This window comes from Paenibacillus sp. JDR-2 (assembly GCF_000023585.1).
Taxonomy (GTDB): Bacteria; Bacillota; Bacilli; order Paenibacillales; family Paenibacillaceae; genus Pristimantibacillus.
This window is the reverse complement of record NC_012914.1, coordinates 4,686,306-4,743,976: the sequence shown is the minus strand read 5'-3', so window position 1 is coordinate 4,743,976 and position 57,671 is coordinate 4,686,306. Positions and strand designations below refer to the sequence as shown.

The following is a 57,671-nucleotide window of genomic DNA, read 5'->3' as shown; positions in this document are numbered from 1 at the left end:
GCATCAGCGCGCGGGGTTGTAAGAGCAGTGGACGATGTCAGCTTCTCGATTGGAAAAGGGGAGATCTTTGGTCTTGCCGGCGAATCCGGCTGCGGCAAATCAACAACGGCTTTCGGCGTAAGCAGGCTGCTTCGCTACCCGGCTCAAATTACGGGGGGAAGCGTGTTGCTGGACGGAACGGAATTAACGACGATGAGTAACGAGGAATTCGACCGGCTGCGGTGGTCCAAGATATCTATTGTTCTTCAAAGCGCGATGAATAATTTGAATCCCGTTCTAAAAATATGCGATCAGTTGACGGATGCGATTTTGGCGCATGATCCTCATGCCGGCAAGGAAGCCCGCCAAAGAGCGGAACAATTAATGCGGCTCGTGGATCTGCCGGTTGACCGGCTGGACAGCTATCCGCATGAGTTGTCGGGCGGGATGCGGCAGCGGGTCGTCATTGCCATGGCGCTAGCCCTGAAGCCAAGCCTCGTTATTATGGACGAACCAACAACCGCGCTTGACGTTGTTGTTCAAAACGGCATAATCCGTAAAATTATGGAGCTTCAAAAAAAGTTTGGCTTCTCCATTCTTTTTATTACGCATGATCTCCCACTCATGCTGGAAATGTGCGATAGAATCGGCATTATGTACGCAGGCAAGCTGGTTGAGGTGACTTCAAGAGAACAAATATTGCGGAAGCCTCGCCATCCTTATACGCAGGGCTTGCTTAGTTCCTTCCCGTCGTTGTCAGGTCCCAAGCAAAGGCTCTCCGGCATTCCCGGCAATCCGCCGGACATGATCCGGCCGCCTGCGGGCTGCCGTTTTTGTTCCCGCTGCACGCAGGCGCTCGCGTTGTGCGACACTCAGCAGCCGATGTTAATGCAGGATGAGAAGGGACAGATTGCCTGCCATCTTTATTCCGAGGAGGGGTTATCACGTGAGCAAGCCTCTGCTGCATGTGAATGAGCTGGAGAAGGTATTCAGCTCCCGCTCGATGTTCCGCAAGAAACAGGTTCGTGCGGTTCAGGACGTCAGTTTTACATTAGAAGCCGGGGAAGTACTAGCGATTGTTGGGGAATCCGGCAGCGGCAAGAGCACCGTCGCCCGCATGCTTACCAATCTCATCCCGGCAACATCCGGCGATATCGTGTATAACGGGGAATCCTTGCGTACAAACAGGCAGCTGCGCAAGAAGCTGCCTACCTTTGTGCAAATGATTTTCCAGGACCCTTTCGCCGCCTTAAATCCTCACCATACAATCGGTTATATTATAGGCCGTCCGCTGCAGGTGCATCGGTTAACGCAAGGAGATTTACGGAGCCGTGTGCTGGAGCTGCTGAGAAAGGTAGGTCTTACTCCGGAAGAAGACTATATCGATAAATACCCCTATCAGTTATCGGGTGGGCAGAAGCAGCGCGTTGTGATTGCCAAGGTGCTCGGGCTAGCGCCGAAGGTCATTATTGCTGACGAACCAACATCGATGCTTGATGTTTCCATCGGAATCGACATTATGAATTTGCTGCTGGATTTGAAGGAGAAGGAGAACCTGGCTTTGATGATGATCACCCATAATCTGGGCAGTGCCAGATATATGGCTGATCGGATTGCGGTTATGTATGCCGGGCAAGTGATGGAGTACGGACCAGCCGAGGAGCTTATCCAGAATCCGCAGCATCCCTATACGAAGCTGCTGCTGTATTCTTCTCCCGATCCGTGGAGAGAGCAGACGGAAGTCTTCGAAGCGATGGAAGCGCAGGTGCAGGATGTTTCCGGCGCCTGCTGCAGCTTTCATAACCGATGCCCGTTCGCGACTGACATTTGCAGGACCAAGCCGGCCGCTATCGCGCAACTGGAAAACGGACATCAGGTGCGATGTCATCTTTATGCATAAATGGAGGCAGATTCTATGAAACGACCTAATATAATTGTATTTTATTGCGATGATTTGGGGTATGGAGACTTGGGCTGCTATGGCTCCGATGCCATGAAAACGCCGCATCTCGACCAGTTGGCCAGCGAGGGGATCCGATTCACGAATTGGTACTCCAATTCGCCGGTCTGCTCGCCATCCCGGGCATCGCTGTTGACGGGCAAATACCCGGCGAAAGCGGGAGTTACCTCTATTCTTGGCGGCAAGAGAGGAACGAAGGGGCTTTCGCTAGAGCAGACAACGCTGGCGTCAGCCTTGAAAGAACACGGCTATCACACGGCATTGTTCGGGAAATGGCATTTGGGCGCATCGGCAGAATACGGACCAAATGCACACGGGTTTGACCAGTTTTACGGGTTTCGTGCAGGCTGCATTGATTATTACTCCCATATTTTTTACTGGGGGCAGGGCGGGGGCGTAAATCCTGTTCATGACTTGTGGCGGAACGAGACGGAGGTATGGGAAAACGGCGAGTATATGACGGAAGCCATTACGAGAGAAGCAACGTCTTATATCGATGCCGCACCCGATGATGAGCCTTATTTTATGTACGTCGCTTATAATGCGCCGCATTACCCGATGCACGCGCCAAAAGCTTACTTGGACCGTTTTCCGGATCTGCCCCCCGACCGGAGAATTATGGCCGCGATGATTGCGGCCGTTGACGACGGAGTAGGCGAGATCGTGAAGGCGTTGAAGCAAAAAGGCGCTTACGAAGATACGATTATTTTCTTCTCCAGCGATAACGGTCCTTCCACGGAATCCCGCAATTGGCTGGACGGCACGGAGGATTTGTATTACGGAGGCAGTGCCGGACGTTTCCGCGGCCATAAAGCAAGCCTGTTCGAAGGCGGCATCCGTGAACCGGCTATTCTTAGCTATCCGGCTGGACTTGCGGAGCAGCAAGGGCAAATATCGGACGAAATGTTTGCTATGATGGATATTTTTCCGACGATGCTCGAGCTGTCCGGAATTGGGACGGAAGGATACAGCCTGGACGGTCATAGCGTATTTGATGCTTTAAGCGGAAATGCTTTGAGCCCTCGCAAGCAGCTATTTTGGGAGTACGAGGGCCAATTGGCGGTCCGCGAAGGCAAGTGGAAGCTTGTGCTTAACGGTAAGCTTGACTTCAGCCGTACGGAAGCCGATGCCGTTCACTTGTCCGATCTGGAACAGGACAGCAGCGAGCGGATCAATCTTGTCAAGCAATATCCGGAAATTGCTCAAAGGCTGGAGAGGGATGTCCGGCAGTGGTACCAATCCCTTCAAGAGGAGGCGTAATGGCATTGAAAGCGATTATTGTCATGTTCGATTCCCTGAACCGGCATATGCTTCCCCCTTACGGCGGTGATTGGACGCAAGCTCCTAACTTCAGCCGGTTGGCCGAGCGAAGCGTGACCTATGATAATCATTGGGTGGGGAGTATGCCGTGCATGCCTGCGAGGCGCGATTTATTGACGGGCAGATACAACTTTTTGCATCGAAGCTGGGGACCGCTCGAGCCGTTTGATGATTCCCTTCCAGCTTTGCTGCGTGCCAATAAGGTCTATTCGCATTTGGTCAGCGACCACTATCATTATTGGGAGCCCGGGGGAGCAACCTACCATAGTCAATATACAACCTGGGATTTCGTGCGCGGGCAGGAGGGAGATCCTTGGAAAGGGGAAGTTGCGGATCCGGAAATTCCCGAGCATGTGGGGGATTTCAATGGATACCGGAGCCACTTGTTCCGCCAGGATTGGATTAACCGCAAATACATGACGGAGGAACATCAGCATCCGATGTCCGAGACCTTCTCCAGAGGGATCGAGTTCATCCGGACGAATCGGAGGGAGGACAGATGGCTGCTGCAAATCGAAGCCTTTGATCCGCATGAGCCGTTTTTTGCTCCGCAAAAGTACAAAGACATGTATCCGCATGATTATACGGGAAGGCATTTCGATTGGCCGGGTTACCAGCCCGTTCAGGAAACGAGGGAAGAGGTTGAGCATTGCAAATTCGAGTATGCGGCGCTGCTCAGCATGTGCGATACCTACCTCGGAAAGGTTATGGATGCCATGGACGAATGCGATCTATGGCAGGATACGATGCTGATCGTGACGACCGATCATGGTTTACTGCTTGGCGAGCATGACTGGTGGGCCAAAAATATCATGCCCTTTTATAACGAGATTGCCAAGACACCGTTATTTGTATGGGATCCCCGTGATAAGAGGAAAAACGAACGATGCGGCGGCTTAACTCAGTTGATAGATTTGGCCCCGACTCTTCTGGAGTATTTTGGAGCAGATGTGCCAAAAGATATGGTTGGAGTTCCTTTGCCCTCCGTCACGGAGAAGGAGCAGCGAGAAGCTGTTTTGTTCGGCATACATGGCGGGCATGTCAATTGTACCGACGGCGGATATGTTTATATGCGTGCTCCGGTACGCCCGGATAACTCACCGTTATTCAACTATACATTGATGCCGACTCACATGGCTTCGTTGTTTAGCGTAGAGGAATTGAGGGAAATCGAGCTTGCGGATCCTTTCTTGTTTACGAAAGGGGTTCGAACGTTAAAAATACCGTCCATCTCGTATATTCCGGCCCATCGCTTCGGAACGTTACTGTATGATTTGGAGAATGATCCGGAGCAAAAACATCCGATTCAGGATAGCGTCATTGAAAAACAGATGATCGAACATTTGATTCGGATTATGGCTCTTCACGATGCTCCGCCGGAACAATATGAGAGATTAGGCCTGGAAAATAGCAATTGACAGAATATTCCTTCTGTTTTATAGTGTAGCTAATTCATAGCGAAATGCGATGACGAGGACAAGTAAATCCGGAAAATACCGATCAGTGAACTGCCGGTTGGTGCGAGGCAGCAGGGAGCCGGATTGAATAATCACCTCCGAGCAGGCCATCGAACTTCAAGTAGACTGGCCCGGGATTCAGCCGTTACAAAGAAGCATCGTTGGTGGACGATGGCGAAGAGGACGTTTTTACGTCAATTTGGGTGGTAACGCGGAGCAGCTCCGTCCCTTATGGGGATGGGGCTTTTTTGCGTTCTATAATTTAAAGCTGGAGGGATTTGTATGTTACATGCACTTGTATCGTCACGCTTAACATTAAGGCCGCTTGAACTGGCAGATGGTGAATTCATCGAACGATTAGCCGGAGACAAGGACGTAGCGGACACAACGCTTAATATGCCTCATCCCTACCCGGCAGGAGCAGCAGCCGCTTTTATTCAAAAAAGGCATGAAGCTGCGGCAAGAGGCGAGGGATATTCTTTTGCCGTAATATTGACGGAAACAGGCGCTTTCCTTGGCGTTGTTGGGCTGCACGTTAATAAGACCCACCATATGGCGGAATTGGCTTATTGGATTGGCAAGCCTTATTGGAGCAACGGATATTGTTCGGAAGCTGCCGCACGAGTGGTACAATTTGCGTTTGACGAATTGGAATTAAACCGGGTGTATGCGGCCGCTATGACCCGGAATCCGGCATCGTATAGAGTTATGGAGAAGATCGGCATGAAATTCGAAGGAGTTCTGCGGAATCATATCCGAAAGGAAGATACGTACGAGGATTTGAGGTACTACGGACTTCTTAGGACGGACAATTAGATTTTGTCCGCCTAATCCTTTATCATTATTTTGTATGGTTAGCTTTATAAAACATTTCTTAATATAGAGAGGATACGAGCCAATGCCCGATACTGAAAAAATCAAACTGACTTCCTACTCCACGAAAGGCGGCTGCGGCTGCAAGATTGGTCCCGGAGACCTGTCGCAAGTTATCCGTTCCCTGCCTGTACCCGTGGCGGATCCCAATCTTCTGGTCGGCATCGATACGAGCGATGATGCAGGCGTATACAAAATAAGCGATGATCTTGCGCTGGTGCAAACCGTCGATTTCTTTACTCCTATCGTCGACGATCCGTATTCATTCGGACAGGTAGCCGCGGCCAATGCGATCAGCGATATTTACGCAATGGGCGGCAAGCCGCTGACCGCGCTGAACATTGTTGCATTCCCGATCAAGACGCTGGACAAGCAGGTACTGGCGGATATTTTGCGCGGTGCGGGCGATAAGATGAAGGAAGCGGGTATTACCCTCGTTGGCGGCCATTCCATAGACGATAACGAGCCGAAGTTTGGCCTCGCCGTTACAGGCCTCATTCACCCGAACAAAGTAAGAACCAATGCGGGTTCGGTTCCCGGAGATAAGCTTATTCTGACCAAACCGATTGGCGTAGGCATTCTTACGACCTCCATCAAAAAAGACAAGCTGTCGGATGAAGAGGTTCAGCGCGTGACGGATGTGATGGCTACGCTGAACAAGACTGCGGCTGAAACAATGGAGCCGTATAATGTGCATGCGTGCACGGACGTAACCGGGTTTGGCCTGATTGGTCACTCGCTTGAGATGGCAAAAGGCAGCGGCGTCGGAATCCGCATCCATGCGAATGAAGTGCCGGTGCTGCCGCGCGTAAGAGAGCTGGCGGAGGAAGGTTTTGTTCCCGGAGGAACCAAAAACAATTTTGCCCATGTACAGGATTCGATTACCTTCCCGGACGCGCTGGATCAGATCGGTCAATGGATCTTATGCGATGCGGTCACGTCCGGAGGATTGCTTATCTCCGTGGAAGGCGACCAAGCAGAGGAACTGCTAGGCAAGCTGAAGCAATCCGGTGTGGAAGCGGCCATTATCGGAGAGACGGTTGCCGACCATCCGGGACGTATTGTTGTACTGTAGCTTGATCGAATAAGGAGCGGTTAACTTGTTTCAAGACATCACCATAGAGGAATTGCTGGCATTACGGGATAAAAAAGAAATCGTTATGATCGACGTGCGTTCTCCTTCGGAGTACGCCGATTCCACCATTCCGGGCAGCCTGAATATTCCGCTCTTCGACGATTCGGAGCGGGCGGAAGTAGGCACGATTTACAAGAAGGTCAGCGTCCAGGCGGCCAAGGACCGGGGACTTGAGTTATTTTCGGCCAAGCTGCCGGCATTCATTAAATCCTTCGAGCAGATCAAAGATTCCAAAGCCGTATTCTGCTGGCGCGGCGGCATGCGAAGCAAGACGACGGCTACGGTGCTGTCGCTGATGGGGATCCGGGCTTACCGGCTTACCGGGGGCTTCCGAACCTACCGGAAGTGGATTGTAGAAACACTTGAGCATCTCGAGCTCAAGCCGCAGGCGATTGTGCTGCAGGGCCATACGGGAACAGGAAAAACGACGATATTGCGCGAGCTTCAAGAGGAAGGTTATCCTGTTCTTGATTTGGAAGGCATGGCGGGTCATCGAGGTTCAATCTTTGGTCAGGTCGGGCAGAAGGCGAATAATCAGAAGACGTTCGAAGCTTTATTAGTGACGGATCTGCTGAAGCTGCAGGAATCTCCATACGTGCTGATGGAGGGGGAGAGCAAACGGATCGGCAAAGCCGTGCTGCCTCCATTCCTAATTGAGAAGAAAGAAGCCGGGAAGCAGCTCTTTATCCGGCTGCCGCTAGAAGAACGGGTCCGGCATATTGTGGAGGACTACAATCCGTATGAGAACAAGCAGGAACTGATTGCCGCGTTTAAGCAGATCGAGAAGCGGATGCATACGCCGATTGCCGCGCAGATCATGCAAGCTTTAACCGAAGACCAGTTCGAGCTTGCTGTCCGCTTGCTGCTGGAGCATTACTACGATCCCCGTTACGAGCATTCGATGATGCAGTATTTGCAGGAGAGAGTCGAGATTGAAGCGGGTACGATAGCGGAAGCCGTGCAAAAGGTGAAAGCTTATCTGGCTGCCTCTTCGAAATAAGAAGTAAAAAGGAGGGGCCATCCCGCAAGGCACAAGGGATGGCCTTTTTCATGTGCATTAAGCTTGAGGCGTTGTTGTAATCATCCATCTCAAGCCGAATTTGTCCTCGAGTTGTCCGAATAAAGCTCCCCAGAAAGCCGGCTCCAGCGGACAAGTCACTTTACCGTTTTCCGCCAGCTTATCGAAGGCATCACGCGCTTCAGCTTCATCGGAATATTCCAGACTCAGATTAATCGCATTCCCTTGTCTAAGCGGCTCAAATACGGAGTCCGACATGAGAAAGGTAATGCCTGCCGCAGTCATGCTGAGATTAACAACCCTGTCCTTTAGCTCTTCATTGGATTCTGGAAGCTGACCGTGAGTGACAACGGATAATATTTCCCCGCCGAGTGCCTGAACATAAAAAGCCGCTTGTGCTTTTGCGTCTTCCGATAGGATATAAGCCGTAAGTTTTGCCATTTGAATATAACATCCTTCCATCGCTTGGTTTAGACTGCTTTCTTCAGCCTCTATGAAGACAACGAACGAGGGATGTTCAAATCGACAAGCGTTCTTCATTTTTATGATAATATTTTTGGCGAGCCGGGTACTACAAAAGTTAGAACTTACAGTCGGTTTGCTCCTAAGTTATGATGCTGGTAATTTCATACTGCTTTATACGGCAGGAAAAGGGGAAAAACGATGCATCCAGCTTTGGGCCAAGTATTCATGAGAAAAATCATAAGCGCCGGCATAACCGCTTTCTTATTTACGATTATTTTCGCCATTTTGGAGCCGGATTTATTTCACATCCACAATAACCTTTCAATAGGAGCGAGATTGCATGAGGCCTTTGGAGTTCTATTCGTATATATGATGTACGCCGGTCCTGTCATTTACGTGTACGGATCGATGACATCACTGCTCAGTGAGATTACTGCGCGATTTGTTGCTCCAAGACGTTGGGTTCAATTGACGGTCTCCGCCGTGTTTCATTGCGTTTTTGGGCTTATTCTTTATCAAGTCAGCTTATTAGCGGCGGCTCTTTTTTACTTGTCGGATACGGTCTTTTCATTCATCCGGAAAAAGCCGTTGACTCCCAATGTAACGGTTGCAAGCGTGCTCCTTCCTCTTGGCTTGTGGCTCGCGAGTTGGATTTATATTCGCATATCGGGCTAAGAAAAAAGCCTCATGCCGCAAGCCCGTTTCGTTTCCCGAAGCGTGTTTGTGCATGAGGCCGTGTTAATTCATTTCCACGGTTTGATTGAGCTCTGTTCCTTCCGTATTTTTACCCATCAACCGATTGAACAGAAACTTCACCATCTTGAACTTATTTCCGGAATCCCAATACTCGGCGGCTTCGGCATCTACCTTGATTAGAACAAGGCTTGGATCGTCATAGGTCGTCTCCAATATTTCCTCGTAGGCTTTATTCCAGAATTCCTTTATTTTGTCGGTGCTGTCGACAAGCTCCGCTACGCCGCGAATGGAGACAAAGGATTTGTCCGCATAGGCTACGTTCACTTGCTTGTTCTGAAGCAGTTCATGAAATTTGTCCGTATCCTTCTTCGTAAGAAACCACAAGCTGCCGTCAAAATCGACATCCTGCGTCTTCATCGGGCGTGATACAAGGCCTTCCTCCGACACCGTTGTCAGCATCGCGATTTTGATATCCTTAATCAGTTCCCTTATCTTCTCGATGGCTTCCTGGTTATTTGAATTTGCATGCATTCCCATCACCCCGTCCTAAGTTTTATGTATCGATATAGTATTACACAAGGAATGGTCCAGCTAATCAGTTATCAATCTCGAAAAGCACGATAGATCAGTTTTTAGCTGTGATACTTTATTGTTTGCCGAATGAGCGGGTGATTATAATCAAGTTAAAATCAGAAGATTGTCTCATGGGCATCGGGAGGAGCACTTGATACTAATGGAAGCTTATCTATTCGTGCATTTTAAGGAAAAGAAGACGCCTGACGGCGAGCAGGTTTATTTTGCGCTTAGCAAGGACGGCTTTAACTGGGAGCAGGTGAACGGTGGGCAGCCGGTTCTTTGGAGCGAAAAAGGAGATAAGGGAGTCCGGGACCATACCATCGTGCGGACCAGCTACGGCAAATTTTATATCATTGCCACTGATCTGAGCCTCGCAAATCATTTTGAAGGCAAGTATCAGGGAAGCTGGGAGAACATTACCCGTGAGGGAAGCAAATGCCTATCCTTCTGGGAGTCGGATGATCTTCTGAACTGGTCGGAGCAAAAGCTGATTGAATTAGGAGATGAGAACTTCGGTTGTCTATGGGCTCCGGATGTGATCTACGATCAGCAGGAAGAAAATTACGTTCTTCACTGGTCTTCCTCCCATGCTTCCAATAACTTTGGACAAAAAGGGATTTATTACTCCCGTACCAAGGATTTTGAGAGCTTCACCAAACCGCGGCTGATGTATCAGAAGGAAGACAGCGGAGTTATTGATTCGGCGATTTACGAGGATAACGGCAAGTTCTACCGGTTCGTGAAGAGTGAAGGTAACCCTCACGGAGTGATTCTGCAGGCTGGGGAATCGTTGACGGGGGAATATACGACCGTCGAGGCTTTTAACGAAGAGATGGCAAAGCTCGGCAGCAGCGCTTATGAAGCGCCTACCGCTTATAAGCTTAGCAACGGAAAATGGTGCCTGATGCTGGATTACTTTGGCGTCGCAGGCGAAGGCCAGGGCTACGTTCCTTTTATCGCGGACGAGTTTGAGAGCGGGCGCTTTATCCGTTCCGACGAAAGCTTCAGCTTCCCTTACCGGTTTAAGCATGGCACGGTGCTTTCCATTACGATGGAGGAGTATAGCCGAATAAAAAACGGTTTGCCGTTTACAAATTAGGGAATTATTCGTATTATAATAAACAATTATGGAAATGCGATGACGAGAAGAGTAAGGGAATAACGTTCTCAAACAGAGAGCTCCGGAAGCTGAGAAGGAGCGGAGAACCATTCCACGAAACAAGCCTCTGAGCAGCATGACGGATCCTTACGGGTGATGGCATGACGGGAGCTCCCGTTACAGAGCTAGAGTATAACCATTGCATGCAATGCCGTACTTGAAGAGGTTAATATGGCGACATATTAACAAACTGGGGTGGCACCGCGGAACTTCGTCCCCAAGACTTAACGTCTTGGGGGTGGAGTTTTTTTTGTTTCACAATACTTTGTAGGAGGGATTGGGAATGGACAATTCCAAGGAACATTTAGCGGAGCATCACATGTTTAGACTTATTAGCGAAGAGCTTGAACGGAAGCCGTTCAGCAGGGAAATGCGCACGAGATTCCCTCCCGAACCTAATGGTTATCTCCATATCGGGAGTGCTTACGCGATTCTTACGAACGCTATGATTGCGCAAAATTTCGGCGGTACCTTTCATCTGCGGTTCGACGATACCAATCCGTTAAAAGAAGATATCGAATACGTTAACGCGATCATCGAGGATATTAAGTGGCTTGGCGTAAATCCGAAAGAACACATCTATTACGGCTCCGATTATGCGGAGAAAATCTTCGATGCAGCCATTACCCTCATTAAGAAAGGCAAAGCATTCGTATGCGATCTGACGCCTGACGAATTAACGGAGTACCGCGGAACTTTAACGGAGCCGGGAAGAAACAGTCCTTACCGCGGACGCTCGGCGGAGGAAAATCTGGAACTTTTCGCAAAGATGAAAAACGGAGCATTTCCGGCCGGCTCCAAAGTATTACGCGCGAAAATAAATATGGCATCCCCCAATATCAATCTGCGTGATCCGGTTCTTTACCGTATCCTTTACGCCGAGCATTATCGGACAAAACGCGACTGGTGCATCTATCCCATGTATGATTTTGCCCATCCGATTCAAGACGCGATTGAAGGGATTACCTACTCGCTCTGCTCGATTGAATTCAAGGATCATCGGCCGTTGTACGAATGGGTTCTGAATGAGCTGGAGATTGCTGAGCCACCGCGGCAAAGGGAATTTGGTCGATTGAGCTTAACCGGTGTTGTCACGAGCAAGCGGTTTTTAAGACAGCTGGTGGAAGGCGGCTTCGTGGACGGATGGGATGATCCCAGACTGCCTACTCTTCGCGGCTTAAGACGCAGGGGTTATACGCCGGAGAGCATCCATGATTTTATTGAAGAAATTGGGAGTATCCGCAATCAAAGCACCGTGGACATTTCGCTCCTGGATCATTTCGTCCGGCAAGACCTTAAGGAGAAAGCGGCAAGCGTTATGGCTGTTTTGGAGCCTTTAAAGGTCACCATTACGAACTACCCGGAAGAGGCGGAAGAAATGCTGCTGGTCGAAAATAACGGTGAAAACGTAGCGCTGGGCACACGGGAGGTCCCGTTCTCCAGAACCATTTATATCGAGCGGGAAGACTTTATGGAGGAGCCGCCAAAAGGCTATCACCGGCTTCGTCCGGGCGGGGAAGTAAGGCTGAAGGGAGCTTATTTTATCCGATGCGAAGAGGTTGTTAAGGATCCTGTTTCCGGTGAAATCATGGAATTGCGATGCACGTACGATCCGCTTACGAAGAGCGGCTCAGGTTTTACCGGGCGTAAAGTGAAAGGGACGATTCATTGGGTCTCGGCAGCGCATGGCATTCGGGCGGATGTTAATCTATACGATCAATTGCTTCTGGACGAGGAGCTGCCGAAGGATGGAGAGGATTGGACATCCAAAATAAATCCCGATTCCTTGGTTAAGAAACAGATCCTTATTGAAGTACATGTTAAGCATGCCGGTCCCGAGCAAAAATTCCAGTTCCTGCGCCATGGGTATTTCTCCGTCGACACGAAACCACGTACGGATGATCAACTGGTATTCAACCGGGTTGTACCGCTCAAGGACAGCTGGAAAAGACCGAACTAACAACGGGAAGGAAGCCAATTACAAGAATGGTGAAGAGAAGAAGCTTACGCTTGCCGAAACGGACGGCCATGGCAGATGGTTTATGTGGAAGGTGTGAAGGGCCATTGAGACGTTTAAGCTTAATGCAGTGGATCGGAGTCGCATTGTTTGTGTTATCGGCTTTGTGGGCCGGATCGTATTTTGTTTTAATATACGGAATCAACTATTTGGTTAATCAGATTGGTTGTTTCTAACAGGCGCACGGCAAAGTTACCCCCAAAACAGGAGACAAGGGCGAATACTATATTATGCTCGATAGCTGTAGAATAACCGCTTATTTTGTTCCCTACTAGTACTGGAGGGCCATCTTAGAAGATGGTCCTTTTCATTTATGCGGAGGAGTATATATTAGTAATAAGGAGGCTGTCCGAAGATGAAATTTACGGCTGATCGAATACAGAGTTTTTATCAAAAGCAGTACAAGCTCTGCTACATACAATCCTTTAATCTGGTTCGTTCTGAGCATGAACCGGGGATGTTGACAGACAATTTGATCATAACGCTTAGTTCGCTTCCTCTTGGCCAGGATGAGCCCAAATTAATCATTACGTTTGAGGATGTTAAAGATCTGAAAATAGGCAGCTTCCAGGGAGCCTTCCGTTTGGATATCAAAATTCAGGATATTTCATCGGATCAGCTTGAGAATATTAACTTCCGGGTAAAAGAACAAGAGTATGAAGCCTTTGCTTTTGTATGCAGATGCTTTGAATGGGTAAGGACATATTAAAAAGCACCGGTGGTATGGAGTTCCAGTCCATACTACCCGGTGCTTTTTCCAATGAGAAGCTTTTCAGCCTTATCCGGACAAACCAACTAAAAAGGCGGTCAGCGGTGCAATTGCTCCTTGCGTATTTGCTACAACCATCACCATCAATAACAGAGAAAGGGCAACCGTGGCTATTCCGGATAAAAAGTACGTTTTTTCTATGTATCTCCACTTGGCACCCAAAGCTTTAGTCCTTTTTATTAAGGAGTTCCAAAGAAATAAACCAAGTGCAACAAAGATGATGAACAAAACTCCGCAAACTATTGCCTTTGTAGCGTGAAACTCGATACGTGCATTTATTTTCTGCTGAATCATGGCGGGGATATTTTCATTACCTGACCTTATCCATTCCATAAAAGCAAGACGCCATTCATTCTTATAGGATTCTCCATCCGAGATTGCGAATGAATCAATAAACAAGGAAAACCCATGCAGCGGATAAAATGTATTTGTCGCGTTTGCCACAACGATCAAAGCCATTAATAAAGTGATAAACGAGCTTATTATTCCAAAAGAAAAGTATACCTTTTTCTCGAAACTCCATTTGGAATTGCTTATCATAGAGTTTCGTTTGAAATTTGCCCAAAATCTGATGCTAAGCCATGCAAAGAGTATGACCAATAGTCCGCCAAAAATAACGAGTACCGCATGATACTTCGCATAGTTATGGATGACTGCACTCAAAGCAGGATTAGCTTGCGAGCCTGATTCAATAACCTCAGACAGCGCATTTTGCAACTCATTCACAATCAATTTCTCCTTTTCAATAGGTATATGGACGTTTAACATCTGCTTCTCAAGATTACCCAAAGTTGTGCCGATCCACTTCCGACATTTGTCGCTACTTTTACTGGACTTAGGTCGAATTTGATTAGAAACGAAACTATTCGCCTGCTTCCATCGTCTAACAACTAGAATTAATCCCTTATAATGGAATTACCGAACTTAGAGGTGATCGATTATTCAGTTGCAGAGAAGAACGATAGTCAAGCTTGCCGTTAGTGTTGTAATAGTCTTATGGATCATTAGCTTCTTGTCCCCGCAGTTAACGACCCGGAGGTATATGCTGACCAGCTTCCATTTCGGAAGTGTATTTACGTCTAAAATAACCGACAAACATCTCTATGATCATCAATATGGGCATTTGTACGATGTGACTAATTTTAAAGACAGAGTTACCGGTGGCGGAATGAGCGTATTTTACTTGAAAAAGTTTGGACCGTTCTGGATCGTCTCGAGCGTTGGAACGGGACCTTAATGCAAGGGAGGGCTTGTCATGAACATAAGCTTAAAGAGCTGGAAGACACGGTTTATTGCCATATTTGTTATTATTCTTGCAGTCTATATTGGTTTCTATGTCTGGATTCTGCAAAGCGTCAAACATACCGTAACCTCGATCTATATGGACGGGAAAAACGGAATAACGTTAGACGAGTCTTCCGTATCGGATACGGTAAAAACCAAGTTTCTGCAGTTTGTGGATTTCCCGAATCAAAAGCCCGATGACAACATCCAAGTTCAACTAAGCACGGGTCATGTCTTTCATACCTTTACCAAAGGCACGGTATGGGTTCAGTACACGTACGAAGGCGTTGGTCAAAAAGACCGTGCAGCTATGTATGGGGCTTCCCGAATTCCAATTAAGATCAAAGCCAAGCTTGATCATGGAACATGGGTGATCGTCGATAAGGAGGAACAACCATAAGAGCTTTTTTACAAGGAATCTAGCAAAATTGCGATTGTTAGGCGGAATGCCGGCTAAGTAGAATAAATGGAACAACAGATTAGGAGAGTGTTCCGCTTGGCAAAGTCAGCCGTTAACGCAATATCCGTTTATCCGATTCCTAGAGCATTGCCCGTCAATCAAGATTTTGATGTATTTGTACGTATACCTGGCGGGGAGTGGACAGAGGTTGGGGCCTTGCTCGTTAAAGTCGATATGCATCACGTCAGGGAGGCTTCTCTGGTTAAGTTCGACTACAGCGGTGAAGTCGAAGTAAAAGTTATCTGCAACAGGGAGCCAGTGAAGGATGTCGTAATCCGTCCGCTTTCCACCGGCATACATGCCGAAGTCATTGACGAACGTACCATACAGTTCCGCTTATCGAGGCCCCAGAAGCTGTCGGTTGAAATAAACGGCGATCGGTTCCATAACCTTCATTTGTTTGCAAAAGAGCTCGAGAAGCTGCGTCCCGATTCGTCGGATCCCGGCGTTGCTTGCATTCATCCCGGTATTCATCGGATTGACGTATTGCAAGAGAAGCTGGCGGACAACCGCTATCATACGCTTTATTTCACGGCGGGTCTTCATCATATTGAACAAGTTATCGTTAACGTTCCCTCGGGCAAGAGGATTTACATCGAGGGAGGAGCTTACGTAGCGGGATCTTTTGTCTGCGACAAGGTGGAAAATGTGCAAATCTCTGGCCACGGCATTCTGTACTTGGCGGAGTTCGGCCGCTTCTCATCTTTCCGCGGTGTCCGGATCATGTACTCGCGGAATATTTCCGTGTCCGGCATTACCGTTGTAGATCCGCCGCATTACAGCATTTATTTGGGGCAGTCGCAGCAAATTCGCATTTCCGACTTCGAGTCATTCAGCACACGAGGCTGGTCCGATGGTATCGATATGATGTCCTGCTGCGACGTTGAGATCAATCATGTCTTTATGCGGAATTCCGATGACTGTATTGCCATTTACGGACACCGATGGGGTTACTACGGCGATACGCGCAACATTAACGTGAAGAATTCAACGTTATGGGCAGACGTGGCGCATCCAACCAACATTGGTACCCACGGCGATTATGAAGCCGACGGCACGTTGATTGAGAATATTATCTTCGAAAATATCGATATCCTGGAGCATCATGAACCCCAGGATAATTACCAAGGCTGCTTGTCCATTAATGCCGGAGACAAAAATACGGTGCGTAACGTGACCTACCGCAATATCCGGATTGAACCGTTCAAACTCGGCAGAATCATCGATATCCGGGTAGTCTGGAACCCGGATTACAATCCGGTTCCGGGCAATCGCATCGAGCAAATCACGTTCGACGGCATCTACTACAACGGCAGCGACGATGCCATCTCCCGAATAAGCGGCTTCGACGATTCTCGCTGCGTCGACGGAGTAACCATCCATAACCTCTACATCAACGACCGTAAGGTCGCCGATGTCTCCTCCGGTAACCTCGAGCTAGGAGAACATGTCAACAATCTCACTTTTAGTTAAGTTTTTATTGTATTTAATGGCTGTACGGTGCAAAGACCGTACAGCCATTTTTATGGGCACACAAAGCCAAACGGAGCAATTGAATGATTCTGAAGAAGCGTCAGCGCCCGCCTTTGCTCTGGGATTCCAACCTTATAAAAAACTATTCAAGGAATACCAGAGCAACAGCGATCGAAGAACATTCAATTGCGCAGTTTGAAGCGAAAATTACAAGGAATCTTGTAATTTTATGATATTTTCGTTTTTTTAACGCGCTTACAATTTAATTAGCAAGTCAACGACAGAGAGTAGGAGAATGAACATGGCGAAAGACGAGGTTCAGCAGTGGATCAGCAGCGCATGGGACAAAATCGAGCGTAAAATGTCCGCCCAATGCGATCGGATCGGCGAGCGGATTCCATATGTGCCGGATGGCGGCGTATACCGCGAGGATATGGGCGAGAGCGATATTTTCTGGTGGACGAACGGGTTCTGGCCCGGCATGCTGTGGCACATGTACCAAGCAACCAAGGAAGACAAATATAAAGCCGCTGCCGAAGGCGTGGAACGCAGACTAGACGCGGCGTTTGACGGATTTAACGGCTTGCATCACGATGTTGGTTTTATGTGGCTGCATTCCGCAGTCGCAAACTACCGGTTTACCGGAAGCGAGAGATCGAAGATCCGCGGGATGCATGCGGCGAACCTGCTGGCGGGAAGATACAACCCGCGCGGCAAATTCATCCGGGCCTGGAATGATGACTGCACGGGTTGGATCATTATTGACAGCATGATGAACATTCCGCTGCTTTATTGGGCAAGTAAGGAAACAAACGATCCCCGATTCTCTTATATAGCAATGGACCATGCCGATACGGTGCTCCGGCAGGCGGTTCGGGAAGACGGATCCTGCAATCATATTGCGATTTTGGATCCGGAGAATGGCGAGTTAATCGAAGCGCCGGGCGGCCAAGGTTTTGCAAGCGGTTCCTCTTGGTCGAGAGGCCAATCCTGGGCCCTTTACGGTTTTGCCCTAAGCTACCGCTATACCAAGGATGAACGCTACCTGCATGCGGCGAAGCGGATCGCGCATTATTTTATTGCCAACGTATCCACAACAGGGTTTGTTCCGCTCGTAGATTTCCGGTCGCCGAAGGAGCCGGTGAAGTGGGATACAACGGCAGGGGTATGCGCAGCATGCGGTCTTCTGGAGCTGGCGGATGCACTCCCGGAGCTCGAACGTGATTTATACCGGAATGCCGCGATTAACATCCTTCGTGCGACAGATGAACGCTTCTGCAATTGGAACGTTAACGAGGATTCGATCGTGAACGGCGGAACGGCTGCTTATCATGGAGAGCGGCATGCGGAAGTCCCGATCATTTACGGCGATTATTTCTTTATCGAAGCATTGCTTCGCTTGAACAATAAGCATGTGCTCCTGTGGTAGAGAGAAGCGAAGAGAAAGGAGCAAGTGAGGATGGAAAAAGCACATGCCGTTCGTTTTGAAAGCGTCAACATCCCTGGAAAGCAATCCGCTATAAAACGCACTTGGAAAGAGTACAAAAAAAGCAGATATCTGCTCCTTATGCTGCTGCCGGTGCTGGTCTGGTACGCCATCTTTTGCTACGGGCCGATGTACGGCATTCTGATTGCCTTTAAGGATTATAGTCCGGTGCTCGGAACCTGGGACAGTCCATGGAATAAATTTGCCTACTTTGATTACTTGTTTAACCAGTCGCCTGAGTTCCCGAGAATTCTAAAAAACACGATTATCATCAGCGGGCTGAATATTGTTTGCGGATTTCCGGCGCCTATTATTCTTGCGCTCTTGCTTAACGAACTGCGGATCAGCTGGTTCAAGAAAATCGCGCAATCGATCTCGTATTTGCCGCATTTCTTCTCGTGGGTTGTTTTGTCCGGTATCGTTTTCCTGATGCTGTCGCCTTCCACGGGGCCGGTCAATTACATCCTTGGCTGGTTCGGAATAGATCCGATCTACTTTCTCGGGGACACCAGATACTTCCGCTTTAGCCTTGTGATCACGAACATCTGGAAGGAAGTAGGCTGGGGAACCATCGTCTACCTGGCGGCACTGTCGGGAATTGACCAGACCTTGTACGAAGCAGCCCGGATGGATGGGGCGAACCGCTGGAAGCAGACCTGGCATGTGACGCTGCCTTCCATGCTTCCGATTATATCGATCATGTTTATCCTCTCGCTTGGCGGCATACTGAATGCGGGCTTTGATCAGATCTACAACTTGTATAGCCCGGCCGTATTCGAGGTTGGGGATGTTATCGACACCTACGTTTACCGTCAGGGGATCGTGAACTTCCAGATGGGATTAACAACGGCGGTGGGCTTATTCAAAAATATCGTCGGGATCACGCTGGTCCTCGGGACGAATTATATCGTGAAAAAGATGGGACAGGAAGGCGTTCTGTAAGGAGGGAGTATGTCGGTATGAAAATGACTGCCGGAGAGAAAGTATTTCAAGTATTTCTGCTTCTGTTTATTTTATTGCTTTGCGTAATAGCCATCTATCCTTTCATTCATATTGCATCGGTCTCCTTCAGCGCGCCTAAGGAAGCCGGCCGTTTCGGATTCCACTGGTTTCCGAGGGATGTCGATCTGTTCTCCTGGAAGCAGCTGCTAACGCAAAAGAAAATCTGGATCGGCATGCGCAATACAACGCTGCGTACGGTCCTTGGCACGTTGCTTACGCTGATTGCCATGGCGCTGGCTGCCTATCCGCTGTCCCGCAAGCATCTGCCTCACCGCAGCTTTTATACGATGATCATCGTCTTTACGATGTTCTTCAGCGGAGGACTCATTCCGACTTATCTATTGATCAAAGATTTGCATCTGCTGAATAACTTCTGGGTATACATTTTGCCGGGACTTATTCCAACCTTCTCGATGCTGATAATGCGCAACTTCTTTATGACCATCCCGGTTGAAGTCGAAGAATCGGCCAAAATCGACGGTGCCAACGACATGAGGATACTTTGGAGCATCGTTCTTCCACTGTCTAAGCCGGTTCTTGCAACATTGGGGTTATGGGCAGCCGTAGCGAACTGGAACGCTTGGTTTGATGCCATCATCTATGTCACGGATACGGACTTGAAGACGATTCAATTCTTCCTGAGGGAGGTTGTTGTCACGAGTGCGGACGCCGAAATTTTTGGCCGGGTTACGGGGGCGGCTAATCTTCAGTATGAAACTTCGATCAAAGCGGCAACCGTCATCTTTGCGGTTGTGCCCATTCTTGTCGTCTATCCGTTCCTGCAGAAGTATTTCGTCAAAGGGACGATGGTTGGGTCTCTGAAAGGTTAATAGAGCTTGGTTTATCCGGGGGACAGTCTCCGTTTAAATAATCGTTTATTCCATGTAAAGGGGAGCAAAAAAAGATGAAGCATGGCAAAAAGGTAATTCTGGCATCCGTATTGGCAATGTCCCTTACGGCGGCAGGCTGCAGCGGCAATTCCAATAACAACCCGAATAGCAGCGCAACAAATGCATCCCAAACTAACGATGCAAAAGGTAACAGCGGCGCAGAAAAAGAATCGCCCATCGAAATCTCGATCGGCTCGACCTGGAATATCCCGTCTGCAGACGGAAATCCGACCCAGAAGTATCTGGAAGAGAAATACAACGTGAAACTCATCAACATGAATTTGACGGATGAAAGCTTTAAGCTGAAGCTCGCTTCCAACGAGATTCCGGATATTTTCCCGGGTACGCTGCAGGAAGCGGATATGGCGAACTATGCGAAACAAGGCATTATCGCAAGTATCTCGACTGACGAGATCAAGCAATATATGCCCAAATATTCGGCAGACATCGATCAGGTCGACACGGCGGCATGGGGAATTGCCATGGTTGACGGCAAAAACTACGGGGTGCCGAGAATTTGGCTGAACGGACGTTATGGCTTTATTCCTACTTATAACGGGGCATGGCTGAACAAGATTGGTTATACCGAAGCTCCAAAAACGCTGGAAGAATACGAGGATGTCCTGACGAAGTTCAGGAACGATGATCCGGACGGCAACGGCAAGAAGGATACGTACGGCATGACGGGCCGCGGCAAATCCGCAAGAAACCAGCTGTTTAACGAAGTATTCGCCGCGTATGGCGTTAACCCTTATCAGTTCATGGCGGCGGCAGACGGTACGGTAACTTGGGGCGGGATTACCGATCAGGCGAAGGAAGCCGTGAAGAAGATTAATCAATGGTACAAATCGGACCTGATTGATCCGGAATTCCTTACGGATGACCAGGATCAGATCAACACCAAATGGAACAGCCAGAAAATCGGCATTAAAGACAACTACATGTACCACCATTTATTCGGCCAGCTGGAGCAGGACAAAGCAAACGGCTTCCCTGTCGCATACGGTAAAGGTCTGATTGGTCCTGCCGGCAAGTCTTACGTTATGTCGAACGGTCCGCTGCAGACTCCTCTCATGTTCGGCAAGCAGCTGGAGAAGGATGACAAGAAGCGGATCAAGATCCTGCAAATGCTTGAAGATCTTGCGACCAACGACGAAGTGTACCTCAGAACGACATACGGAGAAGAAGGCAAATCGTACGATTTGGTAGACGGCGTTCCGGTATGGAAAAAAGAATATCTGGATACGCCGCAGCTTCAGAACGACCTTGGCACGGGCGGATTTTATAACCCGTTTGTAGACCGCTCGCTCTCCAACGCAAAGTTCCAGATGCCTGCCGACAAGCAAGCGTTCTCGGATAAGCTGAATGCCGGCAATGAAAAAATTTCCGACCTGCTTGGACCAACTCCGCTGGAGTCGAAGACCAAATACTTGGCGAACCTGAATACGCTTGAGGATTCGTTCTATTCTAAGGTTATGGTTACGAAAGGCGATGTGGAGAAGGAATTTGAATCCTTCAAATCGGAATGGCTGAAGGCAGGCGGTCAGGAAATGCTGGACGAGGCAACCAAAGTTTATCAAGAGCGTCAAGCCGCATTGAAATAATAAGGCAAGGAAGGCTTCTGAACGAATTCAGAGGTCTTCCTTTTTTGGCAGCTGGCATGATGCGACAAATCTCTGAAGATAGAAGGTTGATCAAGTGGCGGATAATTATGCGGGTTATTTGTTTGCCTATTTCAAAGGCAATGAAACAGCAGAAGAAGAGCAGGTATACTTTGCGCTTAGCAAAGGAAACGATGCGCTGCATTGGCATGAGCTTAACGGAGGCCGGCCCATCCTGACCTCGTATCTAGGGGAATGCGGAGTACGGGATCCGTATTTGGCGAGATCGCCGCAAGGGGATAAATTTTACCTTGTCGCAACGGATTTGAGTATTTACCGGAATCCGGGCTGGAACCGGGCGGTTACCTCAGGAAGCCGGTCGATTATGGTCTGGCATTCGTATGATCTTGTGCATTGGTCGGATCAGCGGATGGCTGAGGTTGCACCCGAGGACGCAGGCTGCGCCTGGGCGCCTGAAATTTTCTATGATGCAGGCTGTCAGCAATATAAAGTATTCTGGGCATCAATCGGAAGCGGAAGGTACCACCGGATGATGGTTGCGGAAACGAAGGATTTTGTCCATTTCGGCAAACCAAAGGTGTATATGGATTACGGCTATTCCGTGCTTGACGCAACCTTGATCGAGCATAAGGGATTAATTTACCGGTTTGCGAAAGGCAAAAACATCATCCAGGAAGTAGGAACAGGCTTTGAGCATGACAAGTATAAGATGATTCATCAGCAGGTTGAGCAGGATTTTATGGTCCGCGGAGAAGGCCCTATCATTTTTAAATCCAATGTCGAAGAGAAGTGGTATCTCTTTATTGACGAGTTCGGCTTTCGGGGATATATCCCGCTTGTAACGTCCGATCTCGGCTCCGGCAACTGGCAAATCCCCGCTCATTATACGCTGCCCGGGCAGCCGCGTCATGGCTCGGTTATCCCTGTCACGTTAATGGAGTACGATAGACTGCTGCAAGTATATGGATAGGAGAACCTTCTATTTATCTTTGCCTTGATATCATATAAAATTTAATAGAATTGCAAGCGTTATCATTACGGGTGAAAGCGGGGCGGGATGAGTCATGCGGATCTTGATTGCAGATGACGATGATTACACCCGGGAGGGCTTAAGCGAGACAATCGATTTCGAGAAATTTGGCATACGGGAAGTGTTTCTCGCAAGTGACGGGGCCGAAGCATTGCGGCTCGCTTCGCTGAAGAAGCCGGATATCGTCCTGACGGATATCCGCATGCCCAAGCTGAACGGGATCGAATTTGCCGAGAAGCTCGCCGAGACTTCTCCGGGATGCCAGTTATTATTTATGAGCGGGTATATGGACGTGGAATATCTCAGAAGCGCGATTAAGCTGTCCGCCGTTGAATATATCGAGAAGCCTCTTAAGCTTGGGGAAGTGGAGCAGGCAATCATGAAATCGGTCCGCACCATTCAGAGCAAGCAGAAGCAAACGGCCGTTTTGAATCAGAAGAATGAATTAGAGCGGCAAAGATTGGCAGGCCTGCTGCGGGAGAATGGCGCTAATCTTGAAACGGTTAATGAGTTATGCCAGGAAACGGGTTTTCCGATGGGCAAACGTTATGTCGGAATGTTGGTGTCATGCCGGAAGGAAGAAGAGGGCAGCAGAGCTGATCTCGACCTCATTAATCGCTACTGGAGCAGTAATGGCGTAATGGTCATCGGGGAGCAGCTAGACCGTTACCGCTGCTTTGTTGTTGCGGCTTATGACAAGCAGGACTATAAGCGGATTCATTATTTGGCGGACTTATTCGTGAGAAAACATGAGGCGTATAGCCTTGGAATAGGAGAGCCGGCAACTGGGCTGGAGCTGCTTCCCGCTAGTTATCAATCGGCCTGCCGGGCTTCGGAACGATCCTTCTACGATCCGCGGCGCAGATTCTATCAGCCGCAGGAGAAGGGGCAGAGCCATGCCGTACTTGCCAACCTGCTGCCGGAATTTTATAAACAGAAGGAAGAAAATCCGGAGCAGCTGCCGGAGTGGGTGGATGCCTCGTGCAAGCAATTAAGAGAGCAGGAATACGCGGACTGTGCCCGGATTATCGCGTTGTTCGAGACGGCGGCGTTAGCGTTAGTAGGAGGCAGCAAGAAGCTGCTTATCGGACTGGAGAGCGAATACGGCATTCAGGATGTCGAAGAAGCATTGCGGAATTGCCGAACTCTGGAACAAGTAGAACGGACGATGAACATCATCTGCTCGGCCTATTTGGAAGAGGTGCAGGAGACCTCGCCTTATTCGCGGCTTGTGCAGGATGTGCTTCAATATATTGCGGCTCATTATCAGAATCCGGATCTGGATCTGCGGACGATTGCCGACCATATGCATCTGTCCACCGCGCATTTGGGGATGTTGTTCAAGCAGGAGACCGGCGTATCAATGAAGCAATATATCAGTGATTACCGCATCGGACTGGCGAAGAAGCTGGTTATGAGCGAGCATTACAAAATGAATACCATTGCCGAGCTGTGCGGCTACGCCAGCGCGAGCTACTTCGCCAAAGTATTTAAGGCTTCAACCGATTTGTCGCCACTTGAATACAGAAAGAAGACCTGATCCGGATGAACCTTATTCATTCTGTCAACGACATGCCTTTACGCAAAAAGATTATCATTTTATTCGCCTTTATCGGGATTGTCCCTCTTATTATTACGTTTTTTATCTCCTATGGGGAGATCCGCAAGCTGGTTGTGAACGGGCAAAATTACGCCGAGAACCAGAGCTACGAGCAGACGTTGACTACGTTAACCCGCAAGCTGGAGCATATTGAGGAATTGTCCTCTATGCTGATCGTTAACAAGGATATGGAGGCGATTCTCGCCAAGGGTTCGGCCCGGATGAGCGTCGCCGACCAGATTGAAGTCTACGGCAATATCGTGGATTATACGCAGATCATGGTGTCCAGCTCGGACATCGACAACATCGTATATTATGTGGATGATAACTATGCTTTTACCGGCGTAGATACGTTGTTCCGGCGGATGAACAGTATTCGGGAGCTGGATTGGGCGCGGAAGGTGATCGAGAATAAAGGCGGTCCTACCTGGACGTTGAACAAAGATATCGATACCCGCACGGGCCAGTCCTATCTTTCCTTGAACAAGCTGCTCTGGAATCCGGAAGACTATACCTCCGCGATTGGGATTGTCTCGCTCAACCTGGAGCTTAAGCAGATCCAGCAAAGCTTGACCAAATCCAATCCGGAGCAGCTTGTTTATGTAGAGACGGCAGCAGGCGAGCTTGTGGCGCACAGCGGCGAGAAGGAGCTGGAGACCATGCGGCTGGATAAGCCGTTTGACAGCAAGGGCTCTTATGTGAATGTCTCGCTGGCACACGGGTCTTATATGGCGAGAGGCCAGGAGATCGGGGATACCAATCTGTATCTGATGTCCGTTATTTCGCACCGCGCCGCCACGGAGAGCATTAATCAAATCAAATATCAGATGGTGATGGTCTATGTGATCATCTGTCTCATCTTGTTGTTGTTTATTTTCCCTGTGGCCAAATCGATTACCCGCAGAATTTATCTGCTGATGAACAAGATGAGCCAGGTTCGTCAAGGCCGCCTGAACGAGCTGGATATCCGGCCAAGCAAAGACGAGGTCGGCCAGCTGATATTAAGCTACAATTACATGATTAACAGCGTGCAGGAGCTGATGGTCGAGCAGTACAAATTAGGCCAGGAAAAGACGCAGGCCGAGCTGAAGGCGCTCCAGTCCCAGATTAATCCTCATTTTTTGTACAATACGCTGGATATGCTGAACTGGATGGCGCAGAAGGAAGAGCGGGACAACATTCAGCAGATCATTTATGCTTTATCCGATTATTACAAGCTGATTCTAAACAAAGGGAATGATTTTGTTACCGTTAAGGATGAGCTGCGGTTAAGCTCGATCTATATGGAGATTCAGAAGAAACGGTTTAAGAACCGGGTCCAGCTTGAAGTAGAGGTTGAAGAATCGGTGATGGACTGCATGCTGCCGAAAATTACGATTCAGCCGCTTGTGGAGAACGCGATCCTTCACGGGATTTCGGAAAACCCCGGCGGCCGAGGCACGATCCGGATTACAGGCTATAGAGACCAGGATCGGCTGATGATCGCAATCTGCGACGATGGCGTTGGTATGCCGGAAGAGGGAAGCGGCGAGGAGCGAAGGCATCGCGGGAGCGGTTATGGCCTCAGCAATATTAGGAAGCGGCTGGATTTGTATTTTGGCCAAACGGCCGAGCTGCAGCTTCATAGTACACCAGGCGAGGGAACCTGCGTAACGATTAACGTTCCGGTTACTCACCGATAGCGAGGCAATGGATGTAAGGGGGATGAGGAAAGATGCGGTTGTTTCGAATAGTGCCGGCTTTGCTGACGATCCCCGCGGTACTCAGCGGATGTATGGGGCAGGACAAGAAGGCCCCCGATGCGGCAGAAGTAACGGAAGCAATAAAGCCGGTTATTCAGTTAAACGCGATCACGATGGGAAATCCGCCGGCAAGCGGAATGGATTCTTTTTATAAGCAGCTTGATGAATTAACGATCCGGGATTTCGGAGCTACGGTCCGCTTTGATTTTATCCCCTGGGATGAGGAGAAAAGCAATATCGGCATGGCGATTGCCTCGAAGAAATACGATTTCTACGTAGGTGGTTCGTGGTCGGATTTCAAGTCCTTTGCGGCCAAAAACGCGTTTGTTGATCTGACTCCGATACTCAGCGAGGTGCCGGCACTGGTTGAGCATTACAAAGGGATGCTGGAGCAGATGAAGATCGACGGCAAGCTGTACGGCATTCCGCAGCTGAACGTGCCGGGAGCCGGCCGTGAAGGGATGTTCTATCGCGAGGATCTGAGGAAAAAGTGGCAGCTGCCCGAGATTAAAGATTTTTCTGCCATGGAGCAATATTTGTATAAGGCAAAAGAGGAATTCCCGGATACGCCAATGATTATCGACAAGCGTTACAGCGATAACCTATGGCTTGCTCTGACAGGAGACAAGTATTATTCCGTTGCCGAGTTTGCGGTAGCGCCCATTAATGATCCGTACAAGGTCATCAGCATGTTTGATACGCCGGAATATAAGATGATGGCGACAAAAGCCAAAGAGTGGTATGACGCAGGTATTGTGGATCATGATATTCTTGGCGCTCAAGAAAACGAAACGACCAAAACATTGGCTTTAATGAAGGAAAATAAGAAGCCGCTGGAGTTTAATAACCATTTTGGCGCGGTTAGCAATTCGTATATCTCGGCTTTAAAAGCTGCGTATCCGGACCAGGAGTACGGCTGGATCGATTACAAGTTTGATATGTTCCCGAACACGTTGTTTTTACCGAATACCTCGGCGAATACAACAACGCAGATTTCAATTGGATCCAACTCCCAGCATCCGGATATCGCGCTCAAAATATTGGAGAAGGCCCATACCGATCAAACGTACTATAACCTTTTGGTATACGGCGTAGAAGGCGAGAATTACAAGCTGCAGGGCGGCAGGATCTCTTACGACGGGATTAAGGAAGAGAATAAGAAGCAGGCATGGACGGGTGTTATAGACGGCTATATGAATGTTCCCGTCCGTTATCCGCAGGAGTGGCAGACGATTGTAGACAAGCTGACCGTTACGGAAGGCCCTAGGCTGGCCGAAAAGAATGGCGCCGACCCGTACCAGAATTTTCTGTTCGATACGTCTTCCTTATTCGATGAGCTGTCGAATCTGGAGACGGTTCAGGAGCAATACATCCAGCCGCTGAATCTAGGAATCAGCAAGGACATAGACAGTGACTTGGCCACGCTGAAGCAGAAGCTGAGGGAAGCGGGCATTGACCGTTATATGAAGGTGTTGCAGGAACAGTTGGATCAGATCGAGAAAAAATAGAGGTGATAGTTAGATTTGAAGAAAAGATTACGGAAAAAACAACATATGAAGTACCTAGAGAACATTGTATTTGAAATCAGTGTAGAGTCTTCGTGGAGAGAATTGCTTTTCCGCTTACCTTTTTATAATAGTTTATTAATTGATCAATACTCGGCAGGGCTTAGTGATGATTTGGTTCAAGAGATTAGATTAAAAAACTTAAGATATCGTGTTTCAGTGATACCGCATCATGAGGCTAAAGGATGGGAAGATTGGGATCCGACATTAGTATATTTTAGATTTGAAGCAGATGAATGTTCCTTCTGAATAAAATTACACATTAAGCAGCCGGCAATCGGCTGCTTTTTTTGTTGGCAGATAGGATCGGAATACGTAACTTTTATAGCCTAGTAATCGTTTAGAAGTACGTGGAAAAAATTAGGTTATAAAAAACGGGTTAATGAGGAGATCTATTAGGATTTGATATTCTTATAATTGCTGTTCCTGCAACGCTGCTTTACATCCTTATAAGAATAGGTTTATGGAAAGTGTTTAGAATCAACTTGATTCGAGAGGTTCTTCATGTATCTTTTGTTTTGTATGCGTCCTCTGTCGTATTTATGGTATGGCTTTATTATGCGGCTCAAACCGAATATATTTTGTATAATTATATTCCTTTTAAGACCATTATCGAGTACCTCCAGGATTTCCCTTCCAGCACGGCGATTAAAAATATTATAGGAAATCTCATCATTTGCATGCCGTTTGGTTTTTACTATTACTTTAACATCAGGGTCATACCTAAAATCAACATAGCCGTTTATGCTTTCGCTATTCCGCTCATTATTGAATCCGGACAATTGTTCATGTATTTCATTAATCTAGGAATGAGAGCGGTTGATATTGATGACGTCCTCTTAAATAGCGCGGGCATTCTATTAGGATATTGCATAACGGGAAGTCTTTTTCAAAAGAAAAAGCGTTCTGCTAAATCTACTCAAATATTATTGAACGAATAATAGAGCAGTCTGCCAGCCGGCAGACTGCTCTATTTACTTTTGAGTGATAAATTTTATGCTACAATCGTACCGTGGAGGAAATACATAGAAAAGGTTTTCTGGGAGTGTTGGGATTGGCAGGCTATTTATTCGTCTCCTGTCTACGGAAGCTGTTAGTTCGCTTGCGCTTTATATGAGCAAGGTTGTGACCTTCCAGGAGCTTGGGGCTCTTCCGTTTGAATTGATTGTGCAAGGCGTTATTGTCGGCAGCTCTCTCATGCTTGGCACGTTTGTTGCCAAAAGAATGGTGCAGCGCATGAGTATGGCCTCATTCCGCTATGTGCTGGACGTTCTCCTTTTGTGTTCAGGAGTTTCGATGCTATGGACTGCACTCACTCTTTAGTTTCTTTCTATAAGTAAGCAGGAATACTTATCCAGCTGTCGAATTGGAGACATTCGACCTACATTTGAACATATAGGATGGTTGCGAAGTTGAAAGATACACCTCAGATGACAAGCAAAGAAAGTCAAAAGTCATATCGCCACTGGATCATAGGCATACTATTGCTTCTCATTCCCTTTTCTGTAGCCATTTATGCTTATTGGCCCCAGTACTATAGCTTCACGACAACGGGCGAGATCGTTCCGATGCAAGAGATCGATGTCAAAGGCAGCGTTAACTTCGTGTATGTCCAAGAGGGCGTTACGCGTAATCGTTATGAGAAGTATTCCGTTGGCCTTCGCGATTCGGAAGCCGAATTTACTAAAGTTGATTCCTCGGCTGAAAACGATCTAAGCGCAATGCTGGACTTTGAAGAAGATATGCGTAACGAGACGATCCATTATGCCATAGATTCGGCTTCCGAAATGATCACTGCCCCGCTCGAGCAAGACCAGCGAGATGAACGGCTTCAGCAGTTAATTGAAGAAACCTCGAATTATTATGGGGATTCTATCGGCCTTATGCTGGGGGTTGGGCTTGTGGAAGAAGCGATGCAGGAAGATTTTTCTCAAGACGGTAAGATTATTATCGCGGGCACGGGAACGCTTGAAGAAGATCATACAGTTGGCTCCGTTGGCGCTATCCGCGATAAGCTGCGAACGGCCGAAGCGGCAGGTACGGATATTTTCTTCGTTCCCAAGGATAAGGAGACGTTTATGTATCCGGGACTCAGCAACGAGGAAGAAGCCCAGTTTACCTCGAAGAAACTGCATTTGAAACTCCAGCTTGTTCCGGTTGCGACATTAGATGAAGCTATTTCCTATTTGCGGCAGTTACCTAATCCTTATCTCCGGAGTGTGAACCAACCTTGAAATTGAAGTCAGAGACTTTATCGAACGTTCTGAAAATACTCCTGTGGGTGCTTGCCGGATTAGCCTGTGCGGATCTCGTCAGCACCATTGTGTATGCAGTAAATTTGAATGCTTTCTCCACTTATATTTATGAATTTTACGGCTTCATTGAGATTGTATCCTCTGTTCTGTATTATATTGCTGCGGTTATCTATCTTATCTGGATTTATTGCGTCCATCTCGATATGAAGGCGCTCTTTCCAAGCTTCGCCCGGTCGCCGGGAAAATCGCTCGCGTGCATCCTGATCCCCGTCTACAACTTATTCGGGATTCCTTCTATTTACCGAATGATTGGACGATGGTATCTGGAAGATACGGACGGCGCTAAGAAGGAAGGGCGCTGGATCTGCGGCTTGGCATTGCCGCTTCTTCTATTCATGATGCTCTCAAACGGACTTGGCCGATATGTTAACCAAGCCGACGAGCTCAGCGGATCGATGATTCTTATCCTGAGTTTTGTCACGCTAATCCTTTACATGATTTTTTTGATCCTCTGCATCCAAGTATCGCGCGGTTTGCATTTTGCGCGTCTAGAGGTCTTCTCAAGGCAATCCGCAGATGCTAATGTGGACGGCTTTGAAGCAAGCTCAGTGGGGCAGCCAACCGCAACTCATCAGCTATAATCTTGAACAGCAAATTACAAGCCAAGTACCACCCTCGGGTACTTGGCTTGTTTTGCTGTTGAGGAAATTCCAGTACACTCGCGCCGGGATTTATAAAAATTCATTTATATGTTTTATACCCGGAATGGGGTTCCTGAATTTGGTAGTATAGGATTGTAACGTGAATTGTATAAATCTTATGCTAATGGAAGACTAGGAGGGGATCTTATGGTTGATGTTTTTGCTGTCGCCGATATTATTGTTGAGCATATTAAAACTCATTACTCGGAAGATATTTCGATTGTCGGATATTACGGATCTTATTTGCAGGGGCGAGCAACGGAACGTTCCGATTTGGATTTCTTCTTTATTCCGGCAACGGACAAAGGGAGACAAGCAGAGTGCCAGTTTATAATCGAAGGCATAAGCTTTGATTTTTGGCCAATCGGATGGGATCGCGCTGAAAGAATGGCAGCATCGGAGGAATGGAACACAACGATTATAGCGGACTGCCAGCTATTGTATGTTCGTTCAGAGGATGATCTTGCTAGATTCGTCGCGCTTCGAGATAGGATATCCGGAATGGGAAGCGAATCCAACGCATGCTTTATGGTTAATAAAGCAGAATCCGTTATTAAGGAATGCCTTGTCGGATTGGCTAATTTGCGGATCTTCGCAGACTCCAAAGATCTGTCCTATTCCCGGATTCAAGCTCAAGAGATAACCGGAAATATTTTCAAGTCTCTTGGCTTCTTGAACCAAATCTACTATAAGCGAAGCTGGGGCCACTATCGTGAGCAAGTCAGAGATCTCAAGGTAAAGCCGGAACAACTAGATCAATACCTGGATACGATTATGTTCAGCCATAGTCCGGATGAAATCTTATTGGCGTGCGAGGAAATGACTGCAGATACCATTCGTGTTACATCGGAGAAAAGAAACAGTCTGGAAGAGAAGCGCTCTTACAAAGAACGTATGAAGGGATACTACGAAGAGGAAAGGGGGATGATGAACAAGCTGTTGACCGCATGCGAAAAAGGCCATTACGAAACCGCTTTTTTTGTTGCTGCGGGTTTGCAAGACGGACTCGCCCGAATAATGTACGCGGCGGAAAAAGGACGCTGGCCCGGTCTTGTTGACATAGGGGACTATCGGGAGTATTACGTTCGTTATGGATATCCGGATCTTGTCTCGTTGCTGGATCCAACTAATTTCGAACCGTTGCGGTTAGCCGTGTTGCAGCTTATCGTTAAGCTGGAGAAGCATCTCATAGCGGAGGGCGTAGCCTTAAACCGCTTTGACTCCGTTGTTGAATTCGAAGCATTTTATAACAATAAATTATAAAAAACTACGATTTAAAGAGCTTCGGACAAGCCGTCCGGAGCTTTTTTTGCTTACGGCAAAAGTTACAGAAATCTTGCAAAATTGCGATGGGAGCGGCTGGGGCTTCGCTCTATAGTTAAAGTAGATTGGGCGGAAGGAGGAAGAATGCTGAATCAAAGCGGTTTATGACGAGTTAATTGTAAGCGGTGTCATCTTACTTGAGGAGGAGTTCATTAGTGGGGCAATTATCTTTCAGCAAGGTATGGATGAGGTTGATGTCCATTATCGTTACCGTGAGCATGGCAGCGTCCTTGCTGCCGCAAGGGATAGCTGCGGCAGCCGAAGAATCCGATGACGGGATCAGCTCCGGATATACCGTTACCGTTCAGGAAAGCATCAGCAGCAATGGCTTTACGCATCCCGGCGTTGGATTAACAAAGGACATTCTCGAGAACATGCGGGCTCAAGTACTGGCGCATAAGGAGCCTTGGTATTCCTATTACACGGGCATGACAGCCTCGGCACAAGCCTCCAAGACCGTGTCGATCAAAAACCAAAGTACGACTGACCCTACAAAACCGTTGTCCAATTTTTTTAACAGCCAAGGCATTCAATCGAGATTCATTAGCGATGCCCTGATGGCGTACACGCAATCCATTATGTATTTCGTAACCGGCGATGTGACTTACCGGGCAAACGCGATGAAGGCTATTCGGATCTGGTCTCAAATGGATCCATCCCAATACGCGTATTATACGGATGCTCATATTCATACCGGGATTCCGCTTAACCGGATGGTAACGGCAGCGGAGATTTTGAGATATACAAGCAGCCCCTCGCCGGAATGGGAGTGGACGGAGCAGGATACAACGAATTTTGCAAACAACCTGATTAATCCGGTTATTGAAACGTTCCAGCACAGCAACAATTATTTCATGAATCAGCATAATTATCCGCTGATGGGAGCGATGGCCGGTTATATTTTCACGAACAACAAAGAGAGATACGACGAGGCCGTCGAATGGTTCACCGTTAATAAGACGGCGAATGACCAGGGCTTTAACGGATCCATTAAACAGATGTTCCGCATGGTGGATACGAATGACCTGACGGGAGAACCGGCAACGCCGCATGTGCAGCATTTGGAGATGGGACGCGATCAAGCTCACGGAGGCGGCGATTTAACGAACGCGGCCATCATTTCGCGGATGCTGCTGGCACAGGGAACCAAGGTAGACCCGGTAGACGGTACGGTCTCCGAAAGCGCGGATGCCGTGGGTCCATTCGAGTTTCTGGATGACCGCATTCTCGCAACCGCCAATTACTTCTGGCAATATATGCTTGGCTATGATACCCCTTGGACGCCGGTGGCTTATGCGATTTCGCCGGACGGCACGATCCGGGACACGTATAACCATATTGCAACCGGATACAGAGGAAGATACAATACGGCAAACTTTTGGGATCTCTATTACTACTATACATACGTGAGAGGGATCGATGTTGCCGAGAAGGCGCCGTATTATTACGAGGCCTTTAAGAAGAGAACTCCGCTTACTTTCTATTACGGCGGCGGACTTAACAACAATTGGGATAACGTCGACGGCGGAGGCGACTTCTGGCTGTATATCCCGAAGGAGGCGCAGGCTGAAGGAGCGTCCCATCTCCCGAAACAGCAAGCAAGCGCATCGATTATGGAAGTGGAAGACCGTTACACGGCATTGGATGATCGTTCCGAGACGGAACAAGAGGGAGATGCCTCCTTTGTCCGTATAAAAGCGACGGAAGCGGGAACAACGGTTGCGTATCTAAGCTCCGGTTACGGATCGCAGACGTTTGGTTTGAAAATCCGGACCAATGGCACAGCTGATCTGGATATGCTTGGCGCGACCTGGACCTTGCCGGATACGAAAGGACAATGGACGTATGTGACGGTCTCCGGTTTTATGGGAGATATGGCTTATTTAACGGTAAAAGGATCAGCCGGCACGATCGTTGACATCGATCATATTAACGCTCTGGCAGCAACGCAATTAACGCCGCCGGCATTTAAATCCGGAAGCTCGGATTTGCAGGTATATACGTATAGGGGCTCGTCTCTTCACCTCGATCTCTCTGCGGAGGATGCCAATAGTGCGGATGTAATTACCTATTCACTGGCGAATCAGCCGGTAGGCTCTTCGCTGAATGACTCCACGGGAGCATTTACCTGGCAGCCGGCTGAGGCCGGAGAGGCAGCTTTTGTTGCTGCAGCTTCCGACGGTACAACCGTTTCGGCGAAAAAGGTTACAATCATTACGGCTCCGGACCGGGCCTCCGCGGTAAAAGCAGCTATCGCGCCATACGATCCATCCGCCGTTTATGTGTCTGAATCGCTTGATCAGTACGAGGCTGTATATGATGAGACGATAGCGATGTTGGATGCGGCATCCGATGAAGCGTTTAATCAGCAGCTCGGCAAGCTTAGGCAATCGGCGGAAGGTCTCGCTTTAACGACGCCTCTCCGTGCGGATGGCAGCATCCATTACTCCGATTCTATTTTCTGGTCCAGCTGGGGAGCGGATGTCACGAAGATGGACGATTTGAGCTATGATACAGGCGGCTATTATGGACTAGCGCTGGGAGCTGCTCCAAACCTGTACCATATTCTTGATTTTGGACCGGATTACAAGGTTTCGGCAACGAAATTTGGTTTCCAAAGCAATATTTTCGCGGACCGTCTTGCCAACTCAACGGTCTATGGCTCGAATGACGGGGAGAGCTGGACGCGGCTTACATCGGGTGTTACGCGGATGACGCAGGAATACCAGACCCTTGATGTGGATGCGGCGCATCAGGATGATAAATACCGGTATATCAAGCTGGAAATGATTAAGCCTCTGCCTGATGTTCTGTATGGCATCGTCCGAAATTTGCTGGAGCTCACCGAATTTAGAATTTACGGTACCCGGTATGAGACCGGCAATAAATTGGATTCCGTATCCCTGAGCTCGGATCAAAGCGTAAACGGGAAGATTTCAACGGGGGATATAGTTAAAATTACTATTAAAGCACGCGAAGCCATTCAGAATGTGAAGGTTCGCATTCAAGGTCAGACTGCAACTGTAAGCACAGCCGATCAGAAAACCTGGACAGCGGAGGCGAAGATGTCAGCGGCTGCTCCAACCGGACCGGTTAAGTTCGCCATCGATTACGAGAAGAGTGACGGTTCAAGCGGCGACACGGCTTATTCGACAACGGACAGCTCCGCACTTTTCCTTGTTGACGGAACGACGTATCTTGATGTTGCCAAGCTGGCCAAGGTGACAGCTTCCGATCCGCAATGGCCGGGGACCGGCTTATCCGCCGAGCAAGTGGGCTACCTTCTATTTGACGGAGATCCGGATACGTACGGGGATTTGACGAATAGTACGGGAACTTATACGGTTGATTTTGGCGAAGGGGCGTCGGTGGAGTTGAGTGAAATCGTGCTGATGCCAAGAGCCAGCCATCCCGCCCGAATGAACGGACTAATTATTCAAGGCTCCAATGATAAGACGAACTGGACCAATCTGACCAAAGCCGTGGCCTCGTCCCAGGCTAACAAATGGCTGGATATCAATAGCGATCAGCTGCTCGAGCACCAAGCCTACCGTTACTTCCGGTTGTATAATCCAACGGCCTGGAGCGGTAATGTTGCAGAAGTAGAGCTGCATGGCAAATATTCGGCATCTGCCGAAGCAATAGCTTCCACAATAACGAATATAGCCGTACCGGAAAAAGGCGCAGCAAGCTTAACGCTTCCGAAGGTTCCGGGCGGTTATTCCGTATCGGTTGCATCGGCTGCGCCCGAAGGAGTTATTGGCACGGACGGTACTATTACGCAGCCTGTAATGGACACTATTGTCTCCGTTGTGCTTACGGTGACTAATGAAGCGGACGGAATTTCAGCGAATACTAGCGCAATTCATGTTGTCGTGCCAGGAAAATCAACGCCGGTCAAGATCGATGTAACCAGGCTTGCGTCCGTTACGGCTTCCGACAACCAGTATGTGAAGTCGGGAAGCGGGCTCACGAAGGAACAGGTTGGTTTTCTGCTGTTTGACGGCAATACATCGACTTACGGCGATCTGATCACTGGTCCGGGATCCTATTACACGATTAATCTCGGTACCAATTCTTCCATTAACCTGACCCAGCTTAAGCTTTTCCCAAGAGCAACGCTTGCTGGCAGGTTGGACGGACTTGTTATCCAAGGCTCCAACGACAACACGAGCTGGACGAATCTGACGAATCCGGTTTCGGGGGCGCTGTCCAACACTTGGACCGACATCAGGCTGGATAAAATCATTGATCATGGAGCTTACCGGTATCTCAGACTGTATAACGCGGAGAACTGGTACGGGAATATAGCGGAGGTAGAAATCTACGGGTATTACGATTATGAGCTTACTTCCAAGATCGTTCAGCCGGATGGCTATACGAAGGCAAGCTATTATACGTATATGAAGGAAATGGATCGCATCAAGGAAGCCTACAATCAGCCGGGGGCCGATAAAATGGAAATTCTAGACCAGCTGCTGGCTGCAAGAAATCTACTTGTTTCCTTGGCTGATCTCTATCCGAAGATTCCGGTTACAGCGGACATGTCGCTTGCTTCCTCGGTTTCATGGGATGGCACGGCCGATGCCGGTACAAACGGCTGGCGCGCCTTTGACGGCGATACGGCTACTTCTCCGGATACCAAAACCGCTACCGGCTGGGCTCGCATCGACTTGGGAGCAGGCAATGAGAAAGTGGTCGGCAGCATCCGGTTTATCGGCAGAAACGGGAATATCGCAAGGATTAACGGCGCTCAAGTACAAGGCTCGAACGACGGAACGAATTACGACACCTTGTTTACGATTAATGGCATATCGGATTTCAAATGGTATTCGCAGCTGCTGGACAACAGCAAGGCTTACCGGTATTTAAGATATTACACGCCAAGCGGATATGCTAATATCGGAGAGATCGAATTCCATGAAAAATCCGTAGACGGCACGCTGCTCGAGCTGTTTATTGAAGAAGCAAAAGCGGTAGAGGTAGACTCGTATACACCTGAGAGCGTCACAGCCTTCCAGGCGGAACTAATGGCTGCGCAAGAGTTATTTACTAATGCGGCGGCTACGCAGGCCGAGATTGATTCGGAATCCGCCATGCTTAAGCAGGCTCAAAATAACCTGAAGGTTCAGGTTCCTCTTGCTGCAGGAGTACCGGGGAAAGCCGTATTGTCGGACAACAACGGTCATGACAGCGGCTTAAAAGACGGAAGCTATACCCTTACGATGAATCTCTGGTGGGGCAACAACGGTACCGTATTTAAGCTGTATGAGAATGGCGAGTTAATTCATACGCAGAAGCTGGACGACAAATCGCCCGAAGCGCAAACCGTGAAGACCGATATTACGGGCAAAGCTAACGGAACGTATACGTATACCTGCGAGCTCACGAATTCATTCGGCACAACGGCATGCGATCCGCTTGTTGTCACCGTAACGGACGCTAATCCTGGTAAGCCGGTATTGTCGAATGATAACTGGGATAACAATGGCGAATACAAGATCTCCATGAATATGTGGTGGGGAACGAACGCAAGCGAATACCGGTTATATGAAAATGGACAATTAATTGATACGCAAGCTTTGGAAGCCGGTACGCCAAATGCGCAATCCGCGGTATCGACTATTTCGGACAGGGCGCCTGGCCAATATGTGTATGAGGCCGTACTCGTTAATGCGTCAGGAGAGACCAAGAGCGAGAAGATGAGCGTAACGGTGAAGTAGCGAGCAAATCCATTAAAGCGGCAACGAGACTGTCCATAAGGGCAGTCTCGTTGCTTATGAACGGCCAATAAACAAGTATTGACAGTTTCCAGAAGTCGGGAATATAATTAAAACCAGATTATTGTAAGCCTTTTCAATTGAGCTCCATAATTACCAATACCCGTCAAAGGGTATTCATTTTTCAGCAATAATGAAACCCGTTTCATGAAATAGGTTTCAGAATAGCTGGAACAGGAGGATTTATGAGCGGCACTAACGGACACGATAACGGACTTACTAACGAGGATACCTTTATTCAGATTAAGCCGGAGAATGGCTATGACGGCTTTGAAGGATGGGGTACTTCGCTTGCCTGGTGGGGGCATATTGTCGGCCAGTGGAACGACCGGGATAAGCGGGACGAGATCATGGATCTTATCTTTGATGCGGATAAAGGCCTTGGCTTAAATATTATCCGGTACAACATCGGCGGCGGGGAAAATCCGGCAATCCAGCCTAACACGCTGCGTCCGGGCGGCGATGTTCCGGGTTTTCAACCGGAGAAGGGCATATGGAACTGGAATGCCGATGAAGGCCAGCGGAACGTCTTGCTGGCAGCGATGAAACGCGGGGCTGATATTGCCGAAGCATTTTCGAATTCGCCGCCCTATTGGATGACGCTAAGCGGTTCCGTCACGGGTGCGGAAGACGGCGGCAATAATTTGCGTGAAGAATGTTATGAACAATTTGCGGACTATTTGACGGAAGTGGTTAAGCACTACAAGGATGCGCACGGCGTTGTCTTCCGGACGCTTAACCCGTTGAATGAACCGATCTCAAACTGGTGGAAGAAGGGCAATATTCAAGAAGGGGCTCATTTTTCGCTCGATAAACAAATGGAGATCATAAAGCAAACAGCCCGATCCCTTCAATTAAAAGGCATAACCGAAACGGCAGTCAGCGCGCCCGATGAAAATAGTGTGGATGAAACGCTGGAAATGCTGCACGGCTATGACGAGGAGACGTTTAACAGCTTCTCGCAAATCAATACCCATTCTTATAACGGCGTTCAGCTGGAGGAAATTCGCAGGCTGGCTGAGGAGAAAGGGAAGAAGCTGTGGATGTCGGAGTACGGGACCGGGGGCACCGGGCCGCATGATCACGGGGATATGAGCAGTGTGATGGAGCTGGCTGAGAGGATCATTACGGATCTGCGGCAGCTGCAGCCCGCGGCTTGGGTGTATTGGCAGGCCGTAGAGGACGAAAGCGCCCAGAATAACTGGGGATTTATCCACTCCGATTTCAGACATGGCGGCAGCCAATACGAAATGACGAAGCAATATTACGCGATGGCTCATTTCAGTAAGTTTATTCGTCCGGGCAGCCGTATTTTATGGCTGGATGATCGCGATTCCATTGCGGCTTACGATGCAGCGCGCAAGCAGCTTGCAGTGGTTGTGAATAACCGGGAAGGGCAAAGGCAAATCCGTTATGACCTCGGTCCGTTTATCCCGGGCGGTGGAGCAGCCAAGCTGTATCGCACATCGGTGCAGGAAAACCTGATTGAAGCCGAGCTGTTCATTCATAGTAACAAAATTACGGTTAATCTTGAGGCGCAGTCGGTGACGACTGTGGTCATATCCAATATAACTCTATAAAAGAGAAACAGGGAGGAGCACTTCAGATGCAGGAAACAATCGTACAAACAAATGGACTGCCGCATAAAAATACGGCCGTTCAATATAACGCATTCAGCTACAACATTAACGGAGAGCAAGTGTTCCTGAACAGCGCGGCCATTCATTATTTCCGGATGCCGAAGGAAGAATGGCGCGAGGTGCTTGTGAAGGCGAAGCTGGCCGGCATGAATTGCGTCGATACTTATTTTGCGTGGAATGTTCACGAGCCGGAAGAAGGAGAGTGGAACTTCGAAGGCGATAACGACTGCGGCGCGTTTCTTGATCTTTGCCATGAATTGGGCCTGTGGGTCATTGCCCGTCCGGGTCCGTTTATTTGCGCGGAATGGGATTTTGGCGGATTCCCTTACTGGTTGAATACCAAGAAGGATATGAAATTCCGGGCCTTCGATATGCAGTATCTGACCTATGTGGACCGCTACATGGACCGAATTATTCCGATTATCCGGGATCGCGAGATTAACGCCGGAGGTTCGGTAATTCTTGTGCAGGTGGAGAATGAATACGGCTATCTGGCAAGCGACGAGGTTGCGCGCGATTATATGCTTCATCTAAGAGACGTCATGCTGGACCGGGGCGTAATGGTACCGCTGATCACTTGCGTCGGCGGCGCGGAAGGCACGGTTGAAGGCGCGAACTTCTGGTCGGGAGCGGATCATCATTATAACAATCTGGTTCAGAAGCAGCCGGATACGCCAAAGATCGTAACCGAGTTCTGGACCGGCTGGTTCGAGCATTGGGGAGCGCCGGCGGCAACGCAGAAGACGGCAGCCCTGTATGAGAAAAGAATGCTGGAATCGCTGCGCGCCGGTTTTACCGGTGTCAGCCATTACATGTTCTTTGGCGGTACCAACTTTGGCGGCTACGGCGGCCGTACGGTTGGCGCCAGCGATATTTTTATGGTGACCTCTTACGACTATGATGCACCGCTTAGCGAATACGGGCGCGTGACGGATAAATATAATACCGCCAAACGGATGTCTTACTTTGTGCAAGCAACGGAAAGCGTCCTGTTGAACGCGGTTGAAGGCGCTGCAGCGCTGGCAGCACTTCCGCAAGGTTTTTCGGCACGGGTTCGCGAGAAAGGCAATGAGCGGATCTGGTTTGTGGAGAGTTCGAAGGATGAGCGGGAAACAACTAGCATGACGCTGCCGGACGGCCGGACTATTCCGGTTACGGTTGGGCCTCATGCCGTTGTTCCCGTAATCGATAGACTCCAGCTTGAACCGGGCGTTTATTTGACCTGCAATACGTATCTGATTGCCAATGAGCGGATCGATGGTCAACATACGCTTATTGTCTATGCGGAGAACGGACAGCGTTCGTATATTGAACTGGAATCCGATCAGCCGATTCTGGTTCAGGATGACGGTGTCAGAAGACAACGGATGGATGGCGACACGAGAGTTGCTTTTGATCTTTGCCACTTCCAGGAGGCGCAGTTCGTTCAACTGACCGTTGGCGGCAAGCCTTATCGTATTGTGGTCATCAACAAAGACAGCGCGGACCGGGCTTGGCGGATTGCCGGCAAGAGCGGAGCAAGCTGGGCGATTGGCTACGCCGACTTCGACCTGCTGGCAGACGGTACGTTCCGGGCTGCTCTTCAGGATAGCGGCGCGGAGCCGATTCACCTGGGCGGTTTGGGAGCTCTTCCCGGCGGACAGCTTGCGCCGTATGTGTATTTGCAAGCGCCTGCCCTTGAAGGCTGGAGCTCCGAAGCCTGCGAGCTGTCTGCGGCGCAAGGCCAGGGAGCCTCGCAGCCGAAAGCCTTCTCTGAGCTTGGTCAGCCTTATGGCCATTTGCTTTATGAATGCGATATCGATGCCGGCAATGAGAGCGCAACGAATCTAGTAATCTCGAGGCTGGAGGATACGGCCAGAGTGTACGTAAACGGCAAGCAGCAGGCGCTTGTGCAAAAGGTTGGAGCAGCGGCGGTTGAAGTGCAGCTTACGCCTAACAGCAAGAACCAACTGCAAATTCTGGTGCAAAATATGGGCCGTCTCAATTTCTCGCCTTATTTGGGCGAAGTGAAGGGGATTGCCGGAGCGGTCTATGCGGACGGGCAATCCGTTGACCTGTTAGGCGGCTGGAAGCATGAAGACGCAACGGTCCATCTGAATGAAGTCAATTCTATTGCGGGTGGCAGTGTGATCAGCAGAGCCTTTACCGTGGAAGCCGGTTTTGACCGCGCGGTTCTGGTAGGCGCAATCAGCGGACGCCTTAGCATTAACGGCAAGGAAGTCAAGCTGGAAGGCTATCAGGACTGGTTCCTGCATCACACGCTGGATATCTCGGATTACATTCAGGAAGGCTCTAACGTTATCGAGATGGCTTACGTAAAATCGCCGCTGCAGCGTCTGGAGCTGCTCGTGTCTTCCTCGAAGAACGAGTTAAACGAATGGCGCATCGCCGATGTCCAGAAGCTTAACCGTAAGCCGTATGCGGGAGACACCGGCGTTCCGGTATGGCATACCGTGCAATTCGATAAGCCGGAGCTTCCGGCGGATGTTAACGCCAAGCTGAAGCTGCGTTTAACCGGCATGAGCAAAGGGACGTTGTGGCTGAACGGCATCGACCTTGGCCGTTACTGGCAAGTTGGTCCTCAGGAGGATTACAAAATTCCGATGGCATGGCTGAAGGATCGCAACGAGCTTGTCCTCTTTGACGAGAACGGCGCAAGCCCGTCGAAGGTACGCCTTCTATATGATCAAGCGTCCAGCAAGCGTTGGATTTCTATTCAATCCTAGCTTGGGCTTCAAAATAAATAGGTTATGAGTAACCGTAACCGCTGCTTGGATGATGTGTTCAATTTTTTGAATCACTCATATCGGGCAGCGGTTATTTTAGAGTTGTTGTAATCGATTGCATAACTACAAAAATTTATAGGCAGATTGGCGGATAGCGGCTGCTTAAATCCGTTTCTTTAGTAACCTAACTTTGATATAATTTCTACTATATTAGATGTTCCAGAGGAGAACCTATCAGATGAAGCAAGTGACCGTATACGATATAGCGAAGGAAGCCAAGGTGTCCGTTGCAACCGTTTCGCGCGTACTTAACGACACCGCTCCTGTACGTGCCTCAACGCGGGAAAAGATCGAAGCTATCATGCAAAAATATCAGTTCCAGCCAAATGCAAACGCAAGGAGTCTGCTGAAGAAGGAGACGGGAATTATTGGCGTTATTTTACCGGATATTACGAACCCGTTTTTTCCGGAAGTATTCTCAGGCGCGGAGCAGGAGGGCAGGGAATCCGGCCATACCTTTTTCCTTTGCAATACCATTGGTCTCCACGACAAGGAATCGGAGTTCTTGACCATCATGCAGGAGAAGCGGGTGGACGGCATTCTGTTTATGGGCGGGCGGATTAACCTGAAGGATTGCAGCCCCGCCTTGGTTCAGGAGGTCGTTGAGCATTCGCAGAAAATTCCGATGGTGCTCGTAAACGGCAATTTGAAGGACTCCGGCATTACGCGAGTCGTAACGGACGAATATGCGGGCACCGTTCTGGCGGTCAAACATTTACTTGAAACCGGCCATAAGAAGATTGGATTTATCGGCGGGCAGAGTCATATGGCAACTACGGCGGTCAAGATTAGGGCTTATAAAAAGACTTTGAAAGATGCCGGTCTTGCCGTGCGGGAAGACTGGATTCTGCCGGACAGCTTCTCCGTTGATTCAGGACGGACGCAAATGGAAGCACTACTGCAATTGAAAGACCGGCCGACGGCGGTATGCTGCGTCAATGATTTTACGGCAATTGGCGCGATCAAGGCGGCGGTGGAGCAGGGACTTCGCGTGCCGGAGGATATCTCGATCGTTGGATTCGACGATATTCCGCTGGCGCATCACGTTATTCCCGAGCTGACAACCGTATCGCAGCAGGCGAATAATCTTGGACGGACGGCGGTGCGGGTGCTTCGCGATCTGATGAATAAGGAAAAAGTGAAAAAAGTATACTCCCTTGAGCCGGAGCTTATTGTCAGACAAAGCACAAAGCCGCTAGAGGATAAATGATCAGCAAAAAATCGCCGTCACCTGTATGTAGTATTCCCCGGGTGAGGGCGATTTCATTTACCGACAATCTTTCGGGTCCTGCAGCGTGCGGAGCAGGAAAAACTGTTTCGCGAGAAATACAGGGGTATAAGGCATGTCCGCGCGCAGCCACGATACAATGGTGCCGATCAAGGCAGCAGAGCTGTACCATACCGCAATATCCTTCTGAATATTGGCTTTCGCCACGAAAGAATCATTTCCCCGTTTGTCGATGCCATCCGAAATCAGTTTGGTCAACAGCCGCAATAATCGCTCGGTAAAGATCGTCGTGCGGTGAGAGGCCAGAATGATCTTGTAAAATTTCGCATGCTCCGCGATATGCTCAAGCAGCTTTACCAGCATTGTTGTATTGATCACCTCCGGCGAGTCTGATTTTACGGTCGAGCGGTCCAGAACCTGGTTAATATCTACGATCATGTCATCCGCCATTTTTTCAAGCATATCCGGGATGTCCTTATAATGAAGATAAAAGGTGACGCGGTTGATCGTAGCGCGCTCCGCAAGCTTATTAACCGAAATTTTCTCGATATCCATTTCCTCAAGCAAATCGATAAAGGCATCCCGCAGCAGCTGGCGCGTCCGCAAAATACGCGGATCCGTCCGGGTTGTTGTTTTGTCCATCCTCTGTCTCCTTCCTTATTCTTTAGTAATAAATGTCCTAGTAATAAACTACAATTTCGTGTTGACTGTATTATTTTCTTTACAAATGCTACATAAAATCAATTTCTGTAAACTAATTTACACTTTTGACTGGAATCGTCGCTTGTAAAAGGGGCGGCTCGAGCTATAATTTAATTTATACAATGTTCACTATACGACACATTGTAAATTTAGTCTAGAGAGACAAGAAAGAAGGATGGAGCGGTTGAGTAAAGGTTTACAAGCAGACAGTTCTGTCAAAAAGGGGCCAATTTTATTTGTTATGATTTTGGGCGCCTTTATTGCGACGCTGAACCAGACGATTATGAGCGTAGCAGGGCCTGAGTTAATGAAGGATTTTAGCATCTCGGCGACTACAGTCCAATGGCTGACTACCGGCTACATGCTGGTTAACGGTATTTTGATCCCGATTACAGCCTTTTTGATGCAAAGATTTACGACGCGGGAGCTGTTCCAGACGTCGATGATTTTATTCCTGGCGGGTACGATTGTATCTGCGCTTGCATCGGATTTTAACGTATTGCTTATCGGACGCTTGATTCAAGCGGCTGGTGCCGGTATTATTATGCCGCTTCTAATGACCGTTATATTGACATTGTTCCCACCCGAGAAGCGGGGCGGCGCAATGGGCATGGTAGGATTTGCCATTATTTTCGCGCCGGCGATTGGTCCTACACTTGCCGGCTGGGTGCTCGAGAACTTTAAATGGGAAATGATGTTCTACGGTATGATTCCGCTCGCCCTTATTGTTATCCTTTGCGGATTTATTTTCCTGACGAATGTATCGGAACGTACGTATCCGAAGATTGATGTTATCAGCGTCATTTTATCCACCGTTGGCTTTGGCGCTATGCTGTACGGCTTCAGCCGCGCGGGCAGCGCGGGATGGGAAAGCGCGGAAGTACTTATTACGATTATCGGCGGCTTTATCGCTCTGGTGCTGTTTGTATGGCGTCAACTCATTTCCGAGAATCCGCTGCTTGATCTGCGTGCCTTCAAATACAATATGTACAGCTTAACAACGTTTATCAACATTGCGATTACGATGATTATGTATGCGGATATGATGCTGCTTCCGCTTTATCTGCAAAATGCGCGCGGTTATACCGCGATGGAATCGGGTCTGCTCCTTCTCCCGGGCGCGCTTATCATGGGCTTCCTGATGCCAGTTACAGGCAGACTGTTTGATAAATTCGGCGCCAAGTGGCTGTCCGTTGCCGGTATGATTATTGTTATCGTGACAACTCTTGGCTTTATTAATCTGACGGATACGACCAGCTACACTTATCTGGTTCTGATGTCCACCGGCCGCCGAATCGGCATGGCCCTTCTGATGATGCCTGTCCAGACAGCGGGTCTTAATCAATTGCCTAACCGCCTGAACGCGCATGGTACGGCGATTTCCAATACGATCAGACAAGTAGCGGGTGCGGTTGGTACTTCGCTTCTCGTTACGATCCTGACTACGCAGACCAAATCCCATCTGCAGGATGCGATGGCCTCCGGGGCTGCCGGGGATCAACAGCAGATGATTACGAATGCGACAATCAGCGGGATGAACGATGCTTATCTGGTTATCGTCGGAATTGGCGTTGTTGGTCTTATTCTGACCTTCTTTATTAAACGAGTTGCTCAAGCTTCTGACGAGAAGCAGGCAAACGCGGCAGCAAAGAAAGTAGCCGTTGAAGGTTAATGCAAGTTAGCAAGGAGAGCTGCCGCGAGGCAGCTCTTTTTCGTTTTGGATGTATCATTTTAATTTTATGTTAAAGCCGTTGACAAGAAAGTAACCAGTGGTTACATTATAACCAGTGGTTACTTATTGTGGAGGAGCGTGGATATTATGTTCGCAGGACATTTCGGCTTGGCGGCAGGCGTAAGGTCGAAGGTACCGGAAATACCCCTCTGGGCATTAATGCTTGGTACACAGCTTTTAGACGTTGTGTTTGTTCCGTTATATTTGACGGGCATTGAACCTATTGACACACAGCTTGGCAGCGGATACGGGAAAGGAATCATACATGCGGATTATTCACACTCGTTATTGGGAGCCATGATTATCGCGGTGTTGGCGGGCTTGTTCGCAAGAAAGCTATGGGGCGGGAAAGCGGGCTTTGTTTTGAGTGCAGTCGTATTCAGTCACTGGCTGCTTGATCTAGTGGTGCATCGTGCGGATCTGCCTCTTTTGCCCGGAAACTGGGGGGATTTCTCTTTGCTTGGTTTAGGTGCGTGGAGATCGGAAGGGCTGTCTATCGGATTGGAGCTGCTTATCCTTGTTGTCGGCTTCGCCATGTACGTAAGGACATCGCTCAGGAAAGCAGGCGGCACGCGGTTAAGGGTAGCGGTCTCTTCTTGCGTCGTTCTAGGAATCATGCTTGGATTTGCATTGATAACGGACATAACGAGTTTATTCTAAAAGGAGTCGGTAGCCATGAGTTTCATTGTATTCATGCTTGTATTCACGCTCCTATGCGGCTGGCTGGATGCCAGAATTTCAAAATAAACGGGTCAGCTTGACTGCCGAATGCCTGCTGGTTACAATGGCTCTAGTCTAGATGACAAGGTGGGGCTGACAGTGGTATCCAGGCAGGAATTAAGGTCTGAGGAAACAAAGAAGAGTATCCTTGCCGCCGCGGGTGACTTATTCAGCAGCCGGGGGTACGATTACGTAACCATGCGAGACATCGCCAAGAAAGCAGGATGCTCGCATACGACCATTTATATTTATTTCAAGGATAAAGAGGCGCTTCTTCATCAGCTTTCGATGCCGCCTGTTCAATATCTCATCGACAAGATGGATGAGCTGCTCGGTCAAATGAACTCTTCGGATGATAAGCTTAAGGCGATGAGTCTATCTATGATCGAATTTTGTCTGACTAACCGCAGCATGTACGGGTTGATTTTCAATATGAAGTCGGAGAGAGTGGACGAACAAGCACCAAAGCTGGAGATTAACAAGGCTCGGAATAAGCTATTCGGTAAGTTGACCTTAGCCATTCAGGGCTGTTTAAGGGATGGACTTCAGGAAGAACAGATTCTGCTTTATACAAGAATCTATTTCTTCTCGTTATACGGCATCATTGCCACGTATACGCAGTCCGAAGAATCGGTCGAGCAGCTTATGGATAGATTGACCTCGACATTCGAGGAGACTTTTGATGTACTGATGATCGGTATAAAGAGTAAAGCGGATACCTGATAGACAAGGAGCAAGTTTGCCTTATGGCAACGGCTCCTTGTCTATTTATTTGGCATCGATCGGGAGCAGCCGGCTGTCCGATAAACCTTGGAAAGATTGGATATACTACACAACTGGATGCTTGCTTTCACGTATGGAGGAGGGATTGAAGCTTGATGCGGATAAGAAGTCGACAACAATCAGATCGCAATCATAGCTCTGACCGGTTCGAATCGACAGCTCCTCCATTGCCTAACGATCAGCATGTGGAATTAAGCACAAAGCTTTCTATAAACGAGAAAATGGTTAGAGAAGCGTTTCAACAATGCTCCGATATCATTTTTCGTTCAATCAGCAGCAATCCTGAAATTCTTATCGTATATGCGGATGGTTTGATTGACAACAAAACGTTGGATAACATGGTGTTAGCGCCACTCCTATATGAAGAAGCCCCTATATCGGGGCAGATGATTCAAGATAAACTGATAGCTGTCTCGCAAATTAAAACCGTTTCCACTTTAGGGGAAATAACCGATGGCATTCTGAAGGCGAATATCGTTCTTTTGGCTGACGGAGAGAACAAAGCTCTTGCCGCGGATCTTAAAGGATTCGAAAAACGCTCAATTGAAGAACCGGCGGCCGAAATCTCCGTTCGTGGTCCAAGGGACGGTTTTACGGAAACACTGCGTACCAATACCAGCTTAATACGCAGACGAATCCGGAGTCCACAGCTGAAAATGGAATCCGTTACGATTGGTGAAGTTTCTCAGACCGATGTTGTTATTGTCTATATTGACGGGATAGTTTCGAACACGATTCTGAAGGAAGTCCGCAGTAGAATCGACCGGATTGTGATGGATGGAGTACTGGAGTCAGGTTTTATCGAAGAATTTATTGAAGATGCGCCTTGGTCTCCGTTCCCGCAAATTCAAAATACGGAGCGGCCCGATATCGTATGCGCAAGCTTGCTCGAAGGGAAAGTCGCAGTCATTGTCGATAACACCCCATTCGTGCTAATCGCTCCGATGACGTTTTGGACTGGTTTGCAGGCAGTAGAAGATTATTACGAACGGTCCATTTACACGACTTTCATTCGATTCGTCAGGTATTCCTTATTTAATATCGCACTGCTGCTTCCGTCATTGTACGTGGCGCTCTCAACGTTCCATCAACAGCTTATCCCTACGAATTTGCTCATTAGCATCGCTAATTCAAGGGAAGGCGTTCCATTCCCCACGTTTGTCGAGGCATTGTTAATGGAGTTCATGTTCGAGGGGCTCCGCGAAGCCGGTATTCGCATGCCAAAAGCCGTAGGTTCGGCCGTCAGCATTGTGGGAGCGCTTGTCATTGGGCAGGCTGCCGTACAAGCAGGCATCGTATCGGCTCCTGTCGTTATAGTTGTTGCCACGACCGGGATCGCATCGTTTGCCATCCCGCGCTATAATTTCGGGACCGCATATCGTCTTCTTCGTTTCCCCATGTTGATATTGGCGGGTATGCTGGGCTTATACGGGATAATTAGCGGTCTATTTCTTTTAATGATACATCTTCTTGGCCTGCGGTCGTTTGGAGTTCCGTATTTGAGCCCGGTAATTCCGAAATTACCTCAAAGCCTGAGGGATGTATTTATACGCGCGCCCAGGTGGAGTATGACCCGGCGTCCGGCTTTAATAGCCGGGGCAAATAAAACTCGGATCCCCAAAGGCCAGCAACCAAGTTCAAAGCGAGGAAATGAAGACGAATGAATAAGTTACATAAGACCAGCTTGTTTTTTCTGTTTCTCTCTCTTGCATTAGTATCTGGCTGTTGGGATAATTCGGAAGTGAATGAGATTGCGGTTGAACTTGGGTGGGGGATCGACAAATCCCCGGACAAGGGCGTCATGATCAGTGCTCAGGTGATCATTCCCGCCAGAATAGACGGCGGGCAGGACGGTAAAGTCGGAGGGGGCAAGGACAAGCCGTTTTTCGTCGTCTCGGGCGATGGCATGAATACGCTGGCGGCGGTACAGCAGATGCAGGCCAAGCTTTCCAGGCTTGTGTTCCGCGGTCACCGGCGGGTCATTGTGATTGGTGAATCCATGGCTAGACGAGGAATTAAGGATGTATTCGATACCTACACCCGTGATCCCAACCTTAAGCTGCGTACCGATATATTTATTGTCAAGGGAGCCACCGCAAACGAATTTCTGAAAACAACATACCCTTTAGAAAACATTTCTGCACTTGGGGTTTTAGGAGAATACGATCAAATAGGGACACCCGTTGAAATGGGGCTATTGAACTTTTTGCATGCTGCAACCAGTGAAGGAGCTTGTCCAGCCATACCCGCAGTTGCAATTGGGATGGATTCTAAGTCAGATAATCAATCAAATCAGAATATGTCGTCCAATCCGGAAGGATTTCAAATTACAGGAACAGGTATTTTTAATAAAGATTTGAAATTGGTTGGTTTTCTGAATATTGAGGAAGGCCGGGCAATGCGTTGGGTAACCGCAAATTTAAATAAGCTGACGGTTCCTGCAACCATACCTGATGAAGAAGGCAATGTCAGTATTATTCTCTTTAAATTGCATAGCAAAATTCAGCCGACCGTCCAGAACGGCAAGCTGAAATTTCTTGTTACGTTAACAGCGAATGGAGCAATCCGTGAAAATAACACCAGGCTGGATCTGACACGGACTAATAATATTAGCCTGGTTCAAAACGCATTGGACAGACGCATTGAAGAAACCGTATCGCGGACGATTTCCAAAGTTCAGAAAGAGTACGGAGCAGATATATTCGGATTCAGCGATACGGTCAAAAGAAAGAATTTGGCATTATGGAAATCGGTAAGCAATGACTGGGAAAAAGAGTTCCGCGAAGCCGAAGTTTCTGTTAAAGCGAACATTACGGTTAGACGGATAGGGGTAACGGGACCCGCATTGCAATTAAAGTCAGACGAGGTTAAGAAATGAAAAGATTCATTTCGCCAATTGCCGACGAAGCCAAGTAACAAGGAGAAGAATCGTTGGCAAGATTAAGAATAAAGGCACCCAAACATAAGGGACCAATATTTCGAAGTGATGGCGATAAATGTGCTCGGCTATGTTTTTGGACATCGTCATTCCAAGAAAAAGTGCAACGGCGCAGGAGGGGATGACAAGCGCGCGGTAGCTCTTCATATTCGTTAATTGTTGAATCCCTCTCACCGCTGCGTACATTTCAATAACGCCCTTTAACAGGGCCGTCATTAATAAATAAAGCACGCCAAACATTTGTAAGTTTTCAATGAATTTGCCGATGCTTATCAAACTAAGCAGGGTGTAAAGAGGGTACAGGAAACCTGAAAACATATCTCCAAAAACAAGCACAGCCATCAAATCGAAGATGGTTACCATGATTCCCGACATTAAAGTCGTGAGAATCGTAATTTTCATGACTTTATTAGGCTCTTTGGTCTCCGTCCAGAACATCGCAAGGATAATGGATTCTCCATACGATTGAGTGATGCCGGGCGGATAAACGGTTTTCCAGACGGGTCCCCAACCTTTTTCTAAAACAGGGAGCAAGTTATGGTAATGCATAACGTTTGAGCTGATTAGAAGAATGACTTCAATCGAAAACAAGAGCAGCACGATGGGGAGAAACATTTCCCCCAGCCGGGATACTCGCGTTATTCCCCCATATACGCAATAGGCAATAATAAAGACAAACACCCCTGAGATGATGATAAGCGGCGTGTTAAATAATAAGGTTGTTGAAACCATGTCCCTGATATCTGCAGTAATCCGTCCAGCAATATATATAAACAAAAGGGGGTATAGAAATGCGATCGGAGTTCCGATCCAGCGTCCAAATTGCGCGGGAAACCATTGGACTAGGGTCAGCCCCGGATTCAATCGCATTAAGACCGTGTAGACTAGAACCACAAATACGCCCAGGAAGCTGGATAGCAATACTCCAATCCATGCATCCTTGCCAGCCTGACCGCCAAAGCCGAAAATAATCGTAGTGCCTATTTGAAAAATAAAGGTGATTGCGAACAACTGATAGACTGTAATTTTATTCATCGTAACCTCGTCATTCAATTGGATGAAATCTCGACCATTCCTTTATTTTTCCAAATTAATCCTTTCTTATTCCGTACGGGATCGTATGATTTCTCTCAATTGCTGTTTAGGACTGTAGTCTGCTTTTGGCCGGGGTGGTATAATAAAGCAGTTATTGAGACTTTTCCCATCCTTTGAGTTTGGCAAGGGCGAAAGGTGGCATTCCGATGAAAAGAAGCCGTATGAATCTGCTGATCCAACATCTCGTTTCCTACTTTCTGGTGCTGCTGTTCCCGCTGCTTATTATTCTGGTCTACTACTATCCGCATTCGACGGCGGTTGTCAAACAGAAGGAGATGGACTGGAATACGCATCTTACGGAGCAGGTAAGGACATCGATGGATACGTTTACCCGTTACGTATACAATTTGCCGTTCGAGCTGCTGAAAAATCGGGAAATCAAATTGTACAACGCCGAAGATATTGATTACCAGCGCGTGCAAATTGCAAACGAAATGCGGAAATATAATGCCACAGACGGCTTTATCGACAACACCCTGCTTTATATAGAAAGCATGGGTTATTTATTCGCCAAAACAGGAAGCGCTTACAATGTGGGCGACTTCGGGAAACCGGGCATCGGCTATTACTATAAAGACTGGCCTGATATGTTTAACGAATTGAACAATTTGAAGGGGACGTTAGTGCGGCCGGTAGAGGATGTCATTATTCCGGGCAGCAATCATGTCCGCATGCTTACTTTTGCCCTGCCGCTTCCGATAGGCGGTTACGAAACACCGGGAGCGGTGCTTATTATGGTCCGCGAGGATACGATTATCCGGATGCTGAACTCGATGTCGGACATGTACAGCGGAGATTTCTTTATTTTGGACGGAGAGGGCCGTCCTCTGCTCACATCCAGCAAAGGCTCGTATATTCCTACGAACGAAGTGCAGAACTTCCTGACCGGTCTTGATAAGAGCGGCAAGGGAGCAGGCTTTTACGAGAAAGGCGGCAGCTCCTATATTATCTCGCATACCGTTTCGGATAAGAACGGATGGCAATATGTCAGCGTACTTCCGGTAACCGAGATGCTGCGGGGTATTCAGACGATCCAGCGTAATACGGTTCTCCTGATTGGCATGATGCTGCTGCTTGAATTTCTCATTATCTATGTGGCTATCCGCCGGAACTATCAGCCGATCAAGCGGATTGTGGATTTTGCCTCCAATCTGTTCGAGCCCGGCGGAAGGAAGCCCATGAATGAATTCGAGATGATCCGCTTTGCCCTTGGAGAGCTGGTATCGGTGAACAGCTCCCTTGATGCAAGAGTGAAGCAGACGATGCCGGTGCTCCGGGATCATATGCTGCTGGAACTCGTAAGCGGGAAAGCGGGCAATGACGAAGGCTTTATGCGGCAGGCGGATGCATACGGCATTACATTCCCGCATGAAGCGATTGCCGTTGCCGTCTTGTCCATCGAGTCTCCGAAGAGCGATGAAGGGACGGATTGCCGGGCAGCGGAGTACTTAAGAGCAATCGAGGCCTCGCAGCCAAGCGAAAGCACCGGGTATTTTCTGAAGAGCATCTACAGTCACGAAATGATATACGTCTGCTCTCATGAGGCAGGCTTTGCGATTAAACGGTTTCTTGCGGATACCGGGAGGGAACTGGAAGAGCAGACAGGTGCGAAGGTCTATATCGGCATAGGAACCTCAAGCAAGCCTGACCGGGCGGAAGCTATTCATGTTGCCTACCTGCAAGCGGTTCGGGCAACGGAGCATCTTCAACTGCGCGGGGGCAGTCCGGTTATCGTCTTCGATGAGCTGGAAGCGCCCAAATCCGGCTCCGTTTCCTATTACGCGGAGCTGCTGCAATCGCTGGAGCTGGCTATTTTGAAAAATGATTCCGGAGCGGTCCGTTCCATTACGGACCGTATTGTCTCCCAAATGAGCAGCGCCGGAATGCCGCCGCATATGGTTCGAAGCGTTTACATTAATACGGTTAGCGCTTTGCTTAACGGGCTGCAGAGATTTAGCCCGGAGGACGATGTCCTGCTTCGGCTTACGGATACGGCTTACCAGTTCCGGTATACCGTTGAACAGATGGCCAATATAATCCGGGACAGCTGCGAGCGGTTATGCCTCATGATCCAGAGCACCTTGCCGCCTGTCCGGAATGCTTCCCAGGATGAGGTTACGCGCTTTATCGAACAAAGGGGTTTAAACCCCGATTTCTCCCTTCAGCTGATTGCGGACCATTTTGCCATGTCGCCGTCCAACTTCAGCCATCATTTCAAGAAAACAATGGGCCAGAATTTTAAAGAATACATCGATTTATTCCGCATTCAAACCTCTATTCAGCTGCTAAGGACGACGAGCCAGACCTTGGACGGCGTTGCCCAGCAGACGGGCTTCTCTAATACGTCAAGCTTTATCCGCTGCTTCAAAAAAGTCGTAGGCACGACACCCGGGCAATACCGGGAGACGCATAAGCTCATTTCCTAAAATGCTGCACATACATCGCGGGCAAGCCTGCCGAATCGTTCGGCAGGCTTTGTTGTTTCCCTAGAACCAACACGGCCTCGCTTCTTGCCACGTAACAGCCTTCTGCGCATGGCAAGCGGCATTTTTTGAACATCCACATTAATTGAAAGCGCGGAAAATGAAGCGTTTTCAGTAACCTGAGTTAAACGCTTTCAAAAAATGCCAACCTTTCGAAAACTGTCCGTATACGGCTTATCGCCATACCGATTAGTGTGGATGTACCGGGCGAAGACGCCTCGGTGCAGCGTATCGAGTTCCGATTCGGCTGCCATCTAATTAATTGAATTGAGGGGGCAATTACATGCGGAAGAAAGTAGTCAGCATCATTACCGTCATGCTTGCTGCAACGACCATTATGTCAGCGTGCAGCAACTCGAATTCGGGCGGGAACAATGGCGGAAGCAGTACCGGAAGCAGTCCTACGGCAGACAGCTCCGCCGGCAGCGGCGGCAATAGCGGAAAGAAAGTAAAGCTTACGGCGATTATGACCAAACATCCTCTGACGAAACCTCTTAAGGACATGGAATGGCTGCAGCAGGTGGAGGAGAAGGCCGGCGTTGAGATTGAATGGCAGGAAATTACGGCCGACTGGGATCAGAAAAAGGGAACGATGCTGGCAAGCGGGGATGTACCGGATCTCTTTATCGGTCCTAACGTCATTACGGATGCGGATATGGCGCAGTTCCAAGGGCTGTTCCAGGATCTGTCGGGCATGCTGGATAAGCTGCCCAACGTTCAGGCTATGTTTGATGCGAAGCCGGAGACGAAGAAAATCGCCGAGCAGCCGGACGGCAAAATTTACGGCCTTCCGAAATATCAGCGCTACTGGCCGTCCACGGCTACACGCCAATACATTAACCAGACATGGCTGGATAACCTGGGCCTCCAAATGCCAACAACTTGGGATGAGCTGTACGATGTGCTCGTTGCGTTTAAAGAAAAGGACGCAAACGGCAACGGAGATCCAAACGACGAGATTCCAATGGATTGGCCGGGCGGAATCGGCGGTTATTTCAATGCGGCTTATCTCCTCGGCGGAGAAGGCATGACGCTGACCGACGGCAGCCCGCAGGGATATTTTGTGGAAGACGGCGTCGTGAAGAACTATCTGGTGGATGATCGCTACAAACAGCTGGTTGTTTTCCTGAACAAGCTTTATAAAGCCGGTCTGATTAATCCGGAAGTATTCACGCATGATTATACGAAATACCAGTCCGTTGCCCGCGGCGAAGGGGATACGGCGAAGGTTGGCTTTACCATGGGCTGGGTTGCTTCCGACCGCTTTGGCGAGCAGCTTGCGCCGCAGTATACCTCGATGTCGCCGCTTAAGGCAACGCCAGACAGCAATGTTTCGTGGAGCTATGACTACAACTCCTTGAACTATGGGGTTAATCAGCTTGTCGTGTCGGCCAAATCGAAAAACAAAGACGCGGTAATGCGGTTTATTAACGAGCTGTACGCACCGGATATGGGCATGCAGGTTCTGTTCGGATCCCTTGGGCCTAACATTAAAGATAACGGCGACGGAAGCTACAGCGTACTGCCGCCGGCCGATTCCAAGATGGATCCCGGCACATGGAAATGGACGTCCACGATGGCGGATAACGGAGCGTTCTATATTCCGGATTCGCTTCAGCTGACGCTTGGCAAGGATATGCAGGAGGTTCTGGAGCAATCGAAGCCGATTGACGCGATTCAGATCGATGTGGATAACGATGTGTTCCCTGGCTTCCTGAAATATTCGAGCGCCGACAACAGCACAATGGGCCTGAACAATACCAACGTTATGAACCTGGCAAATACGAATTTCGCGAAATGGGTAACAAAGGGCGGCGTTGAAGGGGAATGGGACAGATACGTGAAGGAAAGCGAAAAAGCCGGCCTGAAGCAAAATCTTGAAATTATGCAGAAGTACTACGACGATTACAAGAAGCAATAACGGACCACGGAAGCCGGCATGCCGTGCTTGACGCGGTATGCCGGCTCAGGTTGGCAAGGGAGGTTATCGGCCGATGCGATTATTAGGAGGAGGACTTCGGGCATTAAGACGGGATTATCAGCTGTGGGTTATGATTGCGCCCGCTATTGCCGCTGTTCTGATCTTTAATTATATACCGATGTACGGCATTCAGCTTGCTTTCAAGGATTTCGATTTTACGAAAGGCTTGACCGGCGGCGCCTGGAGGGGCATCGATTATTTCAAGCAGTTCATTGACAGCTATCTGTTCACCGATCTGATGCGCAATACGTTCCTGATCAGCTTGGCGACCATTATCGTCGGATTTCCGGCGCCTATTATTCTGGCATTGATTCTGAATCAGATTCGTCGCAAGCGGTTTAAAAATGTGATGCAGACGACGGTTTATCTGCCGCATTTTATATCGATTATCGTCCTTGTCGGCATGATGAACGTGCTGATGTCGCCGGAAACCGGCGTTGTTGGCCATTTGATGAAAGGGCTGGGGCTTGGCCATATCAATCTGATTGCTTCGACCAATACCTTTATCCCCGTCTATGTCCTGTCGGATATTTGGCAGCATTGCGGCTGGAACAGCATTATTTACCTGGCTGCACTGTCTACCGTTGATCCGCAGCTCTATGACTCCGCCAAGATTGACGGGGCGAGCAGAATGAAGATGATCCGGTATGTCGATCTTCCGGCGCTTGTTCCTACTATTATTATTTTGTTCATTCTTAGCATGGGGAATATCTTAAGCACGGGGTTTGAGAAAATCTTCCTGATGCAAAATTCTCTGAACCTGCCGGTCTCGGAGGTTATCGCCACTTATGTGTATAAAATAGGCATTGTGTCCAACCAATTCAGCTATGCTTCGGCAATAGGATTATTTAATACGCTGATCAACTTTGTATTCTTGTTTGCGATGAATGCCGCTTCAAAGAAAATGTCCAACACAAGTCTGTATTAATTCGGATAGAAAGGAGGGATGGCCACATGGCGCTCAAGGGCATGAAAGGGAGTGAACTCGCCTTTCATATCGCGCTTTATACGTTATGCGCGGTTATATTTGTCATCATCTTATATCCGCTCTATTTCATCGTGATTGCCTCGTTCAGCGATTCAACGCTCGTATCTACGGGGAAGGTGCTGTTTTTTCCGAAGGGCACAAGCCTGTTTGGGTATAAGGAGATATTCCAGGACAGCCGGGTATGGATCGGCTACCGGAATACGTTGTTCTACACCGTGTTCGGAACGCTGGTCAACATGCTGTTTACGATGCCGGCCGCTTACGTGCTGTCGCGGAAGGAATTTAAGGCGAGACGGCCGATTATGTTCCTGTTTGTCGTCACGATGTTTTTTAACGGCGGTCTGATCCCGACCTACCTGCTGATGAAGGATCTTCATATTACGAATACGTTCTGGGTATTTATCCTGCCGTTTTGCGTGAATATCTTCTATTTGATTATAGCCCGCACGTTCTTTGAGACCGCGCTGCCCGCGGAGCTTTACGAGGCGGCGGTGATGGACGGCTGCTCGCATTTTATGTATTTCGCCAAGGTCGCTTTGCCATTGTCCAAGGCTTTGATTTCGGTTATCGGGTTATATTACCTGGTCGGACACTGGAATGATTTCTTTACCGGTTTGATCTATATCCGGGACAACAAGCTCCAGCCGCTGCAAATCGTGCTAAGGGATATTTTGCTGTCCAACCAGGTATTCCAGAACGGAGCGGGTACGGGCGGCGGCGCGGCATCGGGCGGTTATGCCCAGCGTTATGCCGACCAGATCAAATACGGCGTTATTATCGTATCGTCTCTGCCGATTCTGATGCTGTACCCGTTCCTGCAAAAATATTTCGAGAAAGGGGTAATGATCGGTTCCGTTAAAGGATGATTCCATAAGGGGAGAGGAGCATGCACGAATCTATGAAATTAAAAAAGCTTGTTATGCTTATGCTGGTTTTTACATTAACCATGCCGCTTACC

General features: G+C 48.7%; 46 protein-coding genes and 2 other annotated features (2 of these 48 cut by a window edge). Of the genes, 41 read left to right on the top strand and 5 right to left on the bottom strand.

The genetic code is table 11. From position 1 onward, the window contains the following. From PJDR2_RS20920 to mnmH, 7 genes are all read left to right on the top strand, one after another. Positions 1-954, top strand: the 3' portion of a protein-coding gene (locus PJDR2_RS20920; RefSeq protein ID WP_015845720.1) for an ABC transporter ATP-binding protein. The gene continues 42 nt to the left of window position 1, outside the view; the window shows 954 of its 996 coding nt (coding positions 43-996); the start codon falls outside the window, past its left edge; its stop codon occupies positions 952-954. Continuing rightward, positions 926-1,879, top strand: a complete 954-nt coding sequence (locus PJDR2_RS20915) for an ABC transporter ATP-binding protein (protein ID WP_015845719.1) — start codon at positions 926-928, stop codon at positions 1,877-1,879. Before PJDR2_RS20920 ends, PJDR2_RS20915 begins: the two co-directional genes overlap by 29 nt. A gap of 15 nt (positions 1,880-1,894) precedes the next feature. Further along, positions 1,895-3,199 carry a sulfatase gene (locus PJDR2_RS20910; protein WP_015845718.1) on the top strand — a complete coding sequence of 435 codons (1,305 nt, stop codon included), beginning with the start codon at positions 1,895-1,897 and terminating at the stop codon, positions 3,197-3,199. Next, the gene (locus PJDR2_RS20905; RefSeq protein WP_015845717.1) at positions 3,199-4,677 is read left to right on the top strand and encodes a sulfatase; all 1,479 of its coding nucleotides are present in this window, start codon (positions 3,199-3,201) and stop codon (positions 4,675-4,677) included. The genes PJDR2_RS20910 and PJDR2_RS20905 overlap by 1 nt, the downstream gene beginning before the upstream one ends. A 40-nt stretch (positions 4,678-4,717) precedes the next feature. Continuing rightward, positions 4,718-4,949, top strand: a binding site (T-box leader). A gap of 49 nt (positions 4,950-4,998) precedes the next feature. Then, positions 4,999-5,532 (top strand): GNAT family N-acetyltransferase, encoded by a 534-nt coding sequence (locus tag PJDR2_RS20900; RefSeq protein ID WP_015845716.1) that lies wholly within the window; start codon positions 4,999-5,001, stop codon positions 5,530-5,532. Positions 5,533-5,614: 82 nt separating this feature from the next. Continuing rightward, on the top strand, positions 5,615-6,664 hold the full coding sequence (selD, locus tag PJDR2_RS20895) for a selenide, water dikinase SelD (protein ID WP_015845715.1): 1,050 nt from the start codon (positions 5,615-5,617) through the stop codon (positions 6,662-6,664). Positions 6,665-6,689: 25 nt separating this feature from the next. Next, positions 6,690-7,724 (top strand): tRNA 2-selenouridine(34) synthase MnmH, encoded by a 1,035-nt coding sequence (gene mnmH / locus PJDR2_RS20890; protein WP_015845714.1) that lies wholly within the window; start codon positions 6,690-6,692, stop codon positions 7,722-7,724. Between the two features lie 57 nt (positions 7,725-7,781). Here mnmH and PJDR2_RS20885 read toward each other — a convergent pair whose 3' ends face one another. Next, positions 7,782-8,183: a VOC family protein gene (locus PJDR2_RS20885; RefSeq protein ID WP_015845713.1), complete on the bottom strand. Its 402-nt coding sequence runs from the start codon at positions 8,181-8,183 to the stop codon at positions 7,782-7,784. Between the two features lie 222 nt (positions 8,184-8,405). Between PJDR2_RS20885 and PJDR2_RS20880 the strand changes: the two genes are divergently transcribed. Further along, on the top strand, positions 8,406-8,882 hold the full coding sequence (locus PJDR2_RS20880; RefSeq protein WP_015845712.1) for a hypothetical protein: 477 nt from the start codon (positions 8,406-8,408) through the stop codon (positions 8,880-8,882). Between the two features lie 63 nt (positions 8,883-8,945). On the opposite strand, the gene PJDR2_RS20875 is transcribed toward PJDR2_RS20880, so the two are convergent. Next, entirely contained in the window at positions 8,946-9,440 is a 495-nt protein-coding gene (locus PJDR2_RS20875) for a pyridoxamine 5'-phosphate oxidase family protein (RefSeq protein ID WP_015845711.1), read from the bottom strand. 196 nt (positions 9,441-9,636) lie between these two features. On the opposite strand from PJDR2_RS20875, the gene PJDR2_RS20870 reads away from it, so the two are divergent. The 3 genes from PJDR2_RS20870 to PJDR2_RS20860 all read left to right on the top strand — a co-directional run bounded on the left by PJDR2_RS20870 (position 9,637) and on the right by PJDR2_RS20860 (position 13,364). Continuing rightward, positions 9,637-10,578: a glycoside hydrolase family 43 protein gene (locus PJDR2_RS20870; RefSeq protein WP_015845710.1), complete on the top strand. Its 942-nt coding sequence runs from the start codon at positions 9,637-9,639 to the stop codon at positions 10,576-10,578. Between the two features lie 30 nt (positions 10,579-10,608). Continuing rightward, positions 10,609-10,860: a binding site (T-box leader), on the top strand. Positions 10,861-10,921: 61 nt separating this feature from the next. Next, positions 10,922-12,598 (top strand): glutamine--tRNA ligase/YqeY domain fusion protein, encoded by a 1,677-nt coding sequence (locus tag PJDR2_RS20865; protein WP_015845709.1) that lies wholly within the window; start codon positions 10,922-10,924, stop codon positions 12,596-12,598. Between the two features lie 412 nt (positions 12,599-13,010). Continuing rightward, positions 13,011-13,364 carry a hypothetical protein gene (locus PJDR2_RS20860; protein ID WP_015845708.1) on the top strand — a complete coding sequence of 118 codons (354 nt, stop codon included), beginning with the start codon at positions 13,011-13,013 and terminating at the stop codon, positions 13,362-13,364. 69 nt (positions 13,365-13,433) lie between these two features. Here PJDR2_RS20860 and PJDR2_RS20855 read toward each other — a convergent pair whose 3' ends face one another. Beyond that, positions 13,434-14,150, bottom strand: coding sequence for a hypothetical protein (locus PJDR2_RS20855; protein ID WP_150106537.1), 717 nt, complete (start codon positions 14,148-14,150; stop codon positions 13,434-13,436). Between the two features lie 529 nt (positions 14,151-14,679). Between PJDR2_RS20855 and PJDR2_RS20845 the strand changes: the two genes are divergently transcribed. From PJDR2_RS20845 to PJDR2_RS20755, 20 genes are all read left to right on the top strand, one after another. Next, complete coding sequence (locus tag PJDR2_RS20845) at positions 14,680-15,108, top strand: hypothetical protein (RefSeq protein ID WP_015845705.1); 429 nt, start codon at positions 14,680-14,682, stop codon at positions 15,106-15,108. Between the two features lie 96 nt (positions 15,109-15,204). Further along, positions 15,205-16,641, top strand: coding sequence for a glycosyl hydrolase family 28 protein (locus PJDR2_RS20840; protein WP_015845704.1), 1,437 nt, complete (start codon positions 15,205-15,207; stop codon positions 16,639-16,641). Positions 16,642-16,942: 301 nt separating this feature from the next. Next, the gene (locus PJDR2_RS20835) at positions 16,943-18,070 is read left to right on the top strand and encodes a glycoside hydrolase family 88 protein (RefSeq protein WP_015845702.1); all 1,128 of its coding nucleotides are present in this window, start codon (positions 16,943-16,945) and stop codon (positions 18,068-18,070) included. A 30-nt stretch (positions 18,071-18,100) separates the two neighbouring features. Next, positions 18,101-19,069 (top strand): ABC transporter permease, encoded by a 969-nt coding sequence (locus PJDR2_RS20830; protein ID WP_015845701.1) that lies wholly within the window; start codon positions 18,101-18,103, stop codon positions 19,067-19,069. Positions 19,070-19,086: 17 nt separating this feature from the next. After that, positions 19,087-19,959, top strand: a complete 873-nt coding sequence (locus tag PJDR2_RS20825; RefSeq protein ID WP_015845700.1) for a carbohydrate ABC transporter permease — start codon at positions 19,087-19,089, stop codon at positions 19,957-19,959. A gap of 74 nt (positions 19,960-20,033) precedes the next feature. Continuing rightward, complete coding sequence (locus tag PJDR2_RS20820) at positions 20,034-21,623, top strand: extracellular solute-binding protein (protein ID WP_015845699.1); 1,590 nt, start codon at positions 20,034-20,036, stop codon at positions 21,621-21,623. Between the two features lie 94 nt (positions 21,624-21,717). Next, positions 21,718-22,611 carry a glycoside hydrolase family 43 protein gene (locus tag PJDR2_RS20815; RefSeq protein WP_015845698.1) on the top strand — a complete coding sequence of 298 codons (894 nt, stop codon included), beginning with the start codon at positions 21,718-21,720 and terminating at the stop codon, positions 22,609-22,611. Between the two features lie 94 nt (positions 22,612-22,705). After that, positions 22,706-24,211, top strand: a complete 1,506-nt coding sequence (locus PJDR2_RS20810) for a response regulator (protein ID WP_015845697.1) — start codon at positions 22,706-22,708, stop codon at positions 24,209-24,211. Between the two features lie 5 nt (positions 24,212-24,216). Next, positions 24,217-25,953 (top strand): cache domain-containing sensor histidine kinase, encoded by a 1,737-nt coding sequence (locus PJDR2_RS20805; RefSeq protein ID WP_015845696.1) that lies wholly within the window; start codon positions 24,217-24,219, stop codon positions 25,951-25,953. Positions 25,954-25,985: 32 nt separating this feature from the next. Next, complete coding sequence (locus PJDR2_RS20800; RefSeq protein ID WP_015845695.1) at positions 25,986-27,521, top strand: ABC transporter substrate-binding protein; 1,536 nt, start codon at positions 25,986-25,988, stop codon at positions 27,519-27,521. Between the two features lie 15 nt (positions 27,522-27,536). Continuing rightward, positions 27,537-27,827 (top strand): hypothetical protein, encoded by a 291-nt coding sequence (locus PJDR2_RS32955; protein ID WP_150106535.1) that lies wholly within the window; start codon positions 27,537-27,539, stop codon positions 27,825-27,827. 221 nt (positions 27,828-28,048) lie between these two features. Further along, positions 28,049-28,519, top strand: a complete 471-nt coding sequence (locus tag PJDR2_RS33865; protein WP_015845694.1) for a VanZ family protein — start codon at positions 28,049-28,051, stop codon at positions 28,517-28,519. 172 nt (positions 28,520-28,691) lie between these two features. Next, complete coding sequence (locus PJDR2_RS20790) at positions 28,692-28,901, top strand: hypothetical protein (RefSeq protein ID WP_049790066.1); 210 nt, start codon at positions 28,692-28,694, stop codon at positions 28,899-28,901. Between the two features lie 245 nt (positions 28,902-29,146). Further along, a complete protein-coding gene (locus PJDR2_RS20785; protein WP_150106533.1) occupies positions 29,147-29,812 on the top strand; it encodes a hypothetical protein in 666 nt (221 codons plus the stop codon). Next, the gene (locus PJDR2_RS20780) at positions 29,809-30,474 is read left to right on the top strand and encodes a hypothetical protein (protein ID WP_015845692.1); all 666 of its coding nucleotides are present in this window, start codon (positions 29,809-29,811) and stop codon (positions 30,472-30,474) included. Before PJDR2_RS20785 ends, PJDR2_RS20780 begins: the two co-directional genes overlap by 4 nt. 207 nt (positions 30,475-30,681) lie before the next feature. Beyond that, positions 30,682-31,797: a hypothetical protein gene (locus tag PJDR2_RS20775; RefSeq protein ID WP_015845691.1), complete on the top strand. Its 1,116-nt coding sequence runs from the start codon at positions 30,682-30,684 to the stop codon at positions 31,795-31,797. A 215-nt stretch (positions 31,798-32,012) separates the two neighbouring features. Then, positions 32,013-37,580 carry a discoidin domain-containing protein gene (locus PJDR2_RS33755; protein ID WP_015845690.1) on the top strand — a complete coding sequence of 1,856 codons (5,568 nt, stop codon included), beginning with the start codon at positions 32,013-32,015 and terminating at the stop codon, positions 37,578-37,580. 242 nt (positions 37,581-37,822) lie between these two features. Next, a complete protein-coding gene (locus PJDR2_RS20765; protein ID WP_015845689.1) occupies positions 37,823-39,217 on the top strand; it encodes a glycoside hydrolase family 30 protein in 1,395 nt (464 codons plus the stop codon). A 26-nt stretch (positions 39,218-39,243) separates the two neighbouring features. Then, entirely contained in the window at positions 39,244-42,003 is a 2,760-nt protein-coding gene (locus PJDR2_RS20760; protein ID WP_015845688.1) for a beta-galactosidase, read from the top strand. Between the two features lie 238 nt (positions 42,004-42,241). Further along, entirely contained in the window at positions 42,242-43,273 is a 1,032-nt protein-coding gene (locus PJDR2_RS20755; RefSeq protein ID WP_015845687.1) for a LacI family DNA-binding transcriptional regulator, read from the top strand. A gap of 57 nt (positions 43,274-43,330) precedes the next feature. Here PJDR2_RS20755 and PJDR2_RS20750 read toward each other — a convergent pair whose 3' ends face one another. Then, positions 43,331-43,933, bottom strand: a complete 603-nt coding sequence (locus PJDR2_RS20750; RefSeq protein WP_015845686.1) for a TetR/AcrR family transcriptional regulator — start codon at positions 43,931-43,933, stop codon at positions 43,331-43,333. Positions 43,934-44,234: 301 nt separating this feature from the next. Here PJDR2_RS20750 and PJDR2_RS20745 point away from each other — a divergent pair, with 301 nt between their 5' ends. The 5 genes from PJDR2_RS20745 to PJDR2_RS20725 all read left to right on the top strand — a co-directional run bounded on the left by PJDR2_RS20745 (position 44,235) and on the right by PJDR2_RS20725 (position 50,106). Next, positions 44,235-45,665, top strand: coding sequence for a DHA2 family efflux MFS transporter permease subunit (locus PJDR2_RS20745; RefSeq protein WP_265525198.1), 1,431 nt, complete (start codon positions 44,235-44,237; stop codon positions 45,663-45,665). 147 nt (positions 45,666-45,812) lie between these two features. Next, positions 45,813-46,385 (top strand): hypothetical protein, encoded by a 573-nt coding sequence (locus tag PJDR2_RS20740; protein ID WP_015845684.1) that lies wholly within the window; start codon positions 45,813-45,815, stop codon positions 46,383-46,385. Positions 46,386-46,544: 159 nt separating this feature from the next. After that, positions 46,545-47,168 (top strand): TetR/AcrR family transcriptional regulator, encoded by a 624-nt coding sequence (locus PJDR2_RS20735; protein ID WP_015845683.1) that lies wholly within the window; start codon positions 46,545-46,547, stop codon positions 47,166-47,168. Positions 47,169-47,323: 155 nt separating this feature from the next. After that, positions 47,324-48,892, top strand: a complete 1,569-nt coding sequence (locus PJDR2_RS20730; RefSeq protein WP_015845682.1) for a spore germination protein — start codon at positions 47,324-47,326, stop codon at positions 48,890-48,892. After that, positions 48,889-50,106, top strand: coding sequence for a Ger(x)C family spore germination protein (locus PJDR2_RS20725; RefSeq protein ID WP_015845681.1), 1,218 nt, complete (start codon positions 48,889-48,891; stop codon positions 50,104-50,106). The genes PJDR2_RS20730 and PJDR2_RS20725 overlap by 4 nt, the downstream gene beginning before the upstream one ends. Before the next feature lie 6 nt (positions 50,107-50,112). On the opposite strand, the gene PJDR2_RS20720 is transcribed toward PJDR2_RS20725, so the two are convergent. After that, positions 50,113-51,201, bottom strand: a complete 1,089-nt coding sequence (locus PJDR2_RS20720) for a GerAB/ArcD/ProY family transporter (protein ID WP_015845680.1) — start codon at positions 51,199-51,201, stop codon at positions 50,113-50,115. A gap of 206 nt (positions 51,202-51,407) precedes the next feature. Between PJDR2_RS20720 and PJDR2_RS20715 the strand changes: the two genes are divergently transcribed. The 5 genes from PJDR2_RS20715 to PJDR2_RS20695 all read left to right on the top strand — a co-directional run. Continuing rightward, positions 51,408-53,687 carry a helix-turn-helix domain-containing protein gene (locus PJDR2_RS20715; RefSeq protein WP_015845679.1) on the top strand — a complete coding sequence of 760 codons (2,280 nt, stop codon included), beginning with the start codon at positions 51,408-51,410 and terminating at the stop codon, positions 53,685-53,687. Between the two features lie 340 nt (positions 53,688-54,027). Next, entirely contained in the window at positions 54,028-55,665 is a 1,638-nt protein-coding gene (locus PJDR2_RS20710) for an ABC transporter substrate-binding protein (RefSeq protein ID WP_015845677.1), read from the top strand. Positions 55,666-55,738: 73 nt separating this feature from the next. Then, on the top strand, positions 55,739-56,653 hold the full coding sequence (locus PJDR2_RS20705) for an ABC transporter permease (protein WP_015845676.1): 915 nt from the start codon (positions 55,739-55,741) through the stop codon (positions 56,651-56,653). Positions 56,654-56,679: 26 nt separating this feature from the next. Next, complete coding sequence (locus PJDR2_RS20700; protein WP_015845675.1) at positions 56,680-57,579, top strand: carbohydrate ABC transporter permease; 900 nt, start codon at positions 56,680-56,682, stop codon at positions 57,577-57,579. A gap of 32 nt (positions 57,580-57,611) precedes the next feature. Then, positions 57,612-57,671 carry the start of a LamG-like jellyroll fold domain-containing protein gene (locus tag PJDR2_RS20695; protein WP_041613531.1) on the top strand. The gene runs 2,475 nt beyond the window's last position, so the window shows 60 of its 2,535 coding nt (coding positions 1-60); its start codon is at positions 57,612-57,614; its stop codon lies beyond the right edge, outside the window.

What these genes read in the sequence shown, in the direction of transcription:
- PJDR2_RS20910 (WP_015845718.1), top strand. Translation starts at nt 1,895, where the DNA reads ATGAAACGACCTAATATAATTGTATTTTATTGCGATGATTTGGGGTAT.
- PJDR2_RS20905 (WP_015845717.1), top strand. Translation starts at nt 3,199, where the DNA reads ATGGCATTGAAAGCGATTATTGTCATGTTCGATTCCCTGAACCGGCAT.
- PJDR2_RS20900 (WP_015845716.1), top strand. Translation starts at nt 4,999, where the DNA reads ATGTTACATGCACTTGTATCGTCACGCTTAACATTAAGGCCGCTTGAA.
- selD (WP_015845715.1), top strand. Translation starts at nt 5,615, where the DNA reads ATGCCCGATACTGAAAAAATCAAACTGACTTCCTACTCCACGAAAGGC.
- PJDR2_RS20885 (WP_015845713.1), bottom strand. Translation starts at nt 8,183, where the DNA reads ATGGCAAAACTTACGGCTTATATCCTATCGGAAGACGCAAAAGCACAA.
- PJDR2_RS20880 (WP_015845712.1), top strand. Translation starts at nt 8,406, where the DNA reads ATGCATCCAGCTTTGGGCCAAGTATTCATGAGAAAAATCATAAGCGCC.
- PJDR2_RS20875 (WP_015845711.1), bottom strand. Translation starts at nt 9,440, where the DNA reads ATGGGAATGCATGCAAATTCAAATAACCAGGAAGCCATCGAGAAGATA.
- PJDR2_RS20870 (WP_015845710.1), top strand. Translation starts at nt 9,637, where the DNA reads ATGGAAGCTTATCTATTCGTGCATTTTAAGGAAAAGAAGACGCCTGAC.
- PJDR2_RS20865 (WP_015845709.1), top strand. Translation starts at nt 10,922, where the DNA reads ATGGACAATTCCAAGGAACATTTAGCGGAGCATCACATGTTTAGACTT.
- PJDR2_RS20860 (WP_015845708.1), top strand. Translation starts at nt 13,011, where the DNA reads ATGAAATTTACGGCTGATCGAATACAGAGTTTTTATCAAAAGCAGTAC.
- PJDR2_RS20845 (WP_015845705.1), top strand. Translation starts at nt 14,680, where the DNA reads ATGAACATAAGCTTAAAGAGCTGGAAGACACGGTTTATTGCCATATTT.
- PJDR2_RS20835 (WP_015845702.1), top strand. Translation starts at nt 16,943, where the DNA reads ATGGCGAAAGACGAGGTTCAGCAGTGGATCAGCAGCGCATGGGACAAA.
- PJDR2_RS20830 (WP_015845701.1), top strand. Translation starts at nt 18,101, where the DNA reads ATGGAAAAAGCACATGCCGTTCGTTTTGAAAGCGTCAACATCCCTGGA.
- PJDR2_RS20825 (WP_015845700.1), top strand. Translation starts at nt 19,087, where the DNA reads ATGAAAATGACTGCCGGAGAGAAAGTATTTCAAGTATTTCTGCTTCTG.
- PJDR2_RS20820 (WP_015845699.1), top strand. Translation starts at nt 20,034, where the DNA reads ATGAAGCATGGCAAAAAGGTAATTCTGGCATCCGTATTGGCAATGTCC.
- PJDR2_RS20810 (WP_015845697.1), top strand. Translation starts at nt 22,706, where the DNA reads ATGCGGATCTTGATTGCAGATGACGATGATTACACCCGGGAGGGCTTA.
- PJDR2_RS20805 (WP_015845696.1), top strand. Translation starts at nt 24,217, where the DNA reads ATGAACCTTATTCATTCTGTCAACGACATGCCTTTACGCAAAAAGATT.
- PJDR2_RS20800 (WP_015845695.1), top strand. Translation starts at nt 25,986, where the DNA reads ATGCGGTTGTTTCGAATAGTGCCGGCTTTGCTGACGATCCCCGCGGTA.
- PJDR2_RS20790 (WP_049790066.1), top strand. Translation starts at nt 28,692, where the DNA reads ATGAGCAAGGTTGTGACCTTCCAGGAGCTTGGGGCTCTTCCGTTTGAA.
- PJDR2_RS20785 (WP_150106533.1), top strand. Translation starts at nt 29,147, where the DNA reads ATGCAAGAGATCGATGTCAAAGGCAGCGTTAACTTCGTGTATGTCCAA.
- PJDR2_RS20775 (WP_015845691.1), top strand. Translation starts at nt 30,682, where the DNA reads ATGGTTGATGTTTTTGCTGTCGCCGATATTATTGTTGAGCATATTAAA.
- PJDR2_RS20765 (WP_015845689.1), top strand. Translation starts at nt 37,823, where the DNA reads ATGAGCGGCACTAACGGACACGATAACGGACTTACTAACGAGGATACC.
- PJDR2_RS20760 (WP_015845688.1), top strand. Translation starts at nt 39,244, where the DNA reads ATGCAGGAAACAATCGTACAAACAAATGGACTGCCGCATAAAAATACG.
- PJDR2_RS20755 (WP_015845687.1), top strand. Translation starts at nt 42,242, where the DNA reads ATGAAGCAAGTGACCGTATACGATATAGCGAAGGAAGCCAAGGTGTCC.
- PJDR2_RS20750 (WP_015845686.1), bottom strand. Translation starts at nt 43,933, where the DNA reads ATGGACAAAACAACAACCCGGACGGATCCGCGTATTTTGCGGACGCGC.
- PJDR2_RS20745 (WP_265525198.1), top strand. Translation starts at nt 44,235, where the DNA reads ATGATTTTGGGCGCCTTTATTGCGACGCTGAACCAGACGATTATGAGC.
- PJDR2_RS20740 (WP_015845684.1), top strand. Translation starts at nt 45,813, where the DNA reads ATGTTCGCAGGACATTTCGGCTTGGCGGCAGGCGTAAGGTCGAAGGTA.
- PJDR2_RS20730 (WP_015845682.1), top strand. Translation starts at nt 47,324, where the DNA reads ATGCGGATAAGAAGTCGACAACAATCAGATCGCAATCATAGCTCTGAC.
- PJDR2_RS20725 (WP_015845681.1), top strand. Translation starts at nt 48,889, where the DNA reads ATGAATAAGTTACATAAGACCAGCTTGTTTTTTCTGTTTCTCTCTCTT.
- PJDR2_RS20720 (WP_015845680.1), bottom strand. Translation starts at nt 51,201, where the DNA reads ATGAATAAAATTACAGTCTATCAGTTGTTCGCAATCACCTTTATTTTT.
- PJDR2_RS20715 (WP_015845679.1), top strand. Translation starts at nt 51,408, where the DNA reads ATGAAAAGAAGCCGTATGAATCTGCTGATCCAACATCTCGTTTCCTAC.
- PJDR2_RS20710 (WP_015845677.1), top strand. Translation starts at nt 54,028, where the DNA reads ATGCGGAAGAAAGTAGTCAGCATCATTACCGTCATGCTTGCTGCAACG.
- PJDR2_RS20705 (WP_015845676.1), top strand. Translation starts at nt 55,739, where the DNA reads ATGCGATTATTAGGAGGAGGACTTCGGGCATTAAGACGGGATTATCAG.
- PJDR2_RS20700 (WP_015845675.1), top strand. Translation starts at nt 56,680, where the DNA reads ATGGCGCTCAAGGGCATGAAAGGGAGTGAACTCGCCTTTCATATCGCG.